Annotated in this window: 51 protein-coding genes and 3 tRNA genes (1 of these 54 cut by a window edge); 29 read left to right on the top strand and 25 right to left on the bottom strand. The window is 51.6% G+C overall.

The features are described from left to right. The 7 genes from thrS to eno form a co-directional block, all read left to right on the top strand. Positions 1-571, top strand: partial view of a threonine--tRNA ligase gene (gene thrS / locus K8942_03830; protein UPA22165.1) — the end only. It extends 1,232 nt beyond the left edge of the window; only the last 571 of its 1,803 coding nucleotides appear in the window; its start codon lies beyond the left edge, outside the window; the stop codon is at positions 569-571. A gap of 130 nt (positions 572-701) precedes the next feature. Then, complete coding sequence (locus K8942_03825; GenBank protein UPA22164.1) at positions 702-1,637, top strand: prolipoprotein diacylglyceryl transferase; 936 nt, start codon at positions 702-704, stop codon at positions 1,635-1,637. An 18-nt stretch (positions 1,638-1,655) separates the two neighbouring features. Then, the gene (locus tag K8942_03820) at positions 1,656-2,159 is read left to right on the top strand and encodes a hypothetical protein (GenBank protein UPA22163.1); all 504 of its coding nucleotides are present in this window, start codon (positions 1,656-1,658) and stop codon (positions 2,157-2,159) included. After that, the gene (locus K8942_03815) at positions 2,156-2,572 is read left to right on the top strand and encodes a hypothetical protein (protein UPA22162.1); all 417 of its coding nucleotides are present in this window, start codon (positions 2,156-2,158) and stop codon (positions 2,570-2,572) included. The genes K8942_03820 and K8942_03815 overlap by 4 nt, the downstream gene beginning before the upstream one ends. A gap of 2 nt (positions 2,573-2,574) precedes the next feature. Next, the gene (locus K8942_03810; protein UPA22161.1) at positions 2,575-3,483 is read left to right on the top strand and encodes a magnesium transporter CorA family protein; all 909 of its coding nucleotides are present in this window, start codon (positions 2,575-2,577) and stop codon (positions 3,481-3,483) included. Between the two features lie 139 nt (positions 3,484-3,622). Further along, a complete protein-coding gene (locus K8942_03805; protein UPA22160.1) occupies positions 3,623-4,480 on the top strand; it encodes a hypothetical protein in 858 nt (285 codons plus the stop codon). An 88-nt stretch (positions 4,481-4,568) separates the two neighbouring features. Continuing rightward, positions 4,569-5,834: a phosphopyruvate hydratase gene (eno, locus tag K8942_03800; protein UPA22159.1), complete on the top strand. Its 1,266-nt coding sequence runs from the start codon at positions 4,569-4,571 to the stop codon at positions 5,832-5,834. 100 nt (positions 5,835-5,934) lie between these two features. On the opposite strand, the gene K8942_03795 is transcribed toward eno, so the two are convergent. Next, positions 5,935-7,401 carry a M20/M25/M40 family metallo-hydrolase gene (locus tag K8942_03795; GenBank protein UPA22158.1) on the bottom strand — a complete coding sequence of 489 codons (1,467 nt, stop codon included), beginning with the start codon at positions 7,399-7,401 and terminating at the stop codon, positions 5,935-5,937. Positions 7,402-7,711: 310 nt separating this feature from the next. Continuing rightward, positions 7,712-7,788, bottom strand: a tRNA-Pro gene (locus K8942_03790). A gap of 236 nt (positions 7,789-8,024) precedes the next feature. On the opposite strand from K8942_03790, the gene K8942_03785 reads away from it, so the two are divergent. The 3 genes from K8942_03785 (at position 8,025) to infB (ending at position 13,560) form a co-directional block, all read left to right on the top strand. After that, positions 8,025-9,587 (top strand): hypothetical protein, encoded by a 1,563-nt coding sequence (locus K8942_03785; protein ID UPA22157.1) that lies wholly within the window; start codon positions 8,025-8,027, stop codon positions 9,585-9,587. A gap of 157 nt (positions 9,588-9,744) precedes the next feature. Further along, the gene (locus K8942_03780) at positions 9,745-11,097 is read left to right on the top strand and encodes a bifunctional oligoribonuclease/PAP phosphatase NrnA (protein UPA22156.1); all 1,353 of its coding nucleotides are present in this window, start codon (positions 9,745-9,747) and stop codon (positions 11,095-11,097) included. Positions 11,098-11,262: 165 nt separating this feature from the next. Continuing rightward, complete coding sequence (gene infB / locus K8942_03775) at positions 11,263-13,560, top strand: translation initiation factor IF-2 (GenBank protein UPA22155.1); 2,298 nt, start codon at positions 11,263-11,265, stop codon at positions 13,558-13,560. Positions 13,561-13,581: 21 nt separating this feature from the next. Here the strand turns inward: infB and K8942_03770 are convergent, their stop codons facing one another. Next, positions 13,582-14,817: a hypothetical protein gene (locus K8942_03770; protein ID UPA22154.1), complete on the bottom strand. Its 1,236-nt coding sequence runs from the start codon at positions 14,815-14,817 to the stop codon at positions 13,582-13,584. 5 nt (positions 14,818-14,822) lie between these two features. Next, a complete protein-coding gene (locus K8942_03765; protein UPA22153.1) occupies positions 14,823-16,598 on the bottom strand; it encodes a hypothetical protein in 1,776 nt (591 codons plus the stop codon). A gap of 250 nt (positions 16,599-16,848) precedes the next feature. Between K8942_03765 and K8942_03760 the strand changes: the two genes are divergently transcribed. From K8942_03760 to lepA, 8 genes are all read left to right on the top strand, one after another. Then, positions 16,849-17,436 (top strand): winged helix-turn-helix domain-containing protein, encoded by a 588-nt coding sequence (locus K8942_03760; protein UPA22152.1) that lies wholly within the window; start codon positions 16,849-16,851, stop codon positions 17,434-17,436. Between the two features lie 73 nt (positions 17,437-17,509). After that, positions 17,510-18,028, top strand: coding sequence for a 50S ribosomal protein L19 (gene rplS / locus K8942_03755; protein UPA22151.1), 519 nt, complete (start codon positions 17,510-17,512; stop codon positions 18,026-18,028). A gap of 98 nt (positions 18,029-18,126) precedes the next feature. Next, positions 18,127-19,086, top strand: coding sequence for a polysaccharide pyruvyl transferase family protein (locus K8942_03750; GenBank protein ID UPA22150.1), 960 nt, complete (start codon positions 18,127-18,129; stop codon positions 19,084-19,086). A gap of 34 nt (positions 19,087-19,120) precedes the next feature. Beyond that, positions 19,121-19,528, top strand: coding sequence for a hypothetical protein (locus K8942_03745; protein ID UPA22149.1), 408 nt, complete (start codon positions 19,121-19,123; stop codon positions 19,526-19,528). A gap of 1 nt (position 19,529) precedes the next feature. Beyond that, complete coding sequence (locus K8942_03740) at positions 19,530-20,264, top strand: hypothetical protein (protein UPA22148.1); 735 nt, start codon at positions 19,530-19,532, stop codon at positions 20,262-20,264. Positions 20,265-20,277: 13 nt separating this feature from the next. Further along, the gene (locus K8942_03735; GenBank protein UPA22147.1) at positions 20,278-23,100 is read left to right on the top strand and encodes a hypothetical protein; all 2,823 of its coding nucleotides are present in this window, start codon (positions 20,278-20,280) and stop codon (positions 23,098-23,100) included. 21 nt (positions 23,101-23,121) lie between these two features. Then, positions 23,122-26,178, top strand: coding sequence for a hypothetical protein (locus tag K8942_03730; GenBank protein UPA22146.1), 3,057 nt, complete (start codon positions 23,122-23,124; stop codon positions 26,176-26,178). A gap of 94 nt (positions 26,179-26,272) precedes the next feature. Next, on the top strand, positions 26,273-28,087 hold the full coding sequence (gene lepA / locus K8942_03725) for a translation elongation factor 4 (protein UPA22145.1): 1,815 nt from the start codon (positions 26,273-26,275) through the stop codon (positions 28,085-28,087). A 140-nt stretch (positions 28,088-28,227) separates the two neighbouring features. On the opposite strand, the gene K8942_03720 is transcribed toward lepA, so the two are convergent. The 4 genes from K8942_03720 to K8942_03705 all read right to left on the bottom strand — a co-directional run bounded on the left by K8942_03720 (position 28,228) and on the right by K8942_03705 (position 29,929). Then, entirely contained in the window at positions 28,228-28,929 is a 702-nt protein-coding gene (locus tag K8942_03720) for a hypothetical protein (GenBank protein ID UPA22144.1), read from the bottom strand. A 53-nt stretch (positions 28,930-28,982) separates the two neighbouring features. Further along, a complete protein-coding gene (rpmA, locus tag K8942_03715) occupies positions 28,983-29,267 on the bottom strand; it encodes a 50S ribosomal protein L27 (GenBank protein ID UPA22143.1) in 285 nt (94 codons plus the stop codon). 68 nt (positions 29,268-29,335) lie between these two features. Further along, positions 29,336-29,412: transfer RNA gene (locus tag K8942_03710), tRNA-Met, on the bottom strand. A gap of 46 nt (positions 29,413-29,458) precedes the next feature. Then, entirely contained in the window at positions 29,459-29,929 is a 471-nt protein-coding gene (locus K8942_03705) for a hypothetical protein (protein UPA22142.1), read from the bottom strand. Positions 29,930-29,985: 56 nt separating this feature from the next. On the opposite strand from K8942_03705, the gene K8942_03700 reads away from it, so the two are divergent. After that, positions 29,986-31,263 carry a UDP-N-acetylmuramate--L-alanine ligase gene (locus K8942_03700; GenBank protein UPA22141.1) on the top strand — a complete coding sequence of 426 codons (1,278 nt, stop codon included), beginning with the start codon at positions 29,986-29,988 and terminating at the stop codon, positions 31,261-31,263. Here the strand turns inward: K8942_03700 and K8942_03695 are convergent. Next, on the bottom strand, positions 31,252-32,652 hold the full coding sequence (locus K8942_03695) for an S-layer homology domain-containing protein (protein UPA22140.1): 1,401 nt from the start codon (positions 32,650-32,652) through the stop codon (positions 31,252-31,254). The genes K8942_03700 and K8942_03695 overlap by 12 nt on opposite strands. A gap of 66 nt (positions 32,653-32,718) precedes the next feature. Between K8942_03695 and K8942_03690 the strand changes: the two genes are divergently transcribed. Beyond that, positions 32,719-34,026, top strand: coding sequence for a hypothetical protein (locus K8942_03690; protein UPA22139.1), 1,308 nt, complete (start codon positions 32,719-32,721; stop codon positions 34,024-34,026). Between the two features lie 144 nt (positions 34,027-34,170). Continuing rightward, entirely contained in the window at positions 34,171-34,968 is a 798-nt protein-coding gene (locus K8942_03685; GenBank protein UPA22138.1) for a hypothetical protein, read from the top strand. Here the strand turns inward: K8942_03685 and K8942_03680 are convergent. The 6 genes from K8942_03680 to lepB all read right to left on the bottom strand — a co-directional run bounded on the left by K8942_03680 (position 34,965) and on the right by lepB (position 37,279). Further along, positions 34,965-35,201: a hypothetical protein gene (locus tag K8942_03680; GenBank protein UPA22137.1), complete on the bottom strand. Its 237-nt coding sequence runs from the start codon at positions 35,199-35,201 to the stop codon at positions 34,965-34,967. The two genes, K8942_03685 and K8942_03680, sit on opposite strands and share 4 nt — an antisense overlap. After that, positions 35,198-35,566, bottom strand: coding sequence for a hypothetical protein (locus K8942_03675; GenBank protein UPA22136.1), 369 nt, complete (start codon positions 35,564-35,566; stop codon positions 35,198-35,200). Before K8942_03675 ends, K8942_03680 begins: the two co-directional genes overlap by 4 nt. A gap of 4 nt (positions 35,567-35,570) precedes the next feature. Then, positions 35,571-35,780 carry a hypothetical protein gene (locus K8942_03670; GenBank protein UPA22135.1) on the bottom strand — a complete coding sequence of 70 codons (210 nt, stop codon included), beginning with the start codon at positions 35,778-35,780 and terminating at the stop codon, positions 35,571-35,573. 16 nt (positions 35,781-35,796) lie between these two features. Beyond that, positions 35,797-36,342, bottom strand: a complete 546-nt coding sequence (gene nusG, locus K8942_03665; GenBank protein UPA22134.1) for a transcription termination/antitermination protein NusG — start codon at positions 36,340-36,342, stop codon at positions 35,797-35,799. Between the two features lie 7 nt (positions 36,343-36,349). Next, complete coding sequence (gene secE, locus K8942_03660; GenBank protein ID UPA22133.1) at positions 36,350-36,541, bottom strand: preprotein translocase subunit SecE; 192 nt, start codon at positions 36,539-36,541, stop codon at positions 36,350-36,352. Between the two features lie 105 nt (positions 36,542-36,646). Next, on the bottom strand, positions 36,647-37,279 hold the full coding sequence (lepB, locus tag K8942_03655) for a signal peptidase I (protein UPA22132.1): 633 nt from the start codon (positions 37,277-37,279) through the stop codon (positions 36,647-36,649). Between lepB and K8942_03650 the strand changes: the two genes are divergently transcribed. From K8942_03650 to pth, 3 genes are all read left to right on the top strand, one after another. Then, a complete protein-coding gene (locus K8942_03650) occupies positions 37,278-37,970 on the top strand; it encodes a PH domain-containing protein (GenBank protein ID UPA22131.1) in 693 nt (230 codons plus the stop codon). The two genes, lepB and K8942_03650, sit on opposite strands and share 2 nt — an antisense overlap. Before the next feature lie 24 nt (positions 37,971-37,994). Further along, complete coding sequence (locus tag K8942_03645) at positions 37,995-38,384, top strand: hypothetical protein (protein UPA22130.1); 390 nt, start codon at positions 37,995-37,997, stop codon at positions 38,382-38,384. Between the two features lie 90 nt (positions 38,385-38,474). Then, positions 38,475-39,020: an aminoacyl-tRNA hydrolase gene (gene pth / locus K8942_03640; protein ID UPA22129.1), complete on the top strand. Its 546-nt coding sequence runs from the start codon at positions 38,475-38,477 to the stop codon at positions 39,018-39,020. 460 nt (positions 39,021-39,480) lie between these two features. On the opposite strand, the gene K8942_03635 is transcribed toward pth, so the two are convergent. The 5 genes from K8942_03635 to K8942_03615 all read right to left on the bottom strand — a co-directional run bounded on the left by K8942_03635 (position 39,481) and on the right by K8942_03615 (position 47,933). Further along, positions 39,481-44,040, bottom strand: coding sequence for a DUF11 domain-containing protein (locus tag K8942_03635; protein ID UPA22128.1), 4,560 nt, complete (start codon positions 44,038-44,040; stop codon positions 39,481-39,483). A gap of 230 nt (positions 44,041-44,270) precedes the next feature. Then, a tRNA-Gln gene (locus K8942_03630) sits at positions 44,271-44,345 on the bottom strand. 49 nt (positions 44,346-44,394) lie between these two features. Continuing rightward, complete coding sequence (locus tag K8942_03625; protein UPA22127.1) at positions 44,395-45,150, bottom strand: MerR family transcriptional regulator; 756 nt, start codon at positions 45,148-45,150, stop codon at positions 44,395-44,397. Between the two features lie 68 nt (positions 45,151-45,218). Continuing rightward, positions 45,219-46,562, bottom strand: coding sequence for an FAD-binding oxidoreductase (locus tag K8942_03620; protein ID UPA22126.1), 1,344 nt, complete (start codon positions 46,560-46,562; stop codon positions 45,219-45,221). A 3-nt stretch (positions 46,563-46,565) separates the two neighbouring features. Next, a complete protein-coding gene (locus K8942_03615) occupies positions 46,566-47,933 on the bottom strand; it encodes an FAD-binding oxidoreductase (protein ID UPA22125.1) in 1,368 nt (455 codons plus the stop codon). 178 nt (positions 47,934-48,111) lie between these two features. Here K8942_03615 and rplU point away from each other — a divergent pair, with 178 nt between their 5' ends. Beyond that, positions 48,112-48,426, top strand: a complete 315-nt coding sequence (gene rplU, locus K8942_03610) for a 50S ribosomal protein L21 (GenBank protein ID UPA22124.1) — start codon at positions 48,112-48,114, stop codon at positions 48,424-48,426. A gap of 83 nt (positions 48,427-48,509) precedes the next feature. On the opposite strand, the gene tgt is transcribed toward rplU, so the two are convergent. Then, positions 48,510-49,604, bottom strand: coding sequence for a tRNA guanosine(34) transglycosylase Tgt (gene tgt / locus K8942_03605; GenBank protein UPA22123.1), 1,095 nt, complete (start codon positions 49,602-49,604; stop codon positions 48,510-48,512). A gap of 254 nt (positions 49,605-49,858) precedes the next feature. On the opposite strand from tgt, the gene K8942_03600 reads away from it, so the two are divergent. Next, the gene (locus K8942_03600; protein UPA22122.1) at positions 49,859-50,461 is read left to right on the top strand and encodes a hypothetical protein; all 603 of its coding nucleotides are present in this window, start codon (positions 49,859-49,861) and stop codon (positions 50,459-50,461) included. A 377-nt stretch (positions 50,462-50,838) separates the two neighbouring features. Here K8942_03600 and K8942_03595 read toward each other — a convergent pair whose 3' ends face one another. Next, complete coding sequence (locus K8942_03595; protein ID UPA22121.1) at positions 50,839-51,474, bottom strand: ATP-dependent Clp protease proteolytic subunit; 636 nt, start codon at positions 51,472-51,474, stop codon at positions 50,839-50,841. 110 nt (positions 51,475-51,584) lie between these two features. Between K8942_03595 and miaA the strand changes: the two genes are divergently transcribed. Further along, positions 51,585-52,547, top strand: coding sequence for a tRNA (adenosine(37)-N6)-dimethylallyltransferase MiaA (miaA, locus tag K8942_03590; protein UPA22120.1), 963 nt, complete (start codon positions 51,585-51,587; stop codon positions 52,545-52,547). A gap of 140 nt (positions 52,548-52,687) precedes the next feature. Here miaA and K8942_03585 read toward each other — a convergent pair whose 3' ends face one another. Then, positions 52,688-53,074: a hypothetical protein gene (locus K8942_03585; protein UPA22119.1), complete on the bottom strand. Its 387-nt coding sequence runs from the start codon at positions 53,072-53,074 to the stop codon at positions 52,688-52,690. Between the two features lie 153 nt (positions 53,075-53,227). On the opposite strand from K8942_03585, the gene recG reads away from it, so the two are divergent. Both recG and K8942_03575 read left to right on the top strand, forming a co-directional pair. After that, entirely contained in the window at positions 53,228-55,267 is a 2,040-nt protein-coding gene (gene recG / locus K8942_03580; GenBank protein ID UPA22118.1) for an ATP-dependent DNA helicase RecG, read from the top strand. A 64-nt stretch (positions 55,268-55,331) separates the two neighbouring features. Continuing rightward, the gene (locus K8942_03575; GenBank protein UPA22117.1) at positions 55,332-55,967 is read left to right on the top strand and encodes a hypothetical protein; all 636 of its coding nucleotides are present in this window, start codon (positions 55,332-55,334) and stop codon (positions 55,965-55,967) included. A 108-nt stretch (positions 55,968-56,075) separates the two neighbouring features. On the opposite strand, the gene K8942_03570 is transcribed toward K8942_03575, so the two are convergent. Together K8942_03570 and K8942_03565 are read right to left on the bottom strand one after the other, a co-directional pair. Further along, positions 56,076-56,618 carry a hypothetical protein gene (locus K8942_03570; protein UPA22116.1) on the bottom strand — a complete coding sequence of 181 codons (543 nt, stop codon included), beginning with the start codon at positions 56,616-56,618 and terminating at the stop codon, positions 56,076-56,078. Between the two features lie 8 nt (positions 56,619-56,626). Then, positions 56,627-57,589, bottom strand: a complete 963-nt coding sequence (locus tag K8942_03565; protein UPA22115.1) for a hypothetical protein — start codon at positions 57,587-57,589, stop codon at positions 56,627-56,629. Positions 57,590-57,671: the final 82 nt, after the last annotated feature.

Below are 57,671 nucleotides of genomic sequence, written 5' to 3'. Positions count from 1 at the left end.
CGAAGCGCCGGGTGAAGCGGCATTCTACGGACCGAAGGTCGACTTCATCACCAAAGACTCCATCGGCCGTGAGTGGCAGGTTGCAACCATCCAGCTCGACATCAACATGCCGGAGCGGTTTGATCTCTTCTGCATTAACGAGAGCGGGGAGAAGGAGCGTATTGTCATGATCCACTGTGCCGTGATGGGTGCCATCGAGCGTTTCCTCTCGATTTTCATCGAGCACCACGCCGGACATTTCCCGCTGTGGGTTGCCCCTGTCCAGGTTGCCATCCTGCCGGTCGCATCCACGCATGAGCAATTTGCGTCTGACCTTGGCATGAAGCTTCTGGAGAAGAAAATCCGCATCGACTACATGAACTCCGACGAATCTCTTGGCAAGCGCATCCGCGACGGTGAGACGCAGCGCATTCCGTACTTACTCGTCATCGGTGACCGTGAAATTGCGGAGAACAGCGTGACCGTTCGTAACATCAGAACCAAGCAGCAGGTGACCGTCGCGGTCGACGAGTTCATTGCATCGGTGACCAATGATGTTGCTTCGAGGAAGTTAGAGTTATCTATCGGATGATGAAGGAATTATGATGTATGAATTATGAGTTATGCATAGTCAAATGTGCCATAATTCATAATTCCTGATTCATAACTCGAATGAAGATTGTATCATTTCCGATGAGGGCGTTCTCTGTTACCTTAGTACTATGTTCGAAGCCATCCAGATCGGCCCGTTTATCATCTGGACACACCTGGTGTTTTTGCTGGTCGGGCTCTGGCTGTCGTCTGAATTCTTTTTCCGGTTGGCGCAGAGTGCAGGACTCTCACTCCAGCATTTTAAGGATAACGGCTGGTGGCATCTGCTCGGAGCAGTTGTCGGCGGGCGTTTGTTTGCAGTGGTGGAGCAGTATCGCATTTATCTTCGTGCGGATGATCCGTTCCGTATTTTCTTCCTGCATGACGGAAACTTCAGTTTCCTCGGTGCAGCTGCCGGTATTGCAGCAGTGCTCTACCTGGCACGCGGGACATCCCGCACAACCTTCCTGCAGTGGCTCGATGTGCTGTTGCCTGCAACCTGTTTCGGGCTTTCCTTTAACTGGCTCGGTCGCTTTGCAGCGGGACAGGCGTACGGTACACCGACAGACTGGTGGTGGGGTGTGACGTACGACGCATCAAACGTGCGCTTCGCGGTGCCGGTGCATCCGGTACAGCTCTACTATGCGCTCTTCTACTTCTTCCTGACATTCCTGCTCCTGATCGTCCGCAAGCATGCCAAGCGTGCCGGAGCGGAAACACTGGCCGGCATTCTCGTTGCATCTGTCGTCACGTTCTTCCTTGAATATTTCCGCGGGGATTTCAGTATTCCTGTGTTTGCGACGCGGCTGGATTTCACACTGCTCTTCCTCGCATTCGTCAGTCTGGGGGTCTTTACGGTTCTTGCCGAAAAACAGAAAATCACCCCGAAAATCGCGATAATCTGCGAAGGAATTGGCATGGTTCTGACTGCCGGATACCTGTTTTTGCGCTCCTGGCTGGGCCTCAGTTCGTTTGAATTACGCTTCAGTCAGCTCATTGCCATACTGGCGCTCCTGGCTGCCGTCGTGTACGTTACCGTGCACAGGCGCAGACATCCGCATCTGTGACATTTCCATAATCTCCGTATGTCTTCTCTTTCTCTTTCCCTGGCTCCTTTTACCGCGTATATCATGGAGAATCCGGGATTGCGCCTGGGACAGGGTGGACTGATTCTTCTGGCAGCACTGGTTCTCTTTCTGCTGTTTTTTGCACTGCGCGACATTCTGCTGCGCACACGGTCTTTCTGGTACCAGTTTGCCTGTATTGTGATTGTGACGGTATTTCCGATTATCGGATTTCTGATTTACCTGCTGATCCGTCCGGCCCGCACGATCAAGGAGCGTGAACTGGAGGCGATGATCCTCACACTTGTCGCAACAGAAGCGCCGTCCCAGATTGAAGTGGGGGTTGGTGAGAAGGATGACGAGGATGACGAGGAGGACGAGGAGGACGAAGAAGACGAAGAAGACGAGGATGACAAAGATGACAAGGAAGATGAAGAGAAAGAAGAGAAGAACGACGAAGATATAAAGAAACATGGTCACCATCATCACGATCACTCTGATACTCATTCCCATCTTGGTTTATGAATACCTTCCTCTTCCAGGTTTTCTCGTTTTTGTTCTATCCGAATCCTGCTAACGCGGATTACAGCAGCCCGAAGTCTGTGGCCCTGCTCGTTCTCTGTATTCTTCTGATGGCTGGAGCGGTTGCTCTCTCTGTCTGGCGCAAGAAAATGTCGAACGCTGTCACGCGTAAACTCAGCCGCACCTGGCCAACCGCTTCGTTCTGGTTCGGGTTTGTCGGACTCATTCTTGTCGTTTCCCGTGTGGAGCAGATCCAGTTTGTCTCCATGCGTGTCTGGTGGTTGGTCTGGGCAATTCTTGCAGTGCTCTACATCACGCTCCAGTTCCGCCTCTTCCGCGCACGCCACTACGAAGTGCTCCCGACAAAAGTCACACATGACCCGCGTTCCAAGTATCTTCCCAGAAAGCGCAAATGAGCATGCAGACCTTAACCGTCGACGGCATCACGTGGTACAACTCGTCCACGTTTGACCAGGACGCGCTTGAGGAATTGCAGAAAAAATACGATTTTCACAAGCTCGATATTGAAGACTGCATGAGCCAGAATGAGCGCCCGAAAATCGAAGCATACGACAACTATCTGTTCTGCGTGTTTCACATTCCCATCAAGTCATCCGGTCGCATCATCAAAGAAGAGCTCGATGTGTTTATCGGCAAAGACTTCCTGGTGACATTGCACGAAGGGCGTCTGGATCTGATGGAAAGCCTCTGGCAGACGCTCAAAGATTCCCGCACGCTCCGCTCTCAGTATTTCCAGCAGGGGACAGGGTTCTTCCTGTATAAACTGATGGACGCACTGTTTGATAACGGTTTCGTGCTGATTGAGCGCATCATGAAGGATCTCCGCCGCATTGAGGTCGAACTGTTTGAAAACGAGGAAGGCCAGATCAACATCCTCCGCGATATCCTGACGCTCAAGCGCAATATCATCACCATGCGCAGCATTCTCTTCCCGCAGCGTTCGGTCATCACACTGCTCCCGCACAAGAACAAGAAGATCATCCCGCAGGAACTCGAAGTCTACTTCGACGACATCCACGACGCCGTCGAACGCCAGTGGTCGCTTCTTGATACCGCAAAGGAAATGAGTGAGGCGCTGCAGGACACGCACGAATCGTGGCTCAGTCACAAAACGAACTCTGTCATCCGCATTCTCACGACCTTTTCCGTGACGATGCTGCCGCTCACCGTGCTCACCAGTATTTACGGTATGAACGTGCCCATTCCGCATCAGCAGAATCCGGAAGTGTTCTACATCATCGTCATCAGCATGCTTATTATGGTCGGCGGATTCTTCGGGTATTTTGCCTGGAAGAAGTGGCTGTGATGAGAGTTAAAACGTTTAAATGTTTGAAAGTTTAAAGGTTATTTTTAGTGAACGTTTAAACTTTTTACTTTTAAACCTGTAACTTCTAGGTATATAGAAAAATTGACACCAAACCCATTGTCCATCACTATTATCCGCTATGCCACTCAAGCATTCCACAGAGACCTGGCTTGTTTTCTTTCTTGGCTGCGCGGTTCTCGTGACAGGCATTGCGTGCGCGATTTTGCAGATGATGAGTGCCCCGGCGCTCGCATGGGGAATCCTGTTTGTGCTTACCATTGCGTACCCGCTTTCGCTGTATCCGCTCTTTCGTGAGAGGCGCGCGGACTACGCATTCCGCATGCTGCATTTTTTGCCTGCGGGCATTTTGCTCCTGTGGCTCTTCCTGCAGATTGTCGGCTTCGTTTTGCCGTCTCTTCTTATTCTCTCAGCTATTTTTGTCTGGGGATGGTCTCTGCCGATTGTCATCCTCGCGTTTGCAGCACTCTTCTGGTTCTGTTTTTCGGTGATCCGTCAGCGCCGTCAGCGGTCCCTGCTTTTAGGTGGTCTTTTGCTACTGCTTCTCGTGTTTGGTTTGAGTGGTGAGCGCTTTCAGTGGCCGGAGCAGATTGCATCGATCTTCAATGGATCGTCGTCATCTACCGGATCTGGCATGATTATTGCCGGAAACATTTCATCGTCTTCTGTCAGTAATCTCGATCCGTCTTTGGATGAAAACGAGGAAAAGTGGCGCGCTGCCCTTCGTCGTCAGGAGCGCAGAAAAGAGCGTCTGCTCGCATTGGAAAACGAACCGATGACCGTTTCCGGAGCGCTTGAAGGCGTACTCATTTCCGGTGGCAGCAGCTCGCAGATCGCCATGATTCCCACAAAACCAGGCATCAAGAATCCGCCACATCTGCCGTCTTCCGGACCGGATATCGGGGTTTTCTTGCTCATCATGATTGCCGTTTATAGTGCGCTTTTGCATCATCGGGCAAAATTGAGGGTTGAGAATTGAGGGTTGAGAATGATGGAATTTTCTTTTCATTTTTCATGTAGCCTAATTCTCCATTCTCAATTCTTCATTCTTCATTCATACTCGTTCCATGCCTACCATCACCCACCTCCACGCACGTCAGATTATTGATTCTCGCGGCAACCCGACTGTCGAAGTCGATTGCACGCTTTCCGATGGCTCCTTCGGCCGCGCCGCTGTTCCATCCGGAGCATCGACCGGTTCGCATGAAGCACTCGAACTCCGCGACGGCGACAAAGCTGTCTATGGCGGAAAGTCTGTGCTGAAGGCTGTGGGCCATGTGAATGGGGAGATTGCGACCGCACTGAACGGCGTTCAGGTTGCCGATCAGCGCACCGTGGACCAGATGCTCATTGACCTTGATGGCACGCCAAACAAAGCACGCTTCGGTGCCAACGCCATTCTTGGCGTCTCGATGGCTGTCTGCCGCGCACGCGCTGCATCAGACAAAAAGCCTTTGTACGTGTCGCTCGCAGAACAGTTTGATGTCTCCGATGCAACATTGCTCCCGGTTCCGCTGATGAATGTCCTGAATGGCGGCGCACACGCAGACAGCGGACTGAGTTTCCAGGAATGTATGATTGTTCCGGTTGGATTCGATCGATTCACTGATGCGCTTCGCGCCGGTACGGAAGTGTTTCATATCCTCAAGAAAATTCTGAAAGATCGCGGATACGTGACCGCAGTAGGGGATGAAGGCGGCTTTGCCCCTCATCTGGAGAACGGTGCTGCAGCATTTGCCATTCTGATGGAAGCAATCAAAGAAGCGGGGTACGAAGGAAAGGTAAAACTCGCGATCGATTGTGCTGCTTCTGAATTCTACAAAGACGGCGTCTATACGCTCGACGGCAAGCAGCTGACATCACAGGAACTCACACAGTACTACGTTGATCTCGTGAACCAGTTCCCGATTGTCAGCATTGAAGACAGTCACAGCGAAGACGACTGGGAGGGATTCCAGGCAATGGTCACAGCCCTTGGCGACCGCGTGCAGCTTGTCGGAGATGACCTGCTCGTCACAAACACGCAGCGCATCCAGAAAGCTTTGGATCAGAAAGCAGCCAACGCCGTGCTTATTAAAGTAAACCAGATCGGAACAGTGTCCGAGACCGTCGATGCTATCCAGATGGCGCAGAAGAACGGCTGGAACGCTATTTCGAGTCATAGAAGCGGAGAGACTGAAGATACGTTTATCGCGCATCTCGCTGTCGGTTTGAAGACCGGACAGATCAAAACCGGATCCCTCTCCCGTACGGACCGCATCTGCAAATATAACGAGCTCCTGAGAATTGAAGAAGAGTTGGATGGGGGAGCGCGGTATGTGTCGCCGTTTTAAAGAGATTTTAAAAGAGCCCCGTCGGTTAGACGGGGCTGGGGACTCCTTTCGGTGATTCTTGAGATGCTAATAGCGTCTCATTTTTGTGATTGGGAATTGATTAGACCGACAGAGGATTACTGGCCAAGTACTTCACGACGTTCCATGTCTTCTCAAGGGCGACGAGCGAGAATTGCTCGGTTTCCTTGTGTTCGTACTTGATCCAAACGCCGAAGCTTCCTGCGGCATCGAATGCCGGATTTGCCGGATCTCCACACAGGGCCCCGGGCTCAATGGCGCCGTGGTTTCCTGAGAGAATTCCTTCGTAATCCGTTGCCGCGAATGCGGCTTGAATGGACTTGATGAGCCGATGCTCCTTGTTCTGAATCCAGCTGCGCCCGCTGCCTTTCTTTCCTGAAGTGAAACCGTGTTTTTGGTAGATGGTCTGCAGGCTTGTTGCCAACTCGTCGATCATATTGTCCGTCGCACCGCGAATCTGCTGCTTCATCCAGAGGATATCGCCGGCTTTGATTTGCAGGAGCGATGGAGTGGTGCTGAGCTCTGGCAATTCTTCCAGTTCGTAGCTCATTGCCTTCACGCCGTTTGGCAGCCGCAGGAGCAATGAAACGATCTGGTCCTGACATTCGTCTGCCATCGGCTGTTTGTGACTTGAAATCGGTGTGATGTCAAATTGCATCTCTGCACAGCGCAGAATTTCTTTCGAGTACATGGCTGCATCCGTTGTAGCCTGGAAATCAGCACTCACACCATCTGGCAATAGGATTGTCGCCATGCTGGCTTGTGGGATGCTGTTTCCTTTTTCACCACCTTCGATGTCGATCAGTTTCCAACCCTTTGGCAGTCGCGACAGAACCTGTCCCATCAGCTTCAGGGCATTACCCCGGTACTGATGCACATCTTCACCGCTGTGTCCGCCTGGCATTTTCTCGATTTCAATCATGAACACCTTTCCTGCAACGGGTGCAGTACGGGTGATCTGCAGTGTCGATTCCAGATACCGGAACCCGGCGCTGGCGATCGTGATTCTGCCGAAGTGCGGTGTATCGAGATTCACCAGGTAACGTGCCTTCAAACCAAAAAAGTTCCGGTCGAAGTGTTCACAGCCACTGAAGTCATCTTCCTCGTCAGACGTAAACAGCAACTCAAGCGGTCCATGATTTTCCTCTTCAGCCAAAGCCATCATCATCGCACACCCGAGACCGTTGTCGGCGCCGAGCGTCTGTGTTCGACCCAAAGTACCAACCCAGCCGTCGCGAATTTCGATCTCGATGGGCCAATGTGTGTCTCCGACACACACCATATCGGTATGCGCCTGGTAACAGATTGGCTCGAGATGGGTGCAGGTTGTCGTTGCGGGCACAAAGACGACGATGTTCTTGTGATCGTCGACTTTCCAAGTGTAGCCGTAGCTATCTGCCCACCGTTGAATGTAGGCAACCATCTGATCTTCCTCGTGCGACCGGCGCGGGATTTTGAGAATCTCGCTGAAATGTGCGAGGACAGTCTGTGGTTCCAAACCAAAGAATGCATCGTTCAAAACGGGGACCTGCTGCAGTGTCGTGGACATGTGTTCTTCCCTTCATTGCGTGTTTTCGAAATGGCTTACAATTTCCCAACCAATGTTGTGAAAAGAGCCTCTATGACTATAGACTAAATACTAATTTTGTCAATTATTCCATACACATCAAAACACTCAAATTTGCTCATTCTCTGGCAAATAAAAGCTACCGAACGTTCTGCAGCCACCACCGCTTCAAAGGCGGACGCGATTATGATCATGCAAAATGAAAAAATCGGTTTCCCCACCCCGAATGGTCTCGGGTATCTCATTTTCAGTAATCACAATTGCTTCTTTTATATCGGAGAGAGAAGAAGGTTGGTCGGGATGACAGGACTCGAACCTGCGGCCTTGTGCACCCCATGCACACGCTCTAGCCAACTGAGCTACATCCCGAGGTTTATGCCAATAATGATAATCTGATCCGGAGCGTGGCGATTGTTTGATTGTTCGTCCGCTAGGGCGGACTCAACCCAACTGAGCTACATCCCGGCTTGCCCGCCGTAGTTGCACGGAGGCGGGGGGATCATAGGGAAAAATGGCGATTGTTACCACTTTATGTGAAATCAGCCGGGAGTTGTTTCTGAGACCCTTGCAAATCTCAGAAAAAAGACTAGGTTGCCACCCATTCTATGGACTCTGCGTCTACACCGGTTCCCCCGGTATCGTATTCCACATTTGAAGAGAAACTGGCCGCGCTGCAACATGCAGTCGGTGCGCGCCGTCCGGTCTTGAATGAGGTGCTTCGCAAACACGGTGAACGAGCGCTTTTTGATTACGCGAATGATTATGTGGATGTAAATCTGAACCCGCCCATTATCCAGCGTCAGGATGAATGTCTGTCTGTGCTGCACGAATTTGCGAACGAACGCTTTGGTATGGAGGTGGCTGACGGAGTTGTAAAACAGCTCAGGCAGTACTATTTCGTGTCGACCGCGGACCACGTCGGGCCGGTCACACATCCGTTCTTCGTGAACTCCAATCTCCTGACGGCCCTTACCGAACATGGGCATCAGGACCCGTCGCTCCAGTATATTATTGATCTCCCGTGCACAAATATCTCGCTCGGCAATTCCTCTTTCCCGCGCGGTCTTCTGTTCAGCTCTGCGACAAAAGGGGCATTGCAGACACATAAGCTCGCTTTTCTGCCGAGTAACGCGCACTCCAGTTCAGTGCACCATTTCCGTCCGTATATGGCGGAAGAGATTGTGAAGATCCAGAAGCAGCTTCGGGAAAAAGTGCAGAACGGTGATGTGGATAAGGCGATAGGGGACAAGATCCACGATCTTATTGAAGAAATCTACAATCAGCCGTCTGTGCTTGCATGCAAGCACTACAGTGACCAGGTGGCAAAGACGAACTTCCACCTCTGGAGCAAATTTTTCGGTGCAAGCGGGGTGAAGCTGCCGAAGCTCGTGTATCTGGATCAGGAGGAAGTGGTCATCCGTCTGCTGACGAAATTTCATCTGAATCAGGATACCGTTATTCATCACATCCTGTTTGATCCGAACTACGAGTCGTTTGTGAATGATTACTTCGAAGGGATTTTCGGGTCATTCTCCCGCAAAGATCAGATGGGCACGTATCTGTTCTGGGCGCTCCCTGCCGGTGAAAAATTGAATCAGCAGCTCTGGCGGAAGGGGAACAGACTCGTGACGCAGGATGAATCATTCTCTGTCGAACTTCAGCCGGAAGCAATCCACGATGCACTTATGCGTGGCGAACTCATTCCGAGTCTGCTGCTGAACTTCATGACGCTGAGCTTCTATTACGGACTCAAGTGTCTGGGGGGATTTAACCAGGTGAACTATCTCACGCTGATGAAAAATGCGTACATCCGCATGAACGTTGATTTCGGAAATTACCGCAGTATTGAATGTTGTGCCCGCGCGCAGACGAAAGAAATCTGTGACGGTCTTACGATTGCCTTCATCCGACATGGCGACCAAATCGCCCTCGCAAACGGCCTGGATCTGTGTCTGTATGATGACGCCGAAAGCTGGCAGCGTCTGGTGGAACTCAGCAAGAGTCTGACACTGCAGGAAGCCATCAATCCGCTGCTTCCGGAGATCTATAAAATCTCCTATAACGACTCAGAACTGCACCCGCAGCTCCTTGAGCTGACAGATATGACCATCAATGAACACACCGGTTTGAACAAGAAACTCTCTCCGTGCGTCGAAATTCCTTGTTAAGAGAGTCTCTTTAACCTTGCCTATTGCCGTTTCTCGCAGTATAGTGACTCCTTTTTCGGAATATGCTGCATATTTGCAATATTATCAAAAGTATGTTACAATAACATGTTACCCTTCAACTACGCTCAGGGAATAGCAGAATAGACTTTCAACCCTTATGGCTCTCAACCCGCAATCCATACAGGCAGCCCTTCAGGCAATCGAGCAGCATCAGCGTATTCTGATCAGTCCGCATGCCAACGTTGACCCGGACGGTCTCTCAAGCGCTCTTGCGTGTTATCAGATTTTCTCTGCCATGGGGAAAGACGTGACAGTCATTTGTCCGGATGTGAAACCGGATTCTCTGAGCTTCCTCCCGGGATTTGAGAAATTTGAGCAGGAGGTGAAAGAAAACAAGGACTTCGTGGTGACCATCAACCTCGACGAAGGCGCAGAAATCGACAAGCTTCGCTACACCGTCGAAGACCATCGCGTGAATATTATTGTCGTGCCGAAGAAAGGAACGATCCGCCCGCAGCAGATCAGTTTGTCAGAAGGGGATCCGAAGTACGATCTCATTGTTATTGTCGATACCGCCGATCTTGCATTGCTCGGGTCGCTGTATACCGATCACATCGATCTCTTCTCCGAAGTGCCGATTCTGAATATCGACCATCACATTTCCAATACACAGTTCGGACATCTGCAGCTCATTGACCCGACGGCAGCGTCAGCCACAGAAGTGCTCTACAGCTGGTTCATGCAGGTGCCGCAGTGGAAAGAGAAAATTACACCGGATCTCGCAACATTGCTTCTGACAGGTCTCATTACCGATACACGCAGTTTCCAGAATCCGAATACGACGCCGCGTTCCCTTGAAGTGGCAGCAGAGCTGCTCGAAAAAGGCGCGCGTCAGCAGGAAATCATCCAGCATATTTATAAAACCAAACCGCTTTCCACGCTCAAAATCTGGGGGCGCGCACTCAACCGCATTCAAATCGATCCTGCATCCCGCATCGTCTGGTCATCTGTCAGCAAAGAAGATCTCGCGGAAATGGATGCATCCAGTAAAGAGACGCAGGGCATTCTCGATGAACTGATCTCCACTATTCCCGATGCCGATGTCTACGTTCTCTTCACGGAAATGGAGGAAGGCGGGCTGAAAGCGAGTATGCGGTCGTCTGCGGCAATCGATTGCAGTCAGCTGGCCGGCAGAACGTTCGGTGGTGGCGGACATGCGAGAGCATCCGGCTTCCGCGTGAAGTCGTTTGATAATTTCCAGCTGGCCGTTGTGGAATCTATCCAGAAACTGAAAGACGGTATGCACATGCTGCAAAAGGAGAATGATATGCAGGAGGAAAAGAGCCCGGCAGTTGCCGTTTCCAAAGACATTCCCAAGTCTGAGACCGTTGTCTCTGTCTCATTGCCTGTTCCTGCTCCGGAGAAAGGAGTGGATGTCATGAAGGCAGTCGGAGGAACAAGTGCAGTTGCGGTGAGTGAGAGGGATATTGTGCAGGATATTACGCAGTAACGGGTTATGAGTGACCGGTTATGGGTTATGGGGATTTTGGAATATCTTTTTTTACTTCTCCTCATAACTCATAACCCATTACCCATAACCAATTCATGCCCTCAATAGCTTTCTCTTGAGCAGAAGCTCTGTTAAGATAAAACCGGCCTTTCCCCGCTAATTTCTATGCGCCTCGTACAGGTGGCTAAAACATTGGGTATGACTGGACAGCAGCTTCGTAAGGAGCTTTTGACCGTTGAGTTTGGTATCAAACCGACAGACCGTGAGGTTCCGGATAATCTGGCCATCGGTATCATTCGTTATATTGCGCGCAAACATAACATCCCTGTTGATTTTGATGCACTTGCAGGTATGAGTGATGACGGTGAGGAAGAGAAGGAAGACAAAGAAGAGGGGGAAGACGAGGAAGGGGAAACGGGAAATGACGCTACAACTGAAGAAGCCAAGCCGGCAGCCCCGGTGTCGGCAAACATCCGTATTGCATCGCCGCTGAACGCCGCAGCAACCGGTAGAAAAATGGATGACGTGCATGTGCTCCGCAAGCTGACTCTTGATGATGTTCCCAAGTCCGCCATTCAAAAGCAGGCTGCAGAACTCCAGATTTCCAAAGAGGAGAAAGATGAACGCGAACGCGAGGAGCGTGAGGCGGCAGCTCTTGCACGCAAAAGAAATTCAGCCGCAAACCAGCAGCAGATCAAAAAGAAGACCGGCCCCGTGCAACTGCCTGTGCAGATTACTGTGAAGGAATTCGCAGAAAAAGCGGGTGTGCAGGTTCCCGCTGTCATCAGCGCCCTCATGAAAAACGGTGTGATGGCAACCATCACCCAGTCGATCGATTTTGATACAGCATCCATTATTGCCTCCGAGCTTGGCGTGACTGTTGAGCGTGAAGAGAGTGCGGCAAAAGTGGAAGATCTCGTCAGCAAAGATCTCCGTGAACTGATTAAGGATGAACCGGAAAACCTCGTTCCACGTCCGCCGATTGTGGTGGTGATGGGACATGTGGACCACGGAAAGACCTCTATTCTTGATGCTATCCGCAAAACAGACGTCGTCTCCGGCGAATCCGGTGGTATCACACAGCATATCGGTGCGTATCAGGTGACACACGACGGCAAGCAGATCACCTTCCTTGATACACCGGGCCACCAGGCGTTTACCGCTATGCGTGCCCGTGGATCACAGGTGACAGATATCGCGATCCTCGTGGTGTCTGCAGAAGAAGGGGTGAAGGAAACAACGGTTGAAGCTATCAACCATGCGAAAGAAGCGGGCGTGCCTATTATTGTTGCTATCAACAAAATGGATCGCCCGAACGCCGATCCGGAGCGTGTGAAGGGTGAAATTGCGGCTCATGGTTTGCAGCCGGAAGAGTGGGGAGGAACAGTGCCGTTTATCCCGTGTTCTGCGGTGACCAAAATGGGCATCGATGCACTGCTTGATACCATTGTGCTCGTTGCGGAAATTGCGGAGTTCAAGGCAAACCCGAAGCGTGCGGCAATCGGTACCATCATCGAAAGCAATCTCGATACTTCGCACGGTCCGCTCGCAACCATCATCGTCAACACCGGAACACTCCGTGTGGGTGATTCCTTCGTCTGTGGCCGTACGATGGGAAAAGTGCGCAGCATGACTGATGCAGCCGGCAAGCGTCTCGACGCTATTCCGCCATCGGGTCCGGTTCGTCTCTCCGGGTTTGCGGAGCTTCCCAGTGTCGGCGACATTCTCCAGGCAGTCGGCTCCGAGCGTGAAGCGCGCGATCTCCTGAAGAAAATGATGGAACAGTCCGGTGGTGTGCAGCGCAAAGCGATGGGGGATCTGGTGAGCATGCTGCATGAAGGCAAGCTTCAGCAGCTCAAAATTGTCCTCAAAGCGGATGCGCAGGGGTCGCTTGAAGCGCTCGAAGCAGCGCTCTCCAAGCAGGGAACGGATAAGGTGACCGTCAAAGTGATTCACGGCGCGATTGGTGCCGTCTCAGAAAATGATGTAATGATGGCCAGCGCCAGCCAGGCTCTGCTGATGTCCTTCCGCGCTCCGGTTCCGGGTGCCGTGCAGCGCACTGCTGAGCGTGAGAACGTGAAAATCAAGCAGTACGATGTCATCTACGCTCTCCTCGACGATGTCTCTGCTCTCCTTGAAGGACTGCTTATTCCGGAAGAACAGGAGAAGATTCTCGGACACCTGGAAGTGAAGGGCGTCTTCCTCACACAGAAATCCGAGCAGATTATCGGTGGCCGCGTCACAGACGGTGTCGTGAAGCGCGTGCCATTCCGCCTGCTCCGTGGTGATGACAGGGAAGTCGTGGGAACCGGCCGCATCCTCTCGCTCAAGCGCGTGGATACAGACATCAAGGAAGCCAAAGCAGACAGCGAATGCGGTATGCGTGTCGATTGCACCATTCCTGTCGAAACCGGCGATATCCTCGAAGTCTTTAACCGCGAGTTTAAGAAAAAAGAGGACTGACGCATCGCTGCATCCTGATTCTCAGGCGATCATCTCGTTGTTTGTCTTGTACTCTTCTTCCAGATCCTTTGCCTTGCGGTAGAATTTGCCCATCCCGAGGCGCAGGAAGTCATTTTCCACGTCGATGGCATCTTTATCACGCGTCTGACGGACGGTCGAGATAGCAGCGACAGACTCGGCATCTTTCCAGAATGCACGGATGTTTTCCTGTTCCTGTGGCAGTGCAGACTTTGCCACCTCTGTTGTGAGAGACGACACATCGTCTTCGGTTGCGGTTCCCTGAATGCAGCGGTCAATTTTTGCACGCATGTCTTCATCAGGCGAGCGCATGACAGTGGCAATGTTTTCTCCCGGTTCACCATGCAGATCGTATTTCTTGGCTGCAGATTTAAATGCAGGCTTGTTCACAGACTTCTGCAGTTCTCTCAATGCCCCCTCTTTCTGATTGCCGATGAGGGATTTTGCGAGTGACGGATTGGCAATAAAGATCGTGAGGCCTGCAAATCCCAATGCCGGGATCATTTCGCTTCCTTTCGATTTTTTACCGTTGTTGTACATATGGACAGCACCCAATGTGCCGGCGATGAGTGTGGCCGCTCCAAAGCCCAGTGCCAGCGTGATTTTGCCCATCTTATTGATGGCGCGCGATGTGTAGCTGTTTGTCTGTTTTTTGGTGATGAGCTCTTTTGCCAGACGGCCTGCGTCGTGCTCGGCATAGCGTTCCAGACACGCGAGAAGCTCCTGAATGACCGCTGCCTGATTGTGTCCGATGCCTTTGATGCGCAGCGCCTGTTTCAGGAAATCAATATCATAGTAGATATCGCGCGTCATACGGTACTGGGGCACAGCCACCTGATCCCATCCCTTCACATAGATCGGATGGTTTGCCAGATACGGATGTGAGGGTGAGTGACCGGTTTCGGTATCCGGTACATCCATTTCGAGTTTTTTCACAATCGACTTCAGACTGGACTGCATCTGCGGCTGCTCCTCGAATGCCATGTCCATACGCGATTCCCATTCCGTGCGCTGAAGATTTGCAACCATTCTGTCTGCCACCAGCTTCATCTGCTTCGGGAATGCATTGCCTTTCTTGTTGTACTGCTCCTGAATCCATTCCTGGTCGTTTGCTTTGTCTGCTGTATCCAACGCGATTTTTTCCATGGTGGCATCCTGCAGCTCACTGAGATTGTTTTTGGTCTCACTGTTTGCAGACACATCTTCCTGTGCCGCTTCTGGAGAATTATTCTGAGTCATTGCGATTAGATTTGGTTGATATTTGTGGCGCGCTGTTCGAAGTTACGATCCTGTTTGTTGGTATTTACGCCGTTCTGCTTCAACTGCTTCACAAAGTCATCAAGCTTCCTGCCGGTGTCTCCGCTCAGGTCCACGCCGTTTTTCTGCTTGAATGCATCCAGGAGCTCCTGTTTCTTGAGGGGGTCATTGCCTGCCAGTTTGTTGGCTCTCAAATCCGCTTCAAGCTTCTCAAGATCTTTGTGGAGCTGCGTCAGCTGATCGTCAGGACCCTTCGCAAACTTCTCGGCGGGATCAATAGTTGCATTTCCCTTTGCCACGTCATCCAGATATTTCGCATATCCTGCGAGTCCTTCGTCACCGCTGATCTTCGCATCAATAGTACGCGGATGAACAGCGCGCAACATACTCAGCGGCGTCATGCCCACACCAGGCAGGGGAACGGAGAGCGGAGCTTTGAGTGCGACCTTGCCCCATGCCTCACCGTAGCTCTTGATGCTGCTTGCCACCTTGGCGTACAGACCGCCTGCGTTCTCAAGAACCGTGAATGTACCGACCCAGAACACGCCGAGTGTCATTATCCACCAGAGAAGCTGCCAGTAGTTACTGACGCCATCCAGAAGGCGGATTTTGATACCTGCAATCGGACTGGGGGAGAGTTGTGCGCCGGCATTGACCAGGATGAAGCCAACAGCGAGCGGAACAGCAACCATGGCCGGCAGGAATGCTGCCTTCAGGAAATGCTCCCAGATTTTCTTGGTCATACCGGTGAGTTCATTTTCAGACATCACATAGTTCAGGAAAATAAACGGCATGAACGGAATCGTCAGCCAGAGGATCGGGATGCGGATGACGAATGCGACGAACATCGCAAGCAGCGGAAAGAAGAGTGCAATATGAATGATAACAATAATGCCTTCTACAATGAGGAATTGTGTCATCTCCGCGATGCTGTCGCTGTTTTTCACCGCCGGAACCGTTGCCATGGTTTGCAGGTGCGCATGGTTCATGATGAGTCCGTTCAGCACAGCCGAATGGCCGGACACCAGATTGGGGGCCCACGGTTTTGTCTGTACGCAGAGAAGGTCGCCCTGACAATCCCAACCATCTGCTTTTGTGTGTGATGCCGCTTCTGTTGCGTCCATAAACATATCCACATTTGTCACCACGCGGCATTTACAGTTGTATATAGGAGCCTCTACAGTCGATTCTGAGGCCGGTGTACAGGCAGGGTGCTCTGCGGAACTCGATTTGTACTGACACGTATTCGAAATGCTTCCGTCCATCAATAAAGAGGGGATGCCGTAGATGGTTGCTGTAGTGACGTTTGCAATGTCGATGATCACACGCGGGAAGAACCACGAGAAGTTCACGAGCACAATCGCCATAATAAATTTCTTCGCATGCTGGGTAACGAACTCTTTATTAGCGGTCACGATGGTATAAATCGCGGTTCCCACAAGCATAAGTGCAAACCCGACATTCATCAGATCGCGGGAGAGCTGCCAGATCTGATTGAGCACAGCCATGAATTCCCCGTTATCCAGATCGAAAATAAACTGCGGATCTAAGACGAAGTTCAGGAAAATAAACAGAATCCAAATCAGGATGTTCATAAACCCGATCATCTTGGAGACCATGGTTGCAATGGTTGCTTCAATCCCTGTCGGGAGTGTTGCACCGCCGCCCGCTACCTGTGCGAAAGCATTATCCGGCAGGAAAAAAACCGCCAAAAAAACGAGAAACAGCCAGGCGAACCGATGATTATTTTTGTGTGATGGCATTCCCATCATTGTAGCATTTTTTCTGACTTTCTTCAATGATTTGTATACTCCTCCATGATTGTGGAAATGTTGCCAGACCATGAAAACTCAGGAAATGCGAGTATAAATTGTGTTCAATGGTGTTTTTGCTAAAAGGTAAAATACGTATTTTTTGGCTTAAATAAGCCATATTAATTGTATACAAATACTATACACAACATTGAGTACTTTTCTTGCACTCTCCCTACAATCCTGAATACTGTTTGTGAACATGTCTTCAGCTTCCGTATTAAAGGCGCTTTTCAGCTCGCAAACTCGCGTGAAGTTATTGTCGACCTTTTTGTTGCACCCGGAAGAGGAGTACTTCATCCGTGAACTGACCCGCCTGCTGAATGAGCAGATCAACTCCATTCGCCGTGAGCTGGAAAACCTGCGTCGCGTCGGACTGGTAAAGGCCAGACATAAGAATAGAAAGAAGTATTACCGCATTGATACTGAATTTGTGCTCTATAACGACCTCCGGAGCCTCTTTAGCAAGGCTGTGCAGGGGGAAAGCCCGTTTGTCACCAGTCTCAAGACCCTTCCGAACGTTAAACTCGTGCTTTTGGCTGGAAATCTGTGCGGTACAGAAAGCAAAGTCGATCTTTTGCTTGTTGGTGATGTAAAAAAGGAAATTCTGGAGGCACTCCTGGCCCAGGATCCACAGATGAAATACGTGAAATACTCCATTTTCTCTGAGGCCGATTTCCTCTATCGCCTGAGCCTGAAAGACCGGTTTGTCCTTGAAATTCTCAATGATCCGCGCCATTTGATTGTTTTGAATACGCTGCAAAAGCAGATTGAGGAAGCGCAGGCGTAAGCTATCTCTTGAATAAGCCTTAAAAACACTCTTTACAGCCGACAACTCCCTCTGTAGGCTACCGCTACCTTTTATGAGCTCACACATCATCCAAGCACAGGCTAAATCATTCGTTCGCGCCGTTCCGGACATTCTCCCGGGTTACACCGTCCGTGTACACGAGAAGATCCAGGAAGGAGGCAAAGAGCGCGTTCAGATCTTCGAAGGGCTTGTGATCAATGTGCACAAGGGCCATGTCCCGACAGACAGATCCTTTACGGTCCGCAAGATCGTATCCGGTATTGGAGTGGAGAAAGTGTTTGCTTTGCATTCCCCGGTTATCGACAAAATTGAAGTCAAGAAAGTTGCCAAGACCCGCCGCGCCAAACTGTTCTTCATGCGTGGTCGTACAGGAAAGGCAGCCCGCATGCTTGAGCGTTTCACGACAGAAGGAGAATTCGCCGTTGCCCCTCTTGCTGTTCCTGAAGAGGCAGAGATTGCGTCTCCTGAAGTGATGGAAGAAGTGATGATGCCGGCAACCGAAGCTGTTGAAGCGCCAGTCGCTGAGGTAAAGGCTGAGGATGCTCCAGCAGTAGAAGAGCCTGCAGCCTAAAGTTACGATTCGGAATGCTACATTCTCGTCTTTCTTGAGTTTGGTATTTTTATTGTATTCGGATTTTGAATTTAGGATTTGTGCTTTACCATGCCCTTATGCGTTTTGTGCTGGTCGGAAATTACGGCGTAGCGAATTTGGGCGATGAAGCTCTCAAAGAGTACTTTTTGACGTCTTTTCCTGATATCGATTGGGTTGTTCTTTCAGCACATCCGAAAAAAGGGGAGTTACCGCGTCTACCTGCGGGAATCCGGTCTTTGTTCTTCACTCCCTGGTGGAAGACTGTCCGGGCCATTGCAGGGGCGGATGGACTGGTGTTTGGTGGTGGATCACTCTTTACGGACATTGAATCTGTTGTTGCCTGTGTCATCTGGAGTCTGCATGCGGCCACAGCGCTTTTTTTCCGGACACCGGTGTTTTTAGCCTTCCAGGGAATGGGTCCATACAAGACCCGGATGGGGGAGTGGCTGAGTCGCTGGACTGCACGCCGGGCAGTCTTTATTTCCGTCCGGGACCTTGAGTCTTTCCAGCGGGTGGAATCCTGGAAATTGAGTACAAAATTAGTTCAAACTTTTGACCCTGTTTTTTCTCTAATGGTAGAGAAAAAGTACTCCAGAAATACTAAAAAATTGTTCACCATAATTCCCCGTCATAACTCGTCGGAATTGCTGCAAAAAACCGCTCTTGAATGCATCAAAAAACACCCGGAAATCGATACCGTCAATGTCCTCCTGATGCAGCCGGATTCATCACCTGAACAAGCGACTGCTCAATCATTGCAAACCAGTCTCACTATGCCGTCTACTGTGGTCCCAGTCCGGACTCTCGATGACCTCATGCATGCAGTCGGGGGGTCATCACTCGTTCTGACACAACGTTTTCATGGCGCACTGGCCGCACTGGCCGCCGGTACACCGCAAATCGTTCTGCCGCAGGAGCCGGGAGACAAGTTATCGCAGGTCCAAAAATATACAGAGATGCCGGATGCGACCGCTGCACTGCTCAGTCAGGTAAAAAATGGTCATGATGCTCTGGCTGCTGCAATGCGTTTACATTGAGCAATGCCGGCAAAAATGCTATAATAATAGCCATATGCACACAACCATTTACCTCACACATTCAGAACAGGAACGGTACAATCTTCTTCCGGAATCTTTGCGTGAAGGATGGACTGTTGTCGAAGAGACCGGTACGTCGTATGAGACGCTCTCCGAACTGCAGATCCGCTACTCACTGGCAGATTTCACCTTCCACCCGGAAATGCGGAATCTTGCAGAGCGGATTGTGAACGGCGAAAAGCCGGAATTGATTTCTTTCGACATGCTTTCTCCGGATGTGCAGTCGGAACTATTCTTCGTCCTTGGCGCACACGGAACGGACGCCATGATCCAGTCAGTTCTCTCGGACATATCTGCTGATGACGATGTGGAGCTGCTCGCAGTTCTCAGCGAAATCCGTCACAAACATCTCGAACTTAATTCCTCCGTTACCAATCACTAACATGACACCTTTTGAATCTGGTATCGAACGGTTTCACTCCCGTGCACAGACCATTGAAAAGCCTCTGACGCTTCCGCCGAAAGAGCTCCTCACCTTACACAGAAGTTTACAGGAACGCCTGAATGAGGATTATCTGAACGAAGCGGAGACGGCGGTGAACGGCAGAGCGAATCTGATGCCATCTATCAAAGAAATGCTTCGTACAAAGCGTCCGGATCTGGAGAATCAGGCGGAGGGGGTGTATCTGGATCTGAAGTCTGTCGCACGTCAGGTGGAAATCAAAAAGAAATGGAATACCTGGGAATATGTGAAGAGCGTTCCGGGACGCATTTGGAAGACAATCAAAAGAAATCCGTGGACCACTGCTGCAGTTGTGATCGGTCTTGGCGGTCTTGCGCTCTATGCAAGCGGCTACGGTGCACCTCTCTACAACCAGTTTAAAAACGTTGTCATGCAATGGTTTATGGGCGACAAAGTTGCCGCTGCAGCAGAAACTGCCAGAGAAGCTGCAGGAGCGATCGGGGAGAAGGCTGGCGAGCTCGGAGACAAGGCTGCAGAAGGAGTGAAGGCTCTCAAAGATGCATTCCCGGGTGGCGCTACTGGTGGATCACCTGTGCCGTCTGTACCGGAAATGGCTCCCACGCCGGACTATTCAGGTGTCCTTGATGAGGTGAATAATGCCGCCAATTCCGCCATGAAACCCATTGCGCCGGATGCGCTACCGGACATGCCATAACCCACTTCTGACTATGCAAAACACACACAAAGAATCACCGTCCAGCCGCTCCGAGACAGCGCAGAAGAGTCCCGGTGCGACTCCAGAGCTGCTTCAGTCAGAACGTGCTGCTCTGCAGGACAAAGGGACGAGCTTTCTTCTTCTCTCGAAAAAACCGGACAGTCTGGAACAGGCTACCTGGGAAGCGGAGATGAAAAATGCCGTGAAAGTAGCATTGGAGCCGTTGCCCCGTGTGGATCTTCCGAGAGATCTTGGTTTGCAGGCCCCAAAATTTTATGCAGAACGTCAGCAGGTCGCAGAATCCCAGCGCACGGTCATCAAGCATATTGAGCTCCTCATGCGCAATGAGATGGGCCCCAAAAAACTTCTGCAGGAGATTGTCGACTACAACAACACACATAACAGGAATGCAGATAAAACGGTGCCGGATCCCACAGTTGACGCTGCTCTGCAGAATGTAACGATCCGCAATGAGAAAACGAAAAAGGATATGATTCATAATAAACTTGCTCCGTTCAAATTTGAGAGTGCCGTGAAAGCAAAGCCATATCTGGATGCGCTGAATAAAGGGGAGGAAAACCTGCGCGTGACCATGCGCCGCGATCTTGCGGTGTATCTTGCCCAGCGCTCGGAGTTTTTGAAGAAGTATCGCCGTACGGCCGACAATAAAGCCATGACGGCAAAGGATGCAGTGAATAATCAGGATGAGATTCCGAACTTCCTTTCCAACCTCGTTCCGCTCAATGCGCGTGAGAGTGCGCTTTTGTCCTATATGGAAAAAGTCGCACTGCCCATGCAGCACACCATCGCCCGGAAAGAAAACCTCGGACTGAGTCCGTCCCGTATTGCCGGGGATGCGAATTTCCTTTTGACCATTGCTCTGCAGAAGCGTCTGTCTGTCGATACGGCGCTCTCGTATACAGCGATTGCTGAAGCAGAAGGCGATTCGCTGCGCAGTGCCGCAGGAGAGGCGGTTGTGACGCGCTTTCTGAAAGAGTGTGGATATTCTGCAGACAATCATCCGGAATACACAGCAGCTGCCAAGCTCATTCTGCGGTACATCGGAAAATATCAGTCCGCTATTGAGAATGCTGCAAGAGGAGCATCTGTGCCGGTAGAAAGTCTGACTATTACGGAAGCGCTGGAGCTTGCCGGCAATGAATCAACGGTGCTCAAGCTTGCCGATAGTTTTATTCAGTCGGGTGGAAAGCTCAGCATGGACAGTTTTGAGGGGATTGTGAAGCAGACGATTGAAGAAAAGAAGGATAAGGCATCTGTACAGCAGGTGCTTATTCCGGCATCGACGTATGGTCAGAAACTGCAACAGGCCCGCAAGGCAAATCCGCAGGCGACTCTGTCTGATGTCATGAATGAGTATGAGCAGAAGCAGTACATTATTGATGTGCAGACCGTCGAGGAATTTATGCTGCGCAAACACGCCGGACTGAAAGTCTCTCATATGAAAAAAGAGCGCGAAGACCCGGTGATCCAGGAAAACCTTCTGGATGAACAGCGCCATATTCTGCGCACCATCTGTACGGAGTCGCAGACGGAAGAGACGTACAAAATCTGCCGTGATGCACTGCAGAACCAGTCGACCGGTCTGACCGAATGGTTCAGTGATCAGCTGATCGGCGAGATCGGACCGAAGACAGATGCTGCCCTGAAAGACATTATTCTTGGTGGGAATATGACCGTGAAAGATGCGTTTGAACTGTATTACATTCTGAAGTCCGGAGAGATGACCGGGAAAGGAGTCGGAACGTTTGCGTTGCGCCTGAAAGTACTGTCACTCCTCAAAAACGGCTATGCGCCGCTTGCGGAAGAGTGGACCGGTGCCATGTCGTCCGAACTCACGATGGCTGCCAGAAGCAAGAGCCTGGAAGTTGCCAGCCTTCTCAGTAAGTACGGACTCAGTGAGAAGCAGATGGAAGACATGCAGGACGTGCTCCTGACGCTCCAGGAAAAAGGATTTGGCCAGGGAGAAGGATGGTTGAAATCTGCTATCCGCGCCTGGGGAAAAGATCCTTTGTTCTGGTCCGTGATGGGTGCCATTGCAACCGCAGGTGGTGTGGCTGCGGCATGGAAAGCGTCACAAATGGGTGCCGGCGCTGTCGATCTGCAGTACGCAAGTCGCATGATCCTGCCGCACATTCGAACATTTGCGCTGCAGAAAGATCTCGGTCCGTTGCTCCGCACTCTCCAGCAAAACAATCCGAATCTGACCATGGCTCAGCTCGAAAACATGCAGCGCGAAGTCCGGTCTCAATACGAAGGCCGCACGAGCTTCGTCTACAGATTGCCGAGTCGCATCAGAAGTATCCGTTTGGCGCGAACATTCCTGATTAACAGAGGGGAAACGCTGGATACGCTCGCAAAAGCGATCTATACAAAACCCGGTAGCGCGACAACCTGGGCACAGAAAATGCTGGGATTGCAGATGTATACCGACATTGATGACGTCACCCGTAAACTGCTGGCCGTTGCGCCGGGAGATGAGGCGGCAGTGCAGAGGGCGCTCCAGTCCATCGAACAGTCGGAAGCAGATGCACAGGCATCCATCAACAGAGTGCTTCGCGGCACAGCCAAACCTGCTTTCGAAGGAAACCCAGCTAACCCGAAGAGTTTTGATACATCGTCCAATGTCAGTCTTCCGGAATCTGCGGCGCAGGTGAATCTCTCCACAGAGGATCTGCGGTTGCTGGAATCCAAGACGCTTTCTGAGTCTGACGCCCAGGCGCTTGCAGGGAAACTTGGCATTACGCTCGAATCCGATGGCAAAACAAAGTCATCTGCGGAATTGGAAACAGAAATCCGCCTGAAGCTCAGAAAATAAACATATACGTCAAACGTTCGCATGAGTCCTCTTACAGAAAAACCCTCTGCGGCATCTGCTCCTGCCGAGAAGCCAGCCGCTTCCCGGGAGAAAGAGGCGTTGCAGCCGGAATTTCTGGGGATTGAAAAGCAGATCCGCGATGTCAGCAGCGCTATCGAACCTCCCGCATTTCCTCCTGCATTTGTCCCGGCAAAGAGCAAAGACATAGCAGAGCGGAACCGGTTATCGGGAGAATGGAAAAAACTCACGGCGGACCCGCGTGGAGACACGGAACGGTCACTTGTAGTGCTTCGGGAACTTGCAAAGAGCAATCCTGGTACTGCATTGCAGCGCGCAAAACTGATTCTCGATCTACTGACAGCGTATAGCAAAGATCTTCAGCAGTACCGTCTGGAACATCAGGCGCTTGAAAAGATGTCAATCAATGCCGCTTCCGCCGCACTCACTGTTCCTGCGGATGACGTCCGGACCATTCTCGCAGGACCGCCGCGTCTTCCGCGTGAAGAGCCGGTGGAGCTGAACGTCTGGCAGCAGCGTCTGGAAGGGGAGTGGCGTGAGCTTGCTGCGGAGATCGGTGCTGCCATCGGGACACCAGAGGAAGCTGCATCTGTCGATGCAGAAGCTGTCCGTACGCGTATTGCTGAGTATCTAGAGGATGCACGAAAGTATGAAGCTGCCTGCAAAACATTTGGCAAAGAGCGCTTCAAAGCGGAATTCGGTTTTCCGCCAGATATGACCGATGAGGAAATCCAGCAATTCCTGGCAGATATTATCGCTCCGTTGCCACGGCCGCAGGATGCAAAGAAGCAGGAAAATAAAACAGATGCCACTGTGCAGACTGCGTATGAAGAGATTGAACGTGCGCGTCTCGAAATGTCCCGGAAACTCCCACTCTTCCTGTTGCATGGTTTTACGGATTCATTGAAAGACAAAGTAGTGGGTTACATCATGAAGCGCGAGGTCTATGAACAGAAAGTGCTGGAACGTCCGTCGGCGGTCTCGTCCTGGGCGCTCTATATGGGTATTGCGGTGAACGAACTTGGGGAGGAAGTGCTTGAAAGCGCGATCGGCTGGCCGGACAAACTGTTTGGACTGGACGCAAAAGATCTCCGGTTGTTTTCGCCTGCGGCGCGTCTGAAGATTATCAATGGCTGGAAAGATGTGTCGCTGAAGCTTGCAGCCAAAGGTATTCCGGTGGAATCGCTCGGTTCGGTGCTCCGCACTCTCAACAAGTCTCCCATCGGGCCGGCTTTCTGGTCTGAGCTGATGACGATCGAAAGCCCGGCAACGGTTCTCCTCTGGGCATATTATATGCATACATCGGATGACAAACTGAAGGCATGTGTGCAGTTCGGGTCGTTTATCGCGCTTAGCGGACTCAGTAACAAAGCGGTGGGCAGCATGCTGACGCGAATGGGGATCGGACTGAAAACCCCTGGCGTGCCGTATGTGAAAATTGTCGTGGCTCTGATTCTGGCGTTTGTCGCATCTGAAAAGATCAATGACCTGAGCACCTGGGCAGATACCAAGCTCTGGCCCGATTCTCCACTGAAACAGGAGGTGATGACCGCACTCGGATTCATCGGTGCTGATGCGGCATTCGGACAGGGGTATGAGACCGTTGAGGCGATGGGACTTGTGACGCTGAATCCGGAGCAGGATATGGATAGCTTCTTCAAGCGTCAGAGTGTCCTTCCTGATTATGAGAAAGGTGTTCTCGATCAATCCTATTATCAAACGGTCGATGCATGGAACGGACGTGTCGATGCCGCTATTGCTGCCGAAAAGAATCCCATCAGGAAGAAGCTCTGGGAAGAAGAGAAGATCACAGATCCTCTGCTCTGGGGAGAGCGCATGAGCGTGCGTTTGTACGCTCAGGTTTCCCGTCTAAAGGCGATCGAAGATGATAAGGCGTTCTGGTACGGGCTTGCGCAAAAAGGCCTCATCCAATCAAAAGCGGATCTGAATGCGCTGGATCTTGCGACGAGTGATACCGGGGACCTGCGCAACGACCGCGTCCTCGGGAATGCGCTGGGAAGCGGACCTCTGAGTCATATCCGGACCTATATGGAAGGAGGGGCTGTCGGATCACGTACCATTGCCGGCGACAGCGATCTTCTGCCTTTGTGGGAAGAATATAAATCACTCGCACAGCAGGTCGCAAAATCTGTGAGTATTTACCGTCATCTCGGGATCTATCCGCCGGAGACCGGTCGCACACAATGGCTCGGGGATATCCGTGGCGAAAAAATGCCTGTCACCCCACAGGTCGAACGTGGCCTCGTGGAGGAAATTGCGTATCGCAACAGACGCCAGCGTGCGATCAGTTCCTCGACACACAGCGCTCTGGAAAACCGTGACTATGCAGAGAAGGTGATTGAGAGTGTTCCCTTTGTCGATACGCAGAGCTTCTTCCAGTGGCTGAATCTCGCAGAATCACACACGGACGAGCAGACGGAGGATCTCAATAAGCTTAAAACATTTGTCCGCTTGAATGCTGCGTATTTCCATGGTCGTGAGCTTGATCGTGTGCTGCAACCTTTTACAGCGCGTGCTGCGTCCGGAGAGCGCGCGACCTATGAGGATCTGGAGGGTGTGTACACACGTATGAGTGATTTTCTCATGGAGCGGTCGCTGAAGGAAACGACCATCAAACCATTGCCTGCATCCGTGCTTGAACAGTTGCGGATCAGTGTGCCTTTGGCATTTGAGCAGCGTGGAGTGTTTGCAGAGGAAAACATTAACATGCTGAAACGTCTGGAGCAGAACAAAGAATTCGTCCATTCCATGTACGCCGATTGTTTGGTTATGCGTTCTGTGGAATATTCGAGTTTCATCCGTGTGGAATGCTTCCTTGTGTATGGCAATTCTCCTGACCGGAACAAATGGCGCATCAGCGAAATATCGACCATCATGCCGCGTATGCTTGAGCGGGGGAAAAGAGTCTACGATGTTCCGCAAAACAGCATTTCCCGCAGTATCCCGTATGAGGAGTGGATGAAAGCCCATCCGGATGATGCCCGCCGCTTTGCTGTCCCGCTTGATGCCCTGGAAAAGGCAAACCGCCTGAAAAAATAAGTGATATCGGCGGTTGGTGAGCATGGTCTTTTCTGCTGGTTTCGGCTATTCTTTTCCGCGTCGGGCTCCTCTTTCCAGCCCCTGATTCTTCTGTATGGACATCCGAAACTTCTGCATCATTGCGCATATCGATCACGGCAAGTCGACACTGAGCGACCGCATGATTGAAAAAACCGGAACGCTGCAGAAGCGTGAAATGAAAGAACAGACCCTCGACATGATGGAACTGGAGCGTGAACGCGGCATTACCATCAAACTCACGCCGGTGCGTATGGAATATAACGGCGTGCAGCTCAACCTGATTGATACACCCGGTCACACCGACTTCCGCTACGAAGTCAGCAGATCACTTGCTGCGTGTGAAGGTGCCATTTTGCTTGTGGATGCATCGCAGGGAATCCAGGCGCAGACGATTGCTGTGCTGATGATGGCCATGGAGCATGACCTTAAAATTATTCCCGTGCTGAACAAACTCGATCTGCCCGCTGCAGACCCCGAGCGCGTGAGCGAGGAAGTGGTGAAGCTGCTTGGATGCAGCAAAGAGGATATTCTCCGGATTTCTGCAAAAGAGGGAACAGGTGTTCTTGAAGTGCTGCAGGCCGTCATCGACCGCATTCCGCCTCCCGTTCTGCCGGCCAACCGCGATACCACCCGCGCGCTTATTTTCGATGCTGTTGTTGATCCGTATCGTGGTGTCGTCGCCTATGTCCGTGTGATTGAAGGAATGCTCAAGGCGGGCACACAAGCGCATTTCCTCGGAACAAAAAGCAGTTTCCCGATTCAGGAAGTCGGCTTCTTTTCGCCTAAATTCATTCCCGATGATCAGCTGGTCGAAGGACAGATCGGGTACGTGGTGACAGGATTGAAAGATGTCCGTCAGGTGCGAGTGGGAGATACAATCGGGTCTGCACCGCATCTGCAGCAGCTGCCCGGTTACAAACAAGTCCAGCCGATGGTGTTTGCCGGCCTCTACCCGTCTGAAGCGGACCAATATCCGGATCTCCGTGATGCGATTGAGAAGTTGTCCCTCAATGATTCCGCTTTGACCAGCGAGCCGGAACAGAACGCCGCACTCGGAAACGGTTTCCGCTGCGGATTTCTCGGACTTCTGCACCTCGATATTATTCAGGAGCGTCTGGAGCGTGAGTATGATTGTGACCTGATCGTGACGGCGCCTAGCGTGCGCTATGAAGTAAAACTGAACGTCAAACAGGCTGCAGCGATTGTCCGCGCCAGTTTGCTCAAAGACGATGAACCGCAGGTTGCAAGTATCAGCAACCCCGCAGATTTCCCGGATCCCGCCTACATTGAAGAAGTGCGTGAACCGTGGGTGCAGCTGGAAATCGTCTGCCGCAGTGAAGATGTCGGAACGGTGATGACACTTATTCAGGATCGTCGCGGTATTTACCACACACTCGAATATTTGGACGCCGGCCGCTGCCTGCTCCGGTTTGATGTGCCGCTCCAGACTATCGTGCTCGATTTCTTCGATAAGCTGAAATCATCAACCGAAGGATACGGTTCCATGAGCTACGAGCCGCTTGGCTACAGAGCAGGGGATCTGGTGAAATTGCAGATTCTCCTCCTTGGAGAACCTGCTGATGCCCTCTCCACAATTGTCCACAGAAGTGAAGGACATGACGTCGGTATGATTGTCTGCAAGAAATTAAAAGAGGTGCTTCCAAAGGAAATGTTTGAAATCGCAATTCAGGCGGCTATTGGTGGAAAAGTTGTGGCGCGTGAGACGGTGGGGGCGATGCGCAAAGATGTGACCGGTTACCTGTATGGAGGAGATGTGTCTCGCAAGAAGAAGCTTTTGGAGAAGCAGAAAAAGGGAAAGAAGCGTATGAAGAAAATGGGAAAGGTGACACTGACGCAGGAAGCATTTTTGAGCGTCTTAAAGCGGTAACGTGTCATGCTGAGGACACTCGAAGCATGAAGTATGTCATTACTGCTCATCGGCGTTTTTTCTTTTACGACCCTACACAACATATTGTTTTTTGGTTTCGCAAAATGGTGATAGGCGATTTCGATAGGGAGTGTTTTTTATTAATCGTCTACATCCTCTTTCGGCTGATTCTCAATCATCCGGTCCATGCGTGCCTGCATGTACGGTGTGAACAGCCCCTGCAAAACGCCGATAGAGAGTGTCTGCAGATTCTCGAAGCTCGCGTTTTTCTGGTGATCTGCCAGGAATGTCTGCAGCACAAAGGTGGTGAGCTGAAGAACGGTTCCGTCGATATTGTTGTTTTCGACTATCAGGGTATCGAGAATGGTGTCCGGATCGGTCGAAAGTACGGTTTCCATCCGCATGATCCATTCGGTGAGTGCAACATTGTGGGCAGCATCAAGACCGGTCGAGCTCATGATGTCTGTATTGTTTGAAGTGGAAGCGTCGATCGCGATCTGCTTTTCCTTCAGGTAATCCGCAACAACGGTGCGACAGCCCTCACTGATGAGAGAGAGGATGGCGAGAATAAACGGGGATGGGCAGTTGATAGCAACAAGTCTGGCGATAAGCGTTGCGAGGTGTGTGCGCTGTGTGTCGTTCAGGAACTGCAAAATCATCTGGGCGACGCCGTCGTCACGCTTTTTGGCTTTCTTTTCCTCTTTGCGGATTTGCTGCATGGCGGCCTGGGCTGCCGCAAACTGTTCTTTGGCTTGTTCGGAAATGCCCTCGGACACCTTGCCGGTTCCGCCTTCGCCGCCTTCATCGGGGCTGTACGATTCTGGTCCGCTTACATCAAACATACAAAAGCTATACTACAGAGAAATACAGCGAGGAAAAGACAGAGTCACTGCACTTACGCAGCTGTCGGTTCCACGTGGATGACCGTTGCCCATGCCTGGGAACCTGTGAAAGACACACGCTTCATTTTGGTGAACTTCACTTTTCCATCAACAGACGCATGGATCGTCCAGTCCTTTCCCACATGCACGTTGTTTCCTGGGCGGTACCAATATCCCTTCTGGCGCACGAGAACCTCGCCTGCGCGTACAGATTCGCTACCGAAGCGCTTTACGCCACGGCGTTTCGCCTCAGAGTCTCGGCCGTTACTGGTGGTGCCACCGGCTTTCTTGTGTGCCATAGTGCGGAGATTTTACAGAAAAAGAGGGTACTTGCAAGGAGTATTTTAGCCCTTTTGGGCTATTTTATTGGTTGCGGGGGCCGGATTTGAACCGACGACCTCGAGGTTATGAGCCTCGCGAGCTACCAGGCTGCTCCACCCCGCGTCAAAGCTTGGGAATTCTACAGATTATTGATCTGGAAGCAAGAATCTTACTTTTGAGCTTCCTGTAATACCGCCCGCTGCAGTACCTCAATCCGGTCTTTATGGAACAGGAACAGATTCCAGTGTTCTACGACCGGCATCTGGCCCAAAAGCTCAAAATAGGCGGCTTGCTGACGTTCTTTGTCGAGAAGAGTGGTATCAATATCGGCAAGAGCGGGATCTGTGTAGGGCGTTGAAATAATCATCATTTTTTCGTTCGGATTCAGTCTATTGAGGTTTTCTTTGGCAAATTTATCTTTGTACTGCTCGGACTGGTAATACTCCAGATCCCGATAGCCCTGCTGGATATTCATCGCGATTTTGTCGTTGTCGTTCTGCATATCCTGCAACGTCTGTTCAAACAGAATATTGCGGTAAAAAGACAGCGCGAGTCCGAATGCCATGAAACCGACGACGGTCAGGCCGATCACGATGGTCAGCTGCTTGCTGACAGGCTCGGAATCACTTCTATAGGGCATGTGCTTATCCTACCTGAATGCGAGACATCCGTGCCATGCTCCAGTAAACTGTTTGCATGAAGATCTATTGCAGCGGCATCGGAGGTATTGGATTAAGTGCTTATGCGGCGCTGCAGGCGGCGTCCGGTCACACAGTGTCTGGAAGCGATCGTTCGGATAGTGCGCTGCTTGAAGATCTGCGTTCACAGGGGATTGCCGTTCATCTCACACAGGACGGATCGGGGTTGTCTGACGATACGGATCTCTTTGTTTTTTCCGAAGCCATTCCTGCAGATGCACCGGAGCGCGTAAAAGCTGCAGAGCTCGGTATAAAATCCCTGTCGTATTTTGCAGCACTCGGAGAACTGGTGAGCGGACACACGGTGATTGCAGTCTGCGGCACACATGGAAAATCATCGACGACAGCGATGGTCGCAAAAATGCTGATTGATCTCGGAAAAGATCCGAGTGTGGTGGTCGGGACAAAAATGCGCGAACTGAGCGGCCGTAACTGGCGAAAGGGGGCGAGTGATTTTTTTGTGGTGGAAGCGTGCGAGTACCGCCGGTCATTTCTGTTCATCAATCCGTCGATTGTTCTGATGACCAATGTCGATGGCGATCATTTCGATGCGTATGGATCACTCGAAGAATATAGAAAAGCCTTTGTGGATTTTCTCACACAACTTCCTGCTGATGGTTCAGTCATCACACATGGTGAAGATCCTGATTGTGTGGCTGTTGCATCCGCCTCCGGTCGCACCATGATTGATGCTGATCAATTCCCGCTCGTGCAACTCGCAACGCCCGGTGAGCACATGCGGCAGAATGCACGGCTCGCTCTTGCGCTTGCAGATCAGCTAAAGATCGATGCGAACGTTGCGCATAACAGTCTCTCTACGTTTGCAGGAACGTGGCGGCGCATGGAAGTGAAAGGGGAGATGGAAAATGGCATCACCCTGATTGATGATTACGGACATCATCCGGTTGAAATCCGCGCAACACTGAATGCGATGCGCGAAGCGTATGGAGATCGCCGCATTGTCTGTGTGTTCCAGCCGCACACGCATGACCGCACAAAAAAACTTTACCTGGAATTCACCGATGCATTTTTCGATGCAGACTTGGTGATCATTCCGAATATTTATGTCGCACGCAGCGATATTGAAAGCGGAACGGTCGATGTCGATACATTTGTGAATGACATTGCAGAGAACAGCGGCGTCGATGCGATCAATGGTCAGTCACTGGCAGAGACGGAAAACATGCTGCACGCAGATATCCTGCAACCAGGCGATGTACTCATCACCATGGGCGCAGGGGATATCACGCAGTTGTCGGATCGTTTACTTGGTTGATTTACTGGAGGAAGACGATGTCGTTTTATAAATATCAATCATGCGGCTGAGAACTTTTGAGAGTTCTGCACGGTTGATCGGATCGAGAGGGCCAAAGAGATGCAGATCATTTCCATCGGCATCGGTGCGACCTTCGACAACTTTTGCCGCTGTCGCTGTTTCGATTGCTGCGGCATACGGTGTGCGTGCAGTCACATCTGTGAAGAGTGTGCCTTTCTGCCAGTCGAGTTTTTTATCGAGAGCCTGGAGCAATGTGACGAGCACTTCGCCGCGTGTGGCAGGACGGGAGGGATCGATGGTTGCAGAATTGTAGATGGTCCAGCCGCGGCTTTCTGCGGAGGCAATAAAGGGGGAGAACCACTGTCCCTGTGCGGCAACGTTCTCCGGATTGACGTTTGTAAATGCGTCGGCGCTGATGCCGGCAATTTTGTGAGCAGCTTTTGCAAGTTCCGCGATATTCACATTGTTTCCCGGACCGAACTGTCCGGTTGCGTTGCCGTTTGCATCTTTGTATCCGGCAAGGATGCCGTACTTCACGACGTTTGCGACGTACGTGGAAAACCATGCGTCCGGTGTGACATCGCGGATGACAATGGCATCCAGACCTGTGCCGATCGTGATGGAGTTTTTGTCACTTACCTGAACTGTCTGGCGTTCGCGCATTTTGTCCGCCATGGGGCAGGCAATATACGTCGTGAACGATACGCGGCTCCCTGCTTCCAGGCGCAAACTCTTTGATGTCGGGATATTACAGCCTTTAATGGAATCATAGAGCACCTGGTACTGGCCTTCAGCGACACCCGTGAATGATGTGGGGGTCGTGCCGGTATAGACAGTATTGTTCGGTCCTTTAAGTGTGAAAGTCATGCCGATTGGATCACTATCCACTGCAACCATGCCGGATCGTGTAATGGTGTAGTGAATGACTACGCGGATGATGTCGCCGTTTCTGAGCACGAGTGATGTCTGCTGCTTCGGAAGAACGCTTTCAGATTCGTTATTGCGGTAAATGCGGATCGTTGCGCTCGCGCCGGTCGGCAGATGGGTGAAGACGGTATACGTTCCCGCCGATGTGTTATTGAGCGTCTGCACCGCACCAGATCCTCTGATCTGCTTGTTGTCCGGCTGGATCATAGTCCAGGAACCGAGTGTGCCTGCGCCGGAGCCGTTTTTCTGTTCAATGATAATGGTTCCTTCTCCCGGAAGAATATTGATGCCGGTTCCGCTTTCCACTTGCAGCCAGTCTGTTGCAATAGAAGACAAGGATGACAAAGAGGGCGAGGATGACACAGAACTTTCGTCTGCAGACGCGCTTGTGGCAGCCAGAAGACTGGAGCCAAGAAGAGCAGCTGTCAGAAGAAAGCGGGTGGAGAGATTAGTGTACTGCATAGCGAAAGGGGAGGAGGCCTGCAGTATAGCAGATGAAACTCGCGCTCAACATGCTATGATCTCTGCATGTCACGTTTTTTGTCGCAACTTCATCAGCATCGTTTACTGGGCGGTGCGTTTTCATTGGCGCTCACACAGGCGCTTGCGTCGGTGATGGGCCTTGTACGTGACAGACTTCTCAACCAGACATTCCCGGGACTCGATACAGTCGACGTGTACATCGCAAGCTTCCGCCCGAGCGATCTTCTGTTTCAGATCGCCATCATGTCCGGCATCTCCACTGTTCTCCTTCCCATGCTCGCACGGCATACGGCCAAGGGGGAAGGCTCACAGGAATCTGCGTTGCTTTCCAGCGTGATGTTCGTCGGATCCTCGGTGTTTGGAGTCCTTGCACTCATTCTTGCACTCTTCTTCCCGTATATCGCGCCACACATGGTCGCGTTTGAAGGAGAATCATTACAGCTCTATATCCTCTTTGGCCGGCTCGCACTGGTCACCAACTTCCTGTTCGTGTTCGGGAACGCACTTGGTCAGTATCTGAATGTCCATAAGCGGTACTGGATCTACGGTGTTACGCCCATTCTCTACACCGCAGGAACAATCGCTGGAACCATCTTCCTGACGCCGTACTACGGAGGACTCGGCCCGATGCTTGGAACCATGATCGGTGCAGCCGTCTACGTCATCATCCGTTTGATTGGAGCGATTCTGACAGGCTATAAGCCGATTTTCTGCACCTGGCACAAAGATCTCACCACGATGGGCTGGCTGATGGTGCCGCGCATGCTCGCCCTTGCCGCTCTTCAGTTACAGCTTCTGCTCTTCGATACGGTTGCGTCACGCATGCCGGCAGGTTCTATCACCATCAACAGCAATGCCCGCAATTTCGAATCATTTGTTGTGGGCGTCATTGGCATTGCACTCGCACAATCCGCCTTTGCACATTTGAGCGAGGCTGCGGCTAAAAAAGAGTGGCCGCGGTTCTGGCTGTATATGAAAAAAGGCGTGTTCTGGACACTCATCCTCACGATTCCCGCATCCGTTATTCTGGTGTTTGCCACGCCGATTGCGGAACGACTTGTGCATCTGCAGGATGTGCATGAGGTGTTTGCACTGGCACTTCTTTTCTACGCATTTGCGGTGCCGTTTGAAAGTCTGAATCATTTGTATCTGCGCGCGTTCTATTCGCTGCATGTGACAGGAACGCCGGCCATCTTCAGCGTGCTGAATGGCTGCATTGCGATTGCCGTTGCATGGTATGCCGCGCCGTATCTGGGAATTGCCGCGATCCCTGTCGGATTTTTGGCGGGGCAGGGGATATCGTTTGTCGGCTTGGCGCTGATGTTGCCTCAGTCCATCCGCAAACAGTCTTAATTACCTATTCTCTGAGGTATAGAGTACTTATTTGACAATTTACATATTAAGTATACTTTAGACTGAACATAGCCCATCCGGTCACAGAATGACGGGCTGTGCCCCGTTCGTTGTGTGGTCATTCACATCATCAGGAGCGTTTCTATGGCAGAACAACAACTCTTTCACAAACCGTGGACCGACAGTTTCGATGCTGCAATCAAAAAAGGAGGACCAGATCACAGCGATTACAACAGGGCAGGCAGCTTGTTCCTTAACTTTCAGCCGGCTGCTGAGAAAGTTGCTACGACTGAAGATGAATTCAATCAGGCCATTCTCGATCATCTTCTGTCAAATGCGATCGATACACCGGACAGCTATTTTACATGCTTTACCCGCTGTATTCCTCAGGCCGCCGCCGGCCTTAAGACAGCAGAAATCTGCCGCGTCATGGCACAGGCGCATACGATCCACGTCGATCCGGCCTATCATTATACTACCTTCTGCAGAGAATGGATGGATGTCTATGAATTATCAACCAACACACAACATTCCAATTGTATGGAACGATTTTGGCGCTCGTTCTTGATATGGAGGTCGAGATTTTTTGCCTTCGGCTCAGCGAAGAGCCAATCGACCAACTATTTCAATACTGCCCAAGGGGCGGCAATGGAAGTCGGTGTCCGGGTAGCGCATTACATGTCCTTCGTCTGGGAAGAACGCGGACGCCAGTTGGGGATGGGAGGAGCCGAAGCCTGGAATAAGGCCATCGAAGCCGCGATCCAGAATCTCGACTATGTCGTGAAAACGGTGCATCCGTCCAGGGATGCAAGTGCCATCTACGAGGCCAAACGCAACGTGTGGCGACTGGGAAATGAATTTTACAAACTGTTTCCGGGCCAGCACCACTTGCATGTGCTGGGATGGGACAGGTTGCAGGAGTTTTACCCTGCGCACCGCTAGACGCTCCTCGACAACACAACGAACATTGAACCGGGTGCCCCCATTGGGTATCCGGTTTTCGTGAAGCGCGGGAGTGTGACTACTACGCTGTAACATATCAGTGCGATGTTCATCGTCCGGCAGATATTCCATCGATCGAGCCAGTGCGCGCACAACCCGCCACAATTGTCTGCCGCTTTCATTGCCTGTTCCAGCTCATCAATCATGAGATCGGATTCATCAATATCACTCATGTGATACATTCTTCTCGGATCTCCTGAATGTCTTGTGGAATAGTCATGATGAGGTTTTTGTATCGCTCTATTTCCTGTCGTATGACCGGATTGATGTTGGCGGGCAGGCTGTCGGAAGCATTTTGCAGAAGATGCAGGATGCCCTGTGAATGCTGAGGGTTTTCCCGAAGAGCATCCATACAGATGCTGTAATACTGTATGATGAGTGTTTGTGCTGCGCTTTTTACAGTCCATGCTGCATCTTCTGCTGCAGAAAGCGGTGCGGCAGAAGGGGGGCAGGATGTTATGGCACGCTGTAAAGCTAGCACCATATAATGAGTGCCATCAAAAGAGTCCGGTGATTCTGTTTTTACTTCAATGTTCATATAATCACCCATTCCACCCTGGAGCGTTCTTTTGTGTGTATTCAATGAAGAAAAATCCATCAAGTGTTTTGCGGACAATCCAGACAGTGCCGTCTTCTTTCTTGCCGGAAAAAATCTTGCTGGGCCCCGCATCTGTCAACGCTTTGAGGCCGGGAACGACAGCAATGCCTTCAGCCTTGAGGGCAGCGTGTACTTCTTCGGCCGTGAGTTCCATGTGGGTCGGGTCCATCTTATTTCTTCTTTACCTGCGTAAAGTCGAGTTCGACCGGTGTTTCGCGATCGAAGATGAGAACGAGCACCGTGAGCTTTCCCTTATCCACATCGACAGAGTCCACGCTTCCTTCATAGTTCTTGAACGGACCATCGGAGATAATAACGAGGTCGCCGACCTGGAAGTCGCTCTTGAATTTGGCTTCCTGTTCGCCGACTCTGCGCTGGATCACACCGAATTCTTCCGGGGTGACAGGGACCGGGATGTTTCCGGAACCGACGAAACCGGTGACGTTCGGAGTGTTGCGGACCAGATACCAGGACTCATCAGTTACAGTCATATCCACGAGCACGTAGCCCGGGAACAGTTTGCGCTCTTCTTCAATCGGATCGCCTTTTTTGAAAACAAGCTGCTTCTCCTTCGGAACCTGCACATCAAAGATGTAGTCCTGCATGCGGAATGATTCCACGCGCTGCAGCAGAGACTGACGGACAGAATCCTCGTAACCGGCATAGGTGTGAACCACATACCAGTTCCGGCCTGCATTTGGGTCTTGTTTTGCCATGAGAAAATTAGGAAGCGAGAGAAAGAATGGCTTTCAGGGCCAGAGAGAGTACAAAGTCGAGAATACCGAATACGACGGCACAAGCGAGAGTGAAACCAATCACGATGCCTGAGAAACGAACAGCCTGCTGGCGGGTGGGCCAACGGACCTGACGGAGGTCTTCGAGTGCGTCGCGGAAGTAGGTTGTAAGAGCGTTCATAAGAGTGAGTTGCCTCAGTAAAAAACCCCGTTCGGGGCTCCTCTATGGTACCCAAAGTGGAGCAGGGCGCAAGGTCATTTTCGCGTCTTTGAGCGGCTAAAACCCCTATTCCAGGTTGTAGTTGTGGTGGGTGACGGCGTGGATTTTACTGACTGGAAGCGCTACAAACCACACACGGCCCTTAATATCGCTTCTGGTCACATACGGCTCTGCAGCCCCGTTTTCGAGGGTAAAGCTGCGGGAATCGAGACTTCCCTGGCGATTATCTCCCATCACGAAGTAGGCATCGTCCGGAACGGTAAAATCCTGCTCGGAGCCGTCGCCCTGTCCGGGCGGGTGGCGGAAGGTCTTTCCCTGGTTTCTGGCATCCAGATACGGTTCATCCAGTCTCTGTTCCGCTTGAGAACCGGCAGTTTTCAGGAACACGTTCCCATCGCGGATGACAACCGTATCGCCCGGCAGTCCGATGACACGTTTGACGTAGTACTTTTTCGGATCATTGGGTGGACGGAAGACGACGATATCACCGCGTTCCGGGGTACCCAAAAAGTAGACGAGTTTGTTGATGACAATATATTCGTTGTCTTCCAGTGTGCTGACCATCGAGCTTCCTTCTACCTGAAAGGGGGAGACGAGAAAGGTGCGGATACCCGCAACAATCGCCACAATGACGACAATGTTGAAGACAACATCCAGAAGATGAAACCATAACCCGTGCTGTTTTTCTTCGCGTACCATGGATATCCAGTGTAACGCGGAGGATACGGCGTGTACAGCAAAGGGCGGTCAATGTTGCATCGTGCCCGGCTGCGCTACACTGTGTGTGTATTTGTTCCCGGATCGCCCAGTGATCAATCAGTTTCTCTTCAAAAAACACCTGGAAGATGATGAAACCCTTGTGCGAGTGGTGCATAAGCACTGGCTTATAGGATTCCGGGCGCTTTTCTGGCCGACACTTTTTGTGCTGCTGTGCGTGTGGCTGATGACGCTGGCGCAGGTGCGCGGGGCGTATATTGCGGTCGCGATTATTACATTCGTGGTTCTTGTCTGGTGGCTCCGGAATTTCTTTGATTACTATCTGGATGCGTGGCTGATTACGGACCAGGGGATTATTGATATCGCATGGTTCGGGTGGTTTCACCGCCAGTCAACGCGTGTGCTCTACAGCGATCTGCAGGGAATCAGTTACGAAATCAAAGGGATTTGGGGTACGTTGCTGCGCTTCGGGACGCTCAGTGTCGAGAAGATTTCAACCGGTACCGCAGTGTCGTTGGATTTTGTGACCAATCCCAAGGCTGTTGAATTACTTGTTCTCAAAAACATGGAAACGTATCTGCACTCGCGCAACATGAAAGATGCCAAGCAGGTGCAGGAATTGCTCGCCACACTCGTTGCCCAGCAGATCCAGCTTCAGGATCAGGAAGAATAATTGTATTTTTTTTCATGAGATTCTATGCAGGGAATTATCATCACCATAGTTCTGATTGTGATTGCGGGATTTGTCTTTCTCATTTGGAAAGCACGCAACGGTCGCAAGCTGAGCGAGGCAAGTGTGAAGCGCATACAGGCGATGATGGCAAAAACAAATCAGGCGGCTGATCCTGCCATGCGCATTCTGGAGTACGATAAAATTCTGGATCAGTTGTTCTATGAACTCGGGTTCCAGGGAAACACGGCGGACAAACTGAAAAAAGGCGGTGCCCGTTTTCCGAATATCCAGACGCTCTGGAAGTATCATAAGATGCGGAATGTTCTTGCCCATGAACACGGGGCGACGGCGCAATCTCGTGATGCGGATGGTTTTCGGGATGCGTTGATGGTTGCGCTGGCAAGAGTGTCTTAATGGGTGATGGGTTATTGGTAATTGGTTATTGGGTTTTTCTATGTTGTATCTTATTTGTATCTTGCAGCTTGTTTCTTGTATCTTCGTCCTATGAAGCCATCACTGCTCCTCATCGGTCTCGGAAATCCTGGGAAACAGTATGACAACACACGTCACAATGCGGGGTTTCAGGCTCTTGATGTGCTCTCAGAATCGTATGGACAGGGGGAGTGGAAAGAGAGTGAAAAATACGATGCGTGTATTCAGGAAGCGCGCGTGGGTGTTGTGCCGGCACTCCTCGTGAAGCCGGTGACGTATATGAACCTGTCTGGAACTTCTGTCCGCAAGCTTGTGGATTTTTACAGACTGGATCCGAAGACGCAGGTGATTGTTCTGTGTGATGATATTGATATTCCGCTTGGCACGATCAGATTCCGGAAGAAGGGGAGTGCGGGGACGCACAATGGACTGAAGTCTATTATTGAACACTTTGGTGAGGAATTTCCGCGACTTCGCATCGGGATCGGGCCGAAGCCGGCTGGAGCGGATTTGGCGAATTGGGTGTTGAGCGGGATGACAGGGGAGGAAAATAATGCGTTGAAAAAGGTGTATGGGGAGATTGAGGAGTTGGTGCGGACGTATGTGATGGAACTGTGATACGTTTCACTCCTTTTGCTTTTCTGTCGCATCAGGTTCTGTATAAGGTCGCGCTGTCAAAAGAGGCATGCGTTTTTGTGCATACACGGTTGCTGAGTCGCCTTGGCGGCGTAGTTGTACTGTGAAAAAATTTCCTGTTTTTTGCTTCACAGGGCGTATTTGTACACAGTTATCACCGTAAAATAATTCACATCCCGCTCGCCGTACCAGAAGACGGATATCAAAAATTTGCTGAGGCTCTTCCTCAATGGGATACGTTGTATGTTCCAATGACGCGAGCCATGCATTTATTTTTACGAGAATAGGGGAAAGAGCGCTATCCAATTCTTCTAGCAACAGATTTTTCTCTTCATTTTTAGCCTCTGATTCTCGGGGGGGCGCCTGATTCCATAAGCATGGTGGTACAAAAACACCCTCTCTCACCGCTTTATCGTCTGCAGTAAGAGAGGGTGCATTGTTTTTAGACTCCTGTAATAAACTTGCGGAGGAATCCTGCTCCTGTTCCGGTTGTCAGACCCGCGAGAGCGAGCCAGAAGGAGAGGGGCAGGCTGTTATTCGCGCTGCCTGTAATTGGGCGGAGGGTCAGGACGCTTCCTGCGAGGTCTCCGAATCCTGTCTGCGGCAGGTTACCTGCACCGATCACCTGGACGACGGCGGAGGCGCGTTCGCGGAGGCCGTTGTCTCCTGTGACTTCAACGTCGTTTCTCACAAACTGTCCGGCGGTGTAGCTGTTGCCGATGGTAATGCGGTAGCGAATGGTGCGGCTGGCGTTCGGGCTGAGGCTACCGATGTTCCAGACGAGGCGACCGTTACTGTAGTTGTCGGCGTTGCCGTCATCGATCACGGTGACATTTGCCGGGAGGATATCTGTCACGCGGACGTTTCTGAGCGTGTCGTCACTGTTATTGCGGAAGCGCACTGTGTACTCCACCATTCCTCCGGGGAAGACTTCGTAGGTGCTGGCGTCCTTGGTCAGGTCGAGATTTGCGTTGCTCGTACCGTCTTCATCGACGTAGTCAGTGTCTGTCGCGGTGCGGCCGTTCACTTCTGCGCGGTTGGTGATGGTGCCACGGGCATCATGCTCCACTTCAACAGTGAGTCTGAATGTGCGGGTATCGAAGGAGGAGAAGTGTACGTTGTTCCAGGTAACGGTGCGGCCGTTCACACGTCCACTGTCGCCAACGGAGATGATGCGCAGGTCGTTCGGGAGGATATCGCGGACGGTTGCGGTTGTGCTGTTGCCGCTCTGGTTGCGGACGGTGATTGTATAGGTCAGGCGGTCACCAGGGCGGACAGTGGAGCGTCCGTCTGTCTTGCTGATTGTGAAGCGCTCGTGGTCGTTGTCGTGATGTGTTTCACGGTTCTGGATGAAGACCTTGGCACAGGTGTCATTGGAGTTCACGGTGACCTGACCGTTACTCGGGCTGATGGACTGGATTCTCCAGCCGTTCATGCCGTACTCGGTCACAGTGTGTGTTCCTGACGGAACGTTGTCGAAGTGTGCATGACCGGCACTGTTATTCGTGGTCGTGCGGTTTCCATCAAGGCTGAACGTGAAGCTCGGTACGTTGTAGATCGGGTTACCGTTATAGTCGGTTGCGGTCTTGAAGATGTCGATACAACCCGTCTGCGCAGAACCGCTGACTGTTGCGCTTGCGGAGTTGTTGCCGGTGTTCGGGTCCTGTGTGGAGGAAGTGACGGTTGCTGTGTTGGTCACGGAACCGTTCACGTTCATGCGAGCGGTGAGCTGCATGGTTGCACTTGCGCCGACGCTCATAGTGCCGAGATTCCACTGGCCATTTGAGAATGTACCGCTCGTCGTCACAACGTTCACGAAGGTGAGGCCGGACGGGAGGTTATCGGTCACAATCACGTTCTGTGCTGTTGCCGGACCGTTATTCTGCACTGTGACCGTGAAGACAGTCTGTGCGCCGATGGACACTGTGGACGGGTTGGCCGTCTTGGTGATAGCCATGTCCGCGTTGTTGCTCGGGACAGAAGAGGAAGAAGAGCTGCTGGAAGACACACTGTTCAGTTTGTTCTGGAAGGTCACTGTGGAGCAGCTTGTGTTGTTCTCAGATGCAAACACCGTCACAGTACCGTTCTGCGGGAAGACGCTCATGAGGGTCCAGCCCGGAACGACAACTTCAGAGACAGAGTGGATACCAACCGTGACGTTATTGAAGCGGGCGTGTCCTGTGGAATCGTTCGTGGTGGACATGCTGTTTCCGTCGAGATTGAAGATGAACGGAGCAATGGTGGAGAATGGGCTGCCGTTTGCGCTGTAGGTCTGCTTCAGGATTTCGATACAACCGGTCTGTGTCTGCTGGATACCGGTGACAGACGCGCTTGCCGTGTTGTTGCCGAGGTTGCTGTCCGGGTTAGCGGATGTCACGGTTGCTGTATTGATGACGGTGCCGGCAACGTTCACCGTTGCGCCGATCTGCATCTGGGCGGTTGCGCCAGCCTGCATAGTGCCGATGGACCACTGTCCGTTTGCGTACGTACCGTTTGTCGTGAATACATTGATGAATGTCAGGCCGGATGGCAGGACATCAGTCACAATCACGTTCTGTGCTGCTGCAGGGCCGTTATTCGTCACGGTGACCGTGAAGACAGTTGAGGCGCCGACAGTGACAGTCTGCGGGTTGGCAGTCTTTGTAATCGCAACGTCCACCGTGTTATTGGCTGTGGAAGAAGACGAGGAAGACATGCTTGAGGATGAGCTGCTGTTCGGACAGTTCAGCGTTGTGATAACCGTGTTGCTCGTGTGGTTATTCAGGTTTGCATCATTACTGGATGTGCTGACGTATGCTGTGTTGTAGACGTTCTCCGGGAAACACGGATTCATGACGTTGCGTGTCTGGAAGGAGAGGCTGATGCTCTGGGAGCCCGGGTTCATGGAACCGAGGTAACAGCGGACCTGACCGACTTCGAGGTTACAGCGCGAGTCAGATGCACTGTCGTTGTAGATGAATCCGCTCGGGAAGGCGTCCGTCACAATCACGTTCTGTGCTGTGCCCTGGCCACTGTTTGTGACCGTGAGCGTGTAGACAACTGTGCTGTTGTAGCCTGCTGTTGCCGGACCGCTCTTTGTGATGCTGAGGTCTGGGTTACCCGGAATGGAAGAAGCGGAAGAGGAAGAGGACACAGATGAGGAAGACGAACTCACAACCGGACAGATGACGTTGGTTACCACAGTGTTGCTTGTATTGTTGTTCAGGTTCGTATCACCGTTAGAGATGCTGACGTAGGCTGTGTTGTACACATTCTCCGGGCTGCAAGGATTGATGTTCGGAACAGAGAAGGAGAGAACGAGGCTCTGTGTGCCGACGTTCATAGAACCGAGGGAACAGCGGACCTGGCCAACTTCGAGGTTACAGCGGCTGTCAGATGCGTTGTCGTTGTAGATGAAGCCATTCGGGAAGGCATCAGTCACGATCACGTTCTGCGCTGTAGCCGGACCATCGTTTGTTACAGTCAGTGTGTAAGCAATAGCATTGCCGCGGAGCACCGTGGTCGGGCCGCTCTTGGAGATTCTAAGGTCAGAACCGTTGTTTGGCGTAGAAGATGTCGTGCTGGATGCCACGGAGGACATTGCGGAAGACGAAGAGTAGATATTGAACTCATCATCATCGTCAGGGTTTGTACAACCGAGGTCAGCCGGGTAGTCCACGCGTCCGTCACCGTCGTTATCCACGCTATCGCGGCACTGTGGGAGGCGGCCTGTAGAAGACGCAAAGGAAGACGAAGAGTAGATATTGAACTCATCATCATCGTCAGGGTTTGTACAACCAGCATCTGCCGGGTAGTCCACACGTCCGTCACCGTCGTTATCCACAGAGTCACGGCACTGCGGCAAGCGAGCGGTTGAAGACTGTGCAGAAGATGAGTAGATGTTGAATTCGTCATCGTCGTTCGGGCTGGTACAACCAGCATCTGCCGGGTAGTCCACGCGTCCGTCACCGTCGTTATCCACGCTATCGCGGCACTGTGGGAGGCGGGCTGTAGACGATGCCTGGCTCATTGTGGATGTTGCAGACGAAGAATAGATATTGAACTCGTCATCGTCGTTCGGGCCGGTACAACCAAGGTCAGCCGGGTAGTCCACACGTCCGTCACCGTCGTTATCGACAGAGTCGCGGCATTGAGGAAGTCTGACGGATGTTGCAGATGAGGAAGAAGCGATGATGTTGAATTCGTCGTTATCAGCCGGAGACGCACAACCCGGATCTGCCGGATAGTCCACGCGTCCGTCACCGTCGTTATCAACCGTGTCATTACACTGGGAAGTCGTCACTACAATTATGGACGATGTAGCAGAGGATGTCGGGACGAAGTTCCACTCGTCGTTATCAGACGGGCTGGTACAACCCGGATCGTTCATATCCACGCGGTTATCGTTATCGTTATCGATTCCGTCGTTACATGCTGCAGGGGCTGCAGATGAAGCCGGGGGATTGAATTCGTTATCATCATCAGGGTTTGTACAACCCGGATCATTCATATCGGTTTGTCCGTCTCCGTCGTTATCAATGCCGTCGCTACAAGCGGCCTGAGGCGCTGCAGACGAAGTCTGGATGAAATTCCACTCATCGTTGTCATTCGGGCTCGTACAGCCTGCATCGGCCATATCCGTCATTCCATCACCATCATTGTCGACCGTGTCGCTACACTGTGCTGCAGGAACCATCACGTCCATTTGGCCATTGTCCTGCTGATCCATGCCTCCCTGGTCCTGGTCGTTTCCTGTATCCACAGCCACATTGAATTCGCTGTTATCTCCCATATCTGTACAACCGGCGTCGGCCATGTCGAACATGCCGTCACCGTCGTTATCCACACCGTCGTTACATTGCGTGGCTTCCTGGGCATTTGCCTGCAGGACGGTGAACTTCTGCACCTCAAACTGTACGTTCGCTGCAACGAGCGCCGTCAGGGCCACAATGGCTAAGCTCTTCTGTATGCGCTCAATGAGCCGTTTTGGGGCACTTGAGAGGAGTGAGTGGAACCGTACCATAAAAATGAGGGAGAGTGGACAAAAGGGAGTTAATGTACCTTATTAATATAATTTGTCAAGGAAAGTGTAGAACGCCGTAAACTGTATCTATAGAGACGTATAACACAAAGAAATATGTCACTTTTTTGTATAAAATTTGTATAATCTACTTTTATCAGAAAATGTGGAACACATCGAAAAAACACACTTAAATGTAGGATTTCTGTTTTCTTAAGCGAATAGACAAAAAGTGGCTGGGGAGCATGGATTCGAACCATGGAATGGGGGCTTCAAAGGCCCCTGCCTTACCACTTGGCGACTCCCCAAGAGCGGACAAATCTTACACGATTGATTGTCGCTCTGTATATGTGCCTTCTACTGTCCTTCCAGCCCATCACAATACACATGCATCGCATCCCGCATAAACTCCGGAAGAGCTTTGTGATGTTTCTCGAAATACTTCCGGAAGCGCACATCATCTACATACATGCTTCCAAGTCCGCGATAGAGCTCTATCGACGGTTCATAGAAGGTGCGCAGACCATTGAAGTGCTCGGCGATTAATTTCTGTACGTCATCACTCGCAGGATTGTCTTTTATGTGCGCGGCGATCCGCTTCATGAGATTTTCGCCTTCCTCTGCAATGCGCTTGTAATCCTCCTTAGTGAAATGCTTCGTGCGTTCAACGGATTGCTTGTACGCATCGGTATTGCCCCAGCGCTCTTTTGCTTCTGCGGCATACGTTTCCATTTCTTCTTTGGTAAAACCGCCGTACATGTCTTTGTCATCCATTGGCTTTTTCTTGGTGACATGTGCAAGTGTCTTATCGATCGTTTCCAGAAGATCGCCGAGTCTTTTCTGTTTGAGCGTCAGGAGTTCACGATGATCCTTCAGTGCAATCGCCACATCGAATTCCGGCTTATCGAGAATCGCTTTTATGTCCTCAAGCGGAAACTCCAGTTCGCGGAAAAAGAGAATCTGCTGCAGGCGCAGGAGTTCCGGTTCGCCGTATGCACGGTAATCGTTTTTTGGGGAACGCATAGGAGTCAGCAAGCCGATCTCATCGTAATGATGCAGAGTGCGGACGCTGATGCCGGCGAGGTCGGCGAGTTGCTGGACGGTGTAGGGCATACGGTTAAGGGGATTGGAAAACAGACGCAGCTTAAAGGCTGACGTGGCGTGAGGGTCAAGAAAAAATCTTAACGATCTCCGTTGATGGGATCGAAAATGCTCGGGGGCAGCGTGTCGCCTTTCAAAAGCTGCCGGATGCGCTTGCCGCCATAGACGGAGGGCAGGATGCCGACGCCGTTACAGCCGAGATTGTAGAGGAGCACGTTATTGCGTGGCTCGAAGCCAATGCGACGGATGGTATTTTTGGTGTAGCCCATCAGACCCTGCCAGAGGAATGTGTGCGTTGCTGTATCCGGAAGGCCATTGTAGACATGTAGTATTTCGTGCGCGAGTCCCTGCTCCACGTCCGGAGGAAGCGGTGCGAGGGGATCGAAAGTGGTATTCTCCGGTAACTCGGCATCTCCTCCGCCCAAACAGGTGAGCGACGCGGTGCTTCCGTTTTTGAGCGCGTACGGCCGACGGGTGATGTAGTACTCTTCCGGGTGGAAATAGCTGAATGCCTGTGCCGGTTTAGGCTCTGCGTCCAGGTAGCCGGTCATATAGCCTGCGACACCCTGCACCATCGCGTGAAAGACGGGGTCAATGGGTTCGCCAGCGGACTGTTCAATGCGGACTGTTTTGTAGCCATTGGTACAGAGAATGACATGCCGGGCGGTGAGGCGATGAGTCGCGGTGTGTAGTTCTGCAGAAGAGGAGTGGAGGACAACAGTTGTCACAGGTGTCTCTTCTGTCACCTGGAAACGATCAGCGAATTTGCGGAGCATCCATGTGGTCAGATCTTCGCAGAACAGTGCGCTGTTCATGCAGGCGATCTGTGCGATTTCGGCGCCGATAAAAGACGTGTCATCTGTGTGCAGGATTTCCAGAACCGCAGAGTGGGGGACCGGGGTCACGTGCGGCATCAGTTCCTCTGGAATCTGAGCAAGGATCGCGGGGTCATTTTTGACCAGAATCGGTTCATGGATGATGCCCGCTGCACTGCGGATGTCGTGGGTGCGGAGGTTATCCAGCAGCGTATCAATGGTTGCAAAGCCGTTGTAGCTGACACAGGCTTCGTAGGAGTCGTGTATGCCGCTCATGGAGAGCATTTCCTCCAGAATATCCCAACCGGATTCCACGTTTTTCAGGGCATCGAGTGCCATGTCTTTTCCAAACACCTCCATAATGTTGCTGATGGGCCGTTCGAATTCATTCACCACATGTCCGGCATTGCGGCCTGTTGCGCCATGTGCAATGCGTCCTGCATCGACAAGAATGACGCTGTGGTCGCTGTGCATCAGGAGTTGATAGGTCGTGGCGATGCCCGCTATACCCGCACCGATAATGACGACATCTGCATCGGGATCGCGTGACAAACCATGCGGCTCGCGTGCGCTCAGCTGTGCCAGCCAGGGTGATTGTGTCGGGTGCATAGATTAAAGATGTCCGAGCGCCGGATCGAAGATGGACGGCGGTAGGTCGATTCCCGAGAGGAGTTGCATGATGCGCTTGCCGCCGTAAATGGACGGCAGAATACCGACGCCGTTACAGCCGAGGTTATAGAGGAGCACCTTGTTCTTCGGCTCGTATCCCACACGGCGGATCTGGTTGGGGGTGTAGCCCATCAATCCCTGCCATAAAAACAGTCTCGCAGCACGCGGCGGGAGATCGTGGTAACTGTAGCGGAGCTGGCGGTCCAGCTCTTCTTCAATATCTGCGGGGAAAGCGACGAGCGGGTCATACTCGGCGCTGTCCGGCAAATGACGCTCCGGTCCGCCGATACACACGAGTGATCCGCTACTGCCTGCTGCTTTGTCGTAGGGGCGACGGGTGAGGTAGTGGTACGGTTCACCCTTCATGTCGGAGCGGTAGTAACTGATGGCAATTGGCACCTGGTTCGGTTCGTCGTAATACGCAGCCATGTAGCCAATGCGGCCTTTGACGCTTGCATGAAAACTGGCATCGACTGGCTCGCCTGCATTGTTTTCAATGGTGAAGTTTTCAAAGCCATTGGTGCAGAGCACGACGTTTGTACAGTGAATCGTGTGGCTGTTTGTATGGAGAATGGCGCTGTCTTTCTCGAGCGTGACGGTGTGAACCGGCAAATGTTCGACAACACTCAGGCGTTCCGGGAAGCGGGTTGCGAGATGTGCAACAAGTTCCTCACAGAAAAGCGCGCTGTTCATACATCCTTTCTTCGCAATTTCCGCTGCAATAAACGCGTCATCTTCTGTTTCCAGCGCTTTCATAATCACAGACTGCGGGACCTGCGTGCAGTACTTTTGCAGATGCACCGGAATCTGGGCAATGAGAGCGGGGTCCACTTTTATGAGCATCGGTTCCTGTTCAATGCCTGCCTTTGCACGCAGGTCCTGTTCTTCCAGGTGCTGAATAATCTGCTCCACAGCGGTGAGTCCTGCATATCCCGCACAAATGTGCAGAGGAGTCTTCAGGCCGCAGTCGTAGCGGATATCGTCCACAATATCCCAGGCGGATTCCACGGCGAGCTGTCCGGCGACTGCCATCTCCAAACCAAATGCTTTCACAATATCCGGGAACGGACGCTCGAAGTAGCTCACAAGCTGCCCCGCGTTTCTGCCTGTAGCACCGTGTGCAATGCGTCCGGCATCAATAAGAATGACTTTCAGATCCGTGTGTTTCAGGAGCTGATAGACGGTGGATACACCCGCAATACCGGCGCCGACAACGGCGACATCCGCTTCTGCGTCACCGTTCAGCAGAAAAGCGGCACGTTCCTGTATAAGCTGGGCAAGCCAGGGGGAGGGTGGGGGTGTGTGTGACATTCCTATTATTATAGCAGATTTTTCTATTTTCTAAAAGGAGAAGGGATGCTGCAAACCGCAGCCGGATGCCTCTATAGTCGAATCCGCGGTTCTGGGCAAGGCTGCAGGAATCCAGAAATCGCCCTTGCGCTCCTTTCCCGTACCCTCTACACTCCCCGCACTTTCAACCCGATTTTTCATGTTTGCAGTCGTTTCTATCGCAGGCTTTCAGGAAATGGTCCAAGAGGGAGATACCCTTGAGATCCCGTTGCAGGACTCTGAAAAGGACAAGACTATCGAATTCAAAGATGTCTTGATGATCATGAAAGATGGTGGTGATGTCGTTCTTGGCAAACCGTTCGTCGATGGTGCCAGCGTCAGCGTGAAAGTGATCGAGCACGGCCGCGACAAGAAAATCCGCGTCCTCAAGTTCAAGAAGCGTAAGCGCTACCTGCGCGTCCGCGGTCACAGACAGGACTACACAGCAGTAGAGGTTGTTTCCATCAAAGCCTAACTTTAGGTATGAGGTTATAGGTGATAGTTTTTAGCAGTGAAGATCTTTTTTGTAGTTTCCAATAACCAATAACTGGCAACCTTTTAGAGAGACTCTATTTCCTCACGTAACGTCTTCATCGCTTCCAGTGTGACCGCCATATTCTGCATACAGGCAATCGTCTGTGCGGAACGCTCGTTCAGTCTGAAGAGATGTGAGAGATAGCTCTTGAGATGCTTTCTGCTGAGGGCGGAAGTGGATGTGCTGTCGATTATGGAGTGATCATGTGTGAAGGCGCTGTTGCGGATATTGATGTGCGTGCCGTCACTCAAATATATTTTTCCGTGCCGTGCTTCGCGCATCGGCATCACACAATCAAACAAATCAATGCCGTGCTTCACCGCTTCTTTGTGCTGACTGATGCGACCGACACCCATCAGGTATCGTGGCTTATCCTTTGGCAAAATCGGACAGACATATTCGAGGACGTCATACATTTCTTTTTCTGTTTCTCCGACAGCCAGTCCGCCAATTGCATAACCATCAAACCCGATCGCGATTAATTCCTGTGCACATTTTTCACGGAGATCGCGTTCGAGGCCACCTTGGATGATGCCGAAGAGGAGGGGAGAGGTGACGGATGTTTTGGACGGGCGTGGGCCGGTTTCTGCTTTGAGTTGTTCGTGCCACTTTTTACATTCCTTCGCCCACCGCAATGTACGATCCACCGCTTCGATCTGTTTTTTTCTGGGTGCCGTCGATGGCGGACATTCATCGAAGCACATGATGATGTCACTTCCGAGTGTGTGCTGGATGCGCATTGCTTCTTCGGGTCCTAGAAAAAGAGGGGAGCCATCAATGTGTGATTTGAAATGCACGCCATGTTCGACAATCTTCCGGTTTCCCTCGAGTGAAAAAACCTGGAACCCGCCGGAGTCTGTGAGAATCGGTCCATCCCATCCGATAAATTCGTGTAATCCTCCCGCTTCAGCGATGGTATTTTCTCCGGGCTGGATATGCAGGTGATAGGTGTTGCAGAGCAGCACCTGCGATCCGAGTCCTCGCACATCATCAAGCGTCATGCCGCGCATAGCGCCTGCCGTTCCGACCGGAAAGAAAACCGGAGTTTCGATAACACCGTGCATTGTATGAATGCGACCGCGGCGACCCATTGGTGACGTAGAAAGAAGCTCGAACATTTGCTTTATTGTAGCGGAAATTCTTCAGGTAGTTAGTCGGGTTATGGGTAATTGGTTATGGGTTATGGGATGCTTTTATGAAGTAATATAAAAAAATTCCTTATCCCTCATAACCCATCACTCATCACTCATCACTTAGTGATAACTAGGAATTTTTCCTTGCACATCGACTCCGATTATTCGGCCATCGCTTGTGGTGTTTCTGGCTTTGGTTCAAACTATGGACCACTTCCGTTTCTTCCCCAGATTTTCTTATGTGTTGTTCAACTTCCGACCACAACAAGTGGATTGCCCGCACCATCGTACGGGTTGGTTTCGGTTTGTCTCTCGTTTTCACGGGCATCGCGCACTATCGTGATGCATCCGGTTTCGCGACGTCTGTTGGTAACGGACTCGGTCCGGACTGGCTCGTCGGTATCGGAACAGTGTGGGGATACCTCATGCCGCTCCTCATGATTGTCGGCGGTCTGTCGCTGGTCTTCAACCTGCTGACACGCATTGGTGTCTGGGCAACCGGCCTCGCTCTTGCTTCTATCCCTGCAGGACTCATGCTGAAGTCTGCGGTTTCCGGTATTTCTCTGGGCGACACGATGCCGCCTGCAATGAATGCTTTTGTCTGGATTATTGTGTTCCTTCTTGTCGTAAAGGCGACAGGTCCGAAGGACTGCGGTGCATGCTGCGGTGATAGCTGTGAGTGCGGTACTGATTGTGATTGCGACGTGGATGCTCCGGCTCCTGTTGTTCCCATGAAGAGCACAGTCTCTGCTCCGGTAAAATCCATGCCGAAGAAGGCTCCAGTCAAAAAGGCTGCACCGAAGAAGGCGCCAGCTAAGAAGACAATGCCGAAGAGCATCTAAGGTCTTAGATTGATTTTGAAAAAGAGTCTCAGGAATGAGGCTCTTTTTTGTATGCCCTCCAGCCTTCGCTAAAGCTTCGGCCGGCAAGCCGGGGCCGCTGCCGCGGGGGCATTCTTTTTGTCCGTGCAGCAAAAAGAATCAAAAAGTGCGGTCCGGGCCAGCCGCCCCTCCGCTTGCCCCTTCACCCCCCGGGTGGCCGGACTCCACCCCACGGGCCTTCATTTTCGCTCTGCGAAAATGGACCTGGTGGAACTTCTTTGTTTTATTGGAACCAGGAGAACTCCCTCGCCCGGAACGGAAGAGGGGCGGGGAGAGGGCTAATCCCGCTATCAATAAAAAAGCCCGCATCTCTACGGGCTTTCATCTTGTAATAGTCTTTAGTCAACAATCTTATCAATCAATCCGTATTCCAAAGCTTCCTGCGAAGACAGGAACTTATCACGTTCGGTATCAAGCTTCACCTGTTCAAGCTTCTTCCCGGTGTGATGAGCGATCAGTTCATTGAGCATGTTTTTCATCTTCACAATATGCTCTGCGTGAATCGCAATGTCCGTTGCCTGACCCTCTGTTCCTCCGAGTGGCTGGTGGATCATGATTTCAGAGTGCTTGAGAGCGAAGCGCTTTCCTTTGGCTCCTCCCATCAGAATGACGGCACCGCCGGATGCAGCCATACCCAGACAGACTGTGGACACATCAGGTTTGACGTGTTCCATCGTGTCGTACATCGCGAGTGTGGAAGTCACCTGTCCACCCGGGGAGTTCACGTAGAGAGTGATGTCTTTCTTTGCATCTTCCTTTTCCAGGAACAGCAGCTGGGCGATGATCGAGTTTGCGACATCGTCATTGATCTGTGTGCCGAGGAAAATGATGCGCTCTTCCATCAGACGGGAGTAAATGTCGTAGGCGCGCTCTCCGAACTGTGTTTTTTCAATGACAGTCGGGATAATAAAGTTCTGAGGCGTTATATGGCCGCGGGAGATTCCTGCGTAGATGGATTGAATGCGTGGATCCATAGAATAATTTTAAGAAAAAGAGATAGGGAATTCATTTGTATTATACACTTTTACTACGGTTTGCTGTCTATGCACGGTACAGTGAATATGGTGTAATGTTCCAGAAAAATATGGAGATTCTACGCAGCGACCAATGGCAGGATCTTGTCACCGATCTTCTCGGTGGTTCCATTCAGCCGCTGATTGTGGTCCTTGGCCCGACTGCGAGCGGAAAAACAAAATTTTCTGTTGATGTTGCGCACTTCATCCGCGAAAAGCAGCCGACTGGATGGATGGACGCCGAAATCATCAATGCAGATTCGCGTCAGCTTTATACACATATGAATATTGGCACGGCAAAGATCACGGAGGAAGAAAAGAGGGGGGTGGTGCATCACTTATTTGATGTGCTTGATCCCACAGAGGATGTGAGCATTGCCTGGTACAAAGAGAAAGCAACGGATCTGATTGATGATTGCCATCGTCGTCGTGTGGTGCCGATTCTGGTCGGGGGATCGATGCTGTATATCAGCGCGGTTGTGGATGGCCTCGATCCATTGCCTCCTGTTGATCCGGAGCTGCGCGCAAAACTTGAAAAGGAATGGGATATTGATGACGGCTGGTCGCTGTATGACCGGTTGCTTTCTCTGGATCCTGTTACCGCAAAAAATTTCCAGGCACAGAACAAGCGCTATGTGGTGCGTGCGCTGGAGCTGTACGAAAAAACCGGTGTGATTCCGTCGCTCTTAAAAAAGACCATTCCGCCGCCGTACCAGATTCTGCAGCTCGGTATGTACTGGCCGCGAGATATTCTTACGGAGAGAATCGACAAACGCACCGAGTTGATGCTTGATGCAGGGTGGATTGAAGAAGTGGAAGGATTGCTGGATCGGGGGTACACATCAAAAGATTTTGGGATGAAAAGTCACGGCTACCGGGAAATCATCGCGTGGCTGCAGCATGATGAGCAGGACAAAGGTGAGCTTGTTGAATTAATAGCCTCAAAGACCCGTCAATACGCAAAGCGGCAAATGACGTGGTGGTGGGGCGATGACGAGCGCATCAAATGGATCGACATGCGGCAACAGGTGTAATACCATGGCCCACCGGAGTTCCGCACAGTGATCCCTACCTTTTCTGGCATCATGACTGTGTGCAGCACATATACGTCTTTACGCATATGAAGCGGGAACTCCGCCCTTTTGCTTTTTGATAAGCGCAGAGTGACGTACTTTTAAAATTTGAAGACGTCGTACTTTTCTTCAATCCGCTGCTTCATCTGCCATAATTCCTCAATCATCTGCTGCAGGTGAGGGGATTCGTTCGGTGTCTGCTTTGATTTGTAGAATTCCTCAATCAACCGCATGAGGTGCGCGATATTGATGAGTGCGAGGTCGGTTTTTCCTTTCCAGTCCTGCGGCATTCCGTCGTAGATCTTTGTGTTGATGAATGAGTGCGGGTTGGTGGTATCAATCTGTTTTTCGTCGAGCAGCTTCAAAATTGTTTTTAGAAACTCCTCGTGCTCCGCGCCCATTTTTCCGCTGATGGCTTGACCTGCTTTTTTCTGCTGATCTTCCGGAAGATTCTCGTGGTCTTTGATGGATTGTGCGAAGTCGGGCATGGATAAAGTATACCGGAGGAGTACGAGGATGACGAGGAGTACGAAGAGTACAAAGAGTGTGAAGAAATTTCCTCGTCTTCCTTGTATTCTTCGTCATCCTCGTACTCCTGAAATAAATGGTGTACGTCAGTACACGTTGCTACACTCTGACCAATGAATCTCCGTACTCCGCTCAAAGATGCACTGCGCACAACCAAGGATCACCTGGATGTGCTCGAAAGCATGGATATAAAAACGGTGGGGGATTTGCTGATGTATCTGCCACGGGCGCATGAGGACCTGAGCCAGATCCAGACGATTGCCGATTCGCCGCTGGGCGAGAAGGTGACACTCCGCGGAACGATCGGGGAATTGAAGACGGTCCGCATTCGCGGCGGACGTGTGATAGTCAGTACGGTATTTACCGATACACAGGGAACGACGCTCGATGCTGTGTGGTTCAATCAGCCGCACATCAAACGGATGCTCGCCGAAGAATCGGAAGTTGTGCTGACCGGAAAAATTTCTGAGAAAAGTTACCGGCTGCAAATGCAGAGTCCGCAGTTTGAGGCAGTGGGGAAGCAGCCGCTCGTGCATGCAGGACGACTCGTTCCGATTTATCCGCAACATGACCTCATCAGCACAAAATGGTTACGTGAAAAAATGGTTCTCATCAAAGATGCAATTTCTCTCATTGCCGAAACGCTTCCGCAATCTGTCGTGGATGATGAGCAACTCATGTCACGTAAAGATGCAGTGATGGCGTTACACTTTCCGGAAAAACCGGATGATGTGGAACGCGCGCAGCAGCGTATCGCATTTGAAGAAATGTATGCGGTGCAGGTCGAGGCACTCGAGCGGAAAAAAATGTGGCAGGGGGAGCATCAGACACGATTGATGATTCCCATGGACAGCGAGCTCATCAAAACCTTTTTTGCATCACTGAAATTTCAGCCGACCGGCAGTCAGAAAATTGCGATCTACGAAATTCTGCGCGACATGGAAAAAGATGTACCGATGTCGAGACTGCTCGAAGGAGATGTTGGTTCCGGAAAAACACTGGTTGCAGTCGCGGTGATGGCGACAGTGCTACGTGCGGGCGGTCAATGTGCGCTCATGGTACCGACAGAAGTTTTGGCGCGGCAGCATGCGGAAAACATCTCACGTCTTCTTTTGAATTTTTATAACTACGTTTTGGAACATTCGGAGAGTGGCATGACATTTCCATTACCACGCGTGGAGTTACTCACAGGCTCTACACCTGCACCTGATTCGAAAAATATAAAAATGGGAACAGCGAACGGAACGGTTGATATTGTCATCGGCACACATGCACTCATTGAAGACTCGGTGCAGTTCAAAGATGTGAAGCTGGTGATTGTCGATGAGCAGCATCGCTTCGGTGTGAATCAGCGCGCGAGACTGAAGGACAAAGGTAATCCGCATTTCCTCGCAATGACTGCCACACCGATTCCGCGCACGCTCGCGCTCACGGCGTACGGTGATCACGATCTCTCGGTGCTTCTTGAAAAACCCGGGAACAGAAAAATCATCCAGACAAAAGTGGTGTCGCCGGATGACCGTAAAACTGTGGAACTGTTTATCGATCATCAGATTGCAGAAGGACGACAGGTGTTTGTGGTGTGTCCGCTCATTACCGGATCGGAAGCGGAGGAAATCAAAGATGTGAAAAGCGTGGAGCAGGAAGTGAAGCGTCTGCGCGACGGATTTCCGCACAGAAACATTATGATGCTGCACGGAAAAATGTTGCCTGCGGATAAGACAGATATTTTACGCCGATTCAAAAATAAAGAATCAGACATTCTCGTGTCGACATCGGTGATTGAAGTCGGCATCGATGTGCCCAATAGCACGATCATCGTCATCGAAGGCGCAGAACGGTTTGGTCTTGCACAGCTGCATCAGTTCCGCGGACGCGTCGGGCGCAGTGATTTTCAGAGTTACTGTTTCCTGTTTACGACAACTGCCGAACAGTCCCGTTCTCCGCGACTGAAGGCGATGGAACAGTACGACTCCGGATTCCACCTCGCAGAGATTGACCTCAAGCTGCGTGGCCCGGGAGAACTCTTCGGTGTGCGTCAGAGCGGACTCCCGGATTTCCGCTTCCCAAACCTGTTCCAGCCCGAATTCATTCTGCGTGCCAGGCATGCGGCGGAAAAGGCGATGGGGATGAGTGGAGACAGGGCTGCGTAATGATTTTTTATTGTCAAACAGCCATGAAACGGTAGACTATCTCTGTTTTCTCCCCATTTTTTGTATGGCAGACGATCAGACACTTCCGACCCCACCACGCCCCGGTGACGATGTCCCTGCAGGTGGTATCGATCCATCCATGGTGTTTGCAACGCCTCCCGCTCCTCCTGCGCCCGCAGGCGGACAGACAGGCGATGATGATGGCACAGGTGGCAACCCGCCGCAGGATCAGGGCCCGCCTCCGCCTCCAGTTGGAACAGAGGCAACGAAAGAAATGGGATACGACGATGAAGATATCCGTGTTCTTGGCGAAGTCGGTAACTACCGTTTCGGTTCCATTGCCGACCAGCTGTCCAATGAGAATATACTTGTTCCCCCACATGAGAACACCCAGTTCGACGAACAGCGCTTCCTCAGCTTGCTGCGCGGTAGCATTTCCCTCACACGCGACGAAAAGTGGCGCATTATCAAGGCGATCCCGAACCTCAGCCAGTTCCAGGTCGACGAACTGCAGAAAATTCTGGAAGAAGAGCGCCGCAAGTTCAGCGAACTATCCCCAAAGCACCTCACACAGCTCATGAAGCTCGAACAGAAGCATAGTCAGGACTGGCAGGATCTGCAGTCTGTATCCGTGCAGGAAGGAGCCAAGCAGCAGGAACAGGCGGCTGCGGATGACATCAGAAAGCAGCTTGGACTTTGAGATTGGGGGATGAGATTAAGATGAAGAAACAGTGAGCGGCCTTCGGGCCGCTTTTTTATTTAAATTTCCACTTAACCTAAAAGCTGAAAGCTAGAAGCTAAAACCTCATCAAACATTCAAATGAAACAGCACAAACATCGCCACTCCCATAATTGTCAGCACAATGCCTTTCCCGACGCCGCGCCCCATCGCGCTATAGAGAGACGTCAGAAGCAGGAACAGGAAGGTGCCGAAGGTGAACCGCAGGACGAGAGATGATGTGAAGAGCGCATTCAGATACGGAATATAGACCGGCAGCTTTTCCTGCAGGGTCAGGTTTCCGAGCAGATACACGGCGCCGTACCAGGCAAGCAGCCAGCCGGCAAAAAGGCGGAGAGTTTCAATCAGGGGAATATACGCCCGCTCTTCTGTTTCCATCGCTTTTTCGGTTTTCTTTTCCTCTTTCTTATCTTCAATGGTGGTCCAGGGCATGGATGGCGTAAAACCGACAGGACGCGCCTGTGCGACCGGGATGCGTGTTTCCAGTATCTCCTCGACGCTCAATCCCTTGGCCTTCAGGGACTCACGCACGCTGTCCATAGACGCTGCGTCCATGGTACCGCGATCGATGCGGCCACGTTCGTCCCGGGCAATGTACGAAAAAAGGGGCATGGGGAGGATTACTGATCGTTGGCGACAAGAGTCGTGAGCATGTAGCTGATGGCAGTCTGCAGATTGGACGGTCCACGGATTTCGAAGTGACGGTTATTTGTCCATTCCTTATACCCGACAACGCCTCCTGCTTCTGCTTTCACCTGGCCGTCCATGCTGGTGGAACCGCTGACAAGGTTGACGCTGAGCGGGCCTTCGCCGATGTTATTGATTTCCTGTGGTCCGACTTCCACGTGCCAGAGGGTGGTGGATGTTGCACCAAAAGAGGTGAAGTACCAGTTCTTGTGGACTGCCACACAGTAGGCTGCGGTCTTAGTGCAGTAACGCTGTGTCCAGAGGCTCGGTGCCATATTGTCTTTTGCCATAATGGCTGCTTTTTCCGTGAGTTCTGTGGATGCTTCGAATGCGGCAGAGGAAGACTGCGGAGTCACCACTGCGGCGCTGGATACAACGGGAGCTGCGCTGGATGCAGCAATAGTGGATGATGCAACGGCGCTCTTCGAACTCTGTGCCGTGACAGATGCGGCGGCTGCAGCTGATGAGAGTGCGCTGCTGCTTGCCACAGAAGAGAGTGAGGAAGAAGAAGCGGTCATGCTCATGACAGAGCTGCTGCTTGGTTCGCGTGATGCGATATTTTCCACGCGCATGATCATGCCTCCCGCTTCGGTTGTCGGGCGGACAGCACCGAGGAGTTCGACTTTCTGGTTCAGATACGCATCGAGATCAACCGCCGTGCTCTGCAGCATAATAAAGCGACCGTCTTCGAGCTGCAGCTTGTGTGTGCCTTCCATAAAAATACTCGCACCGGCAGCCATCAATGTTCCCTGGTAGGTGACGTTCTTTGTTTCCTGGATAGCAGCACTGCTGATAGACGGCACAGATGACTGTCCGTTGTTGGACGTAGTCGATGTGAAGCAGGCAGTGAGTGCCAAAAGCGGAAGGAGCACTGCAAGAGAGGTGGTTGGTTTCATGGGAAGGAAAGGGGAATGCAAACGGATGCTCCAGTATAGCGTTTTTGCAAAAACAACACACGCGGATTCGTGGGTTTTTGTT

It is taken from the genome of Candidatus Peribacteria bacterium (assembly GCA_023038255.1).
Taxonomy (GTDB): domain Bacteria; phylum Patescibacteriota; class Gracilibacteria; order Peribacterales; family Peribacteraceae; genus CALREJ01.
The sequence above is the reverse complement of the archived record's forward strand: the minus strand, read 5'-3'. Positions and strand labels throughout refer to the sequence as shown.

What these genes read in the sequence shown, in the direction of transcription:
- K8942_03825 (UPA22164.1), top strand. Translation starts at nt 702, where the DNA reads ATGTTCGAAGCCATCCAGATCGGCCCGTTTATCATCTGGACACACCTG.
- K8942_03820 (UPA22163.1), top strand. Translation starts at nt 1,656, where the DNA reads ATGTCTTCTCTTTCTCTTTCCCTGGCTCCTTTTACCGCGTATATCATG.
- K8942_03815 (UPA22162.1), top strand. Translation starts at nt 2,156, where the DNA reads ATGAATACCTTCCTCTTCCAGGTTTTCTCGTTTTTGTTCTATCCGAAT.
- K8942_03810 (UPA22161.1), top strand. Translation starts at nt 2,575, where the DNA reads ATGCAGACCTTAACCGTCGACGGCATCACGTGGTACAACTCGTCCACG.
- K8942_03805 (UPA22160.1), top strand. Translation starts at nt 3,623, where the DNA reads ATGCCACTCAAGCATTCCACAGAGACCTGGCTTGTTTTCTTTCTTGGC.
- eno (UPA22159.1), top strand. Translation starts at nt 4,569, where the DNA reads ATGCCTACCATCACCCACCTCCACGCACGTCAGATTATTGATTCTCGC.
- K8942_03795 (UPA22158.1), bottom strand. Translation starts at nt 7,401, where the DNA reads ATGTCCACGACACTGCAGCAGGTCCCCGTTTTGAACGATGCATTCTTT.
- K8942_03785 (UPA22157.1), top strand. Translation starts at nt 8,025, where the DNA reads ATGGACTCTGCGTCTACACCGGTTCCCCCGGTATCGTATTCCACATTT.
- K8942_03780 (UPA22156.1), top strand. Translation starts at nt 9,745, where the DNA reads ATGGCTCTCAACCCGCAATCCATACAGGCAGCCCTTCAGGCAATCGAG.
- infB (UPA22155.1), top strand. Translation starts at nt 11,263, where the DNA reads ATGCGCCTCGTACAGGTGGCTAAAACATTGGGTATGACTGGACAGCAG.
- K8942_03770 (UPA22154.1), bottom strand. Translation starts at nt 14,817, where the DNA reads ATGACTCAGAATAATTCTCCAGAAGCGGCACAGGAAGATGTGTCTGCA.
- K8942_03765 (UPA22153.1), bottom strand. Translation starts at nt 16,598, where the DNA reads ATGCCATCACACAAAAATAATCATCGGTTCGCCTGGCTGTTTCTCGTT.
- K8942_03760 (UPA22152.1), top strand. Translation starts at nt 16,849, where the DNA reads ATGTCTTCAGCTTCCGTATTAAAGGCGCTTTTCAGCTCGCAAACTCGC.
- rplS (UPA22151.1), top strand. Translation starts at nt 17,510, where the DNA reads ATGAGCTCACACATCATCCAAGCACAGGCTAAATCATTCGTTCGCGCC.
- K8942_03750 (UPA22150.1), top strand. Translation starts at nt 18,127, where the DNA reads ATGCGTTTTGTGCTGGTCGGAAATTACGGCGTAGCGAATTTGGGCGAT.
- K8942_03745 (UPA22149.1), top strand. Translation starts at nt 19,121, where the DNA reads ATGCACACAACCATTTACCTCACACATTCAGAACAGGAACGGTACAAT.
- K8942_03740 (UPA22148.1), top strand. Translation starts at nt 19,530, where the DNA reads ATGACACCTTTTGAATCTGGTATCGAACGGTTTCACTCCCGTGCACAG.
- K8942_03735 (UPA22147.1), top strand. Translation starts at nt 20,278, where the DNA reads ATGCAAAACACACACAAAGAATCACCGTCCAGCCGCTCCGAGACAGCG.
- K8942_03730 (UPA22146.1), top strand. Translation starts at nt 23,122, where the DNA reads ATGAGTCCTCTTACAGAAAAACCCTCTGCGGCATCTGCTCCTGCCGAG.
- lepA (UPA22145.1), top strand. Translation starts at nt 26,273, where the DNA reads ATGGACATCCGAAACTTCTGCATCATTGCGCATATCGATCACGGCAAG.
- K8942_03720 (UPA22144.1), bottom strand. Translation starts at nt 28,929, where the DNA reads ATGTTTGATGTAAGCGGACCAGAATCGTACAGCCCCGATGAAGGCGGC.
- rpmA (UPA22143.1), bottom strand. Translation starts at nt 29,267, where the DNA reads ATGGCACACAAGAAAGCCGGTGGCACCACCAGTAACGGCCGAGACTCT.
- K8942_03705 (UPA22142.1), bottom strand. Translation starts at nt 29,929, where the DNA reads ATGCCCTATAGAAGTGATTCCGAGCCTGTCAGCAAGCAGCTGACCATC.
- K8942_03700 (UPA22141.1), top strand. Translation starts at nt 29,986, where the DNA reads ATGAAGATCTATTGCAGCGGCATCGGAGGTATTGGATTAAGTGCTTAT.
- K8942_03695 (UPA22140.1), bottom strand. Translation starts at nt 32,652, where the DNA reads ATGCAGTACACTAATCTCTCCACCCGCTTTCTTCTGACAGCTGCTCTT.
- K8942_03690 (UPA22139.1), top strand. Translation starts at nt 32,719, where the DNA reads ATGTCACGTTTTTTGTCGCAACTTCATCAGCATCGTTTACTGGGCGGT.
- K8942_03685 (UPA22138.1), top strand. Translation starts at nt 34,171, where the DNA reads ATGGCAGAACAACAACTCTTTCACAAACCGTGGACCGACAGTTTCGAT.
- K8942_03680 (UPA22137.1), bottom strand. Translation starts at nt 35,201, where the DNA reads ATGAGTGATATTGATGAATCCGATCTCATGATTGATGAGCTGGAACAG.
- K8942_03675 (UPA22136.1), bottom strand. Translation starts at nt 35,566, where the DNA reads ATGAACATTGAAGTAAAAACAGAATCACCGGACTCTTTTGATGGCACT.
- K8942_03670 (UPA22135.1), bottom strand. Translation starts at nt 35,780, where the DNA reads ATGGAACTCACGGCCGAAGAAGTACACGCTGCCCTCAAGGCTGAAGGC.
- nusG (UPA22134.1), bottom strand. Translation starts at nt 36,342, where the DNA reads ATGGCAAAACAAGACCCAAATGCAGGCCGGAACTGGTATGTGGTTCAC.
- secE (UPA22133.1), bottom strand. Translation starts at nt 36,541, where the DNA reads ATGAACGCTCTTACAACCTACTTCCGCGACGCACTCGAAGACCTCCGT.
- K8942_03650 (UPA22131.1), top strand. Translation starts at nt 37,278, where the DNA reads ATGGATATCCAGTGTAACGCGGAGGATACGGCGTGTACAGCAAAGGGC.
- lepB (UPA22132.1), bottom strand. Translation starts at nt 37,279, where the DNA reads ATGGTACGCGAAGAAAAACAGCACGGGTTATGGTTTCATCTTCTGGAT.
- K8942_03645 (UPA22130.1), top strand. Translation starts at nt 37,995, where the DNA reads ATGCAGGGAATTATCATCACCATAGTTCTGATTGTGATTGCGGGATTT.
- pth (UPA22129.1), top strand. Translation starts at nt 38,475, where the DNA reads ATGAAGCCATCACTGCTCCTCATCGGTCTCGGAAATCCTGGGAAACAG.
- K8942_03635 (UPA22128.1), bottom strand. Translation starts at nt 44,040, where the DNA reads ATGGTACGGTTCCACTCACTCCTCTCAAGTGCCCCAAAACGGCTCATT.
- K8942_03625 (UPA22127.1), bottom strand. Translation starts at nt 45,150, where the DNA reads ATGCCCTACACCGTCCAGCAACTCGCCGACCTCGCCGGCATCAGCGTC.
- K8942_03620 (UPA22126.1), bottom strand. Translation starts at nt 46,562, where the DNA reads ATGCACCCGACACAATCACCCTGGCTGGCACAGCTGAGCGCACGCGAG.
- K8942_03615 (UPA22125.1), bottom strand. Translation starts at nt 47,933, where the DNA reads ATGTCACACACACCCCCACCCTCCCCCTGGCTTGCCCAGCTTATACAG.
- rplU (UPA22124.1), top strand. Translation starts at nt 48,112, where the DNA reads ATGTTTGCAGTCGTTTCTATCGCAGGCTTTCAGGAAATGGTCCAAGAG.
- tgt (UPA22123.1), bottom strand. Translation starts at nt 49,604, where the DNA reads ATGTTCGAGCTTCTTTCTACGTCACCAATGGGTCGCCGCGGTCGCATT.
- K8942_03600 (UPA22122.1), top strand. Translation starts at nt 49,859, where the DNA reads ATGTGTTGTTCAACTTCCGACCACAACAAGTGGATTGCCCGCACCATC.
- K8942_03595 (UPA22121.1), bottom strand. Translation starts at nt 51,474, where the DNA reads ATGGATCCACGCATTCAATCCATCTACGCAGGAATCTCCCGCGGCCAT.
- miaA (UPA22120.1), top strand. Translation starts at nt 51,585, where the DNA reads ATGGAGATTCTACGCAGCGACCAATGGCAGGATCTTGTCACCGATCTT.
- K8942_03585 (UPA22119.1), bottom strand. Translation starts at nt 53,074, where the DNA reads ATGCCCGACTTCGCACAATCCATCAAAGACCACGAGAATCTTCCGGAA.
- recG (UPA22118.1), top strand. Translation starts at nt 53,228, where the DNA reads ATGAATCTCCGTACTCCGCTCAAAGATGCACTGCGCACAACCAAGGAT.
- K8942_03575 (UPA22117.1), top strand. Translation starts at nt 55,332, where the DNA reads ATGGCAGACGATCAGACACTTCCGACCCCACCACGCCCCGGTGACGAT.
- K8942_03570 (UPA22116.1), bottom strand. Translation starts at nt 56,618, where the DNA reads ATGCCCCTTTTTTCGTACATTGCCCGGGACGAACGTGGCCGCATCGAT.
- K8942_03565 (UPA22115.1), bottom strand. Translation starts at nt 57,589, where the DNA reads ATGAAACCAACCACCTCTCTTGCAGTGCTCCTTCCGCTTTTGGCACTC.